This window comes from Paenibacillus glycanilyticus (genome assembly GCF_030161375.1).
GTDB lineage: Bacteria > Bacillota > Bacilli > Paenibacillales > Paenibacillaceae > Pristimantibacillus > Pristimantibacillus glycanilyticus_B.
The window spans coordinates 115,344-173,014 of the sequence record NZ_BSSQ01000019.1 but is presented as its reverse complement, the minus strand read 5'-3'; the positions used below and the strand labels follow the sequence as shown (position 1 = coordinate 173,014).

Genomic DNA, 57,671 nt, shown 5'->3' with positions numbered 1-57,671 from the left:
TTTGCTGTATTTTCTTAATTGTCCCTTTGACTTGCTTGGCTTTCATCTCGTTAAGCATTTGCTCAACCGGAACTCGCTCGGCCGTATTGGACATGTCGATAGCCGTGTTATTCTCGAGCACCCTTCCGGTCCCTTCCAAATAGACATGCACTTTCAACTTATCGCCTAGTATTTCTGTGCGGATTTTCTTTGTCAGATTGGATTCATAGAGGGATACGACGCCTTTATCCGTCTGAAACGTAAGGTATTGGTTTTGCAACACGCCTTTCACCCAGAACAGCTCCAACGATTCCCGGTTACTGACCTCACCGACCATCTGCAGCTTTTTATTAAAGATGGCAACCGATCTCACTTCAAAAATTTCATTTGCCTCTTGTTTGTTTAAAGGAGAGATATCAACCATAGGCATCGTGGGCCGGATCCCGTCCCGTCCAAGATCAAGCAAGACATCCCTTAATGCGGTATCCCCCAAGCGGCAATACCGGTCTTGATCGACGGCTACGATAGCCGAGAATTTATTGAAAGGACTATTGATGTCGAGTACGTCTTTGCCTGCCCGGTTATTTACGACAAAAATGTCCGTCCGCAAGCGCGTATCGGTATTTCGCGTAAATTGATCCATAATATCCGCCAGCCCTTTGCGCGCCAACTTCTCGCCAATGAAGATGGACTTTCGGTGTCCGAGGAATACTTTGCGGGGCAGCTTGTCCTGGAGCTGCTGCGTCAAATCAACGATCGAAGTACCCGTTACGGACAAAACAATGTTCCCCCGCTGTGCATTCCCTCCCTCTCCCGTTGTACTCTTGAAGCCTGCGGGAACCGCAATTTGGGCGCTTTTCTGCAGTTCTCCCTCATCCGTTACATCGAGTGCATCGCCAATCATAAAGGCATAGTCGTTAATCTCATTTCTGTCCCAGCAGCCGGTTAGGATGACAATGAATAGAATGCTAATCGCTTTGGCAAAGGTTCTCATTGTCTCTTGATCGCCGACTCAAATCTTTTGTTCATCCGAACAATGGCATCCTTCCAGAAGTGTTTGTTAAACGGAGCTGCCGGCTTTAAATAAGGCATGCCAAATGATTTCAACGTTACGAGATGAATCAAGATGAACATCAACCCGATAGCTACGCCGTACAGACCGAGAAATCCCCCCAACAATAAGAGCGGGAACCGCAAAATTCGAAAAGGCAAAGCCAAGCTGTAGCTTGGAAATGCGAACGAGGCAATTCCCGTGCCCGCTACAATCATGACAATCGGCGCAGAGATGAAGCCGGCCTGAACGGCGGCTTCTCCGATGACTAACGCGCCTACGATGCTGACCGCCGAACCAATCGCCTTCGGCAGCCGTAGTCCCGCTTCCCGCAAACCTTCAAACATGAGTTCCATCAGCAGCGTCTCAATCACGGTTGGGAACGGGATCCCTTCTCTCGAGGCTGAAATGCTAAGCATAAGCGCGAGCGGAATCATTTGCGGATGGAACGTCGTCAAGGCAACATAAATGGACGGAAGCAAACAAGACATCATGGCTAACAAGAAGCGGAGAATCCTGACAGCCGATACGTAAATAAACCGTTCATAATGATCTTCCGCTGCCTGAAATCCCGACCAGAAGGTCATAGGCATAAGGAGCGCATTGGGAGAACCGTCAACGATAATCGCCACTCTGCCGGACAATAGCCCGGATGACACGGTGTCCGGTCTCTCCGTATTTTGAATTTGCGGAAACAAAGAGAAGGATTTATCCTCGATATATTCTTCAATGTAGCTGGAATCGAGCAGTTGATTCGCCTTGAACGTTTGGAGTCTTCGATTGACTTCTTCCAACAGCTCGGGTTTCACCTTGTCTTCGATGTAAGCAACGACGAAATCCGTATTCGTCAGTTCGCCTGCCTGATGGCTTTCGAATTTCAGTTGCGAATTGCTTATTTTTCTGCGGATCATGCTCAAATTCGTTCTCAAATTTTCGTTAAAGCCTTCGCGCGGACCACGAATCGAAGCTTCGTTCGACGGCTCGTTAATCGCGCGTTGCTCGAAGGAGGTTAGGTCGGCAATATAGGCATACGGCTTCCCATCGATTAAGATGGCCGTGCAGCCTTTGAGAATTTTGGCTACCAGATCGGATAGGCGGGTGACAATCTTATATTGCGTTAACCGTTCGAAGTCATGGCTGATCATACAGGCGGAAATAATCTGTTCCAGTTCCCTGGAATCCGTCATTTCTTCAATATAGACGAGCATCACGCTTGAGTGATCCGATCGTTGCAACGTACGAATCATAATATCGGCGCAGTTATGAAAGATCGTCTGCAGCGCTGCTTGATTAACCGTTAAACGTTCGCTCACATTCACGGGAATGCCTTGGTCCATATCGATTTCCTCCTCTTCCAGAAGTTAGTGTATATTTTGCGCAGAAGGCTGGTGCTTTCATACACGCCGATAGATAATCAATATCCCGACATGGAAGATATGGATACCCATTTCGAGTAAATAAAAAAGCAGCAACGGTTGGAGTTCCGCTGCTGCTAGAAGCTGCTTGAGGGTTGTAACTAGCCTCTCAGGTAAAATACTCGATCTTCGCATTCGGGAAATGATCATGAATCTGCTTATAGATAAATTCTTTAAGAGCGTTGGCCTGGTCATCTTGGTAGACGTATTTCCCTTGTCCCCAGCGCCCCCACTTATATTTCCGGTTTTCCTCTTCCATTTCCAATTTTGATTTCGGATAACGCTGCTGGATCACGTTTTTGGCTGTTTTCGTAAACCGATGCTGGATTAACTCAAACGTCAAATCCTTCGTAGATTCGGGAGGCAACGCTTGTTTCAACTGGCTGATCAGCTCGGCATAACCGTCTTCCCAGCCTTCATGCCAAATAATAGGAGCGATGATAAAGCCAAGCGGATATCCTGCATGCGCTACTTTGCCGGCAGCCGTAATCCGTTCATAAAATTTCGACGTGCCCGGTTCAAAGTTTTTAATGACATAGTCTGCATTCACGCTGAACCGGAACCGCGTATGCTTATTGTGCTTCGCATCCAGAAGCGGTTCGACATGATGGTATTTCGTCACGAACCGAAGCCGGCCAAGCGGCTGCTGCCCCATAAATTCAATATACTCCTTAAGCGACCCGGAGATATGCTCAAGACCAACGGGATCGGACGTGCAGGCCGCTTCGAAGCGGGTAATTTCCGGTGCGCGTTCCTCGATATACTTTTTGGCCTGGTTCAGAATATCTTCCGTATTTACGTACACGCGGACATAAGGTTTGGCACCTAGCGTTGTTTGAAGGTAACAATAATGGCAATGCCCCATGCAGCCGGTAGCGATGGGAATGGCATATTCGGCCGATGGTTTGGATTGGTCGAATTTTAGCGTTTTTCGAATGCCGACCACAAGCGTTCTTTTGGCAATTCTATATTTCTCGAGATCGCTTTCGCCGGGAAGATTGGTGATCCGGTTGTGAGAAGTTGTCATCCGGATCGGGAGTCCTTGCTCTTGCGCCCATTGATGGATACGTTCGCCTTTTGGATAATTAAGCGCATCCGGTTCGAAATAGACGAGTTCGGGAACGAATACTTTCGTATCGCGTGCGGGTGGCGTTAACAACCCCGTTGAATTTGACATAACAGATCCCCCCTGACAGATCGATTCATCATTAGGGTGGTCCAATTCATTTTTTTCAACCAAAAAGGACCTTCCTGTTTAAGGAAGATCCCATTATGGTCTATAGTCCGAGATTTTCAATCCGGTTGATCAAGCCCGTAATATCGCTGATGGTGGCTAATATTGGCGAGTTCTGAAGCCGATCCAAGGCGAGGTGGCCATTATCCACCGCTTGATTGATTTCTTGCAGCAAGATCTTATTTTTCTCAACCAGCTGCGCATGAATGTCTTTTGCTATCGTAGGGGCGTTAATCAAGTTGAATTGCTCGATGTCCTTCTTCAGCTCATTGAGCCGATTCTCAAGCTGCTTTTTTGTTTCCGGGTCCGTTGCGGCGTCTTGTATCATTTGTGGTGCTTGTTCCGCGAAATCCGATAAGGTCTGAATATGTTCTTTCGCTTGATCCGCGTATTTCAAGGATTGATCGGCCTCTTGGAACCATGAACATGCGCCTAGCATAGATGCTGATACAAGCACAATCAACAACAACATGAACTTCTTCATACATCCTCCTTCAAGATTGCTTATGGCATGAAATTTGTATTTCTTACGTTTGGCCCTTAGAAAGAGTTTCAACTTTCCTAAAACGCGCCAAAAAACAAGACATTCCCAAATGGAAATGTCTTGTTCATGCTTATTTTATGAGACCCAGCCGCTCTTGAAATAATGCGATCACGTTCTTAATGTCTTGGATCGTTGTTAACCGGCCTAGGCTGAAACGAATCGCCCCTAGCCCTTCGTATTCGTTAAGTCCCATTGCGCGCAGCACGGGCGACAGCGCATAACTTCCGGAATGGCAAGCCGAGCCCGTAGATGCCGCAATTTCCGGTAATTGATCCAAGATGTCTTGGCCAACCATCCCGAGAAAGCTGATATGTAACGTATTTGGTAAACTCCGTTCCAAATCGCCGTTAAACCGAACCTTATCTCCGAAAAGCGATAATAGCCCCTCTCTCAGGGCATTCTTAAGCAGATGCATTTCATTCGTGCGTGCATAGTCTGCCGCGAGTTCCGCTGCTTTGCCTAGGCCAACGATATAAGGCACATTTTCCGTTCCTGCCCGCCTGCCGGATTCATGGCCAGCCCCATGCATGAAAGAAGTAAGCTTCGTGCCATTACGCACATACAAAGCGCCAACGCCTTTAGGAGCATACAGCTTGTGACCGGCAATCGACAACAGATCAACGCCAAGCATATTGACATCAACCGGTATTTTGCCAAACGTTTGAGCAGCATCGGTATGCATTAGAATCCCGTATTGCTTGGCGATTACGGCTATTTCCTCAATGGGTTGAAAGGTACCCACCTCGCTGTTTGCATGCATAACGGAGATCAGGATCGTATCCTTGCGAATCGCGCGCTTAATCGCATCCGGCGATACTCTGCCAAGCCTGTCCACTTCAACATAAGTGACCTCGGCGCCAAGCGACTCGAGAAAAGCGCAGGGGTTTAAAATAGCGGGATGCTCTACGGTTGTCGTAATGATGTGATTGCCTTTTTGCTTAGCTGCCCAATATACCCCTTGTAATGCATGGTTATTCGCTTCTGTCCCTCCACTTGTAAATATCACTTCGCCCGGTGAAGCCCCGATTGCGCTAGCCACGCGTGATCTGGCTTGTTCAATTGCTGCTTTGAGCGAGTCGGAGGCCCAATGTGAAGAAGAGGGATTGCCGTAATGCTCCCTGAAATACGGAAGCATCTCGTTTAGCACCTCGCCTGCAATCGGTGTACTGGCATTATAATCGAGATAAATGTTATTGAATGTTCTCAAGTTGAGTTGCTCCTCTTTTATATCACCGTAATCGTCCCGTGATACATCAACATGTCGCAGTTGAAAGAATAGGTTCCCGCTTTCAAGTTGTCCAAAGATATATAATTATCGCCTTTTTTCAAATATTGATCTAATCCCAGATCGTCGGAAAGTACACTTCTGATGCAGGTAATGCTCGTGTTTTTGCTGAAGTTGAGCTTAACGGGAATTCCGGCCTTCACTTCCACATGATCGGGATAAAAGCCGTCTTTTTTCACCTGAATCGTTACGACCTGATAACCGTCCTGCTGCATAACAACCGGCGTTTCGTCCTGTGACTTGGCGCCTCCAGGCGAAGAGAAAAAGGCGAAAAAGGCTACGCAGATCAAAACGATTATGGTGATAAACCAAACGGATTTGGATTTAAGTATGCTTTGCATCGCTGTTGATTCCTTTCTGTTTCGTGTATTCTACTGTCCTTTAATCATTATACACCTTCGTCCGAAATTGAATCTTGCCACGATGTGACTGTTCGATGAAGGAATCGTGAACCTTCCGTTCAAAAATAAAAACAGCCGAATTACTCGGCTGTTTCACGGACATCCCAGCGATGCCTGAATTTTGTCAGATTCGGATGCGCATCCGGCGGCGGTTCGGTTAGGATAAGACGCAACTTGCTGATCCACTCCTCAAACGAGTGAAAGGAAGCAAAAGCGTTTGCCGTCGCTGGCGATACATATAGAAACATCGGTTGCGCATAGACCTCGATCAAATGGCGGATGGCCGCTTCCATCGGCGTATATTTCTTCCGCTTCCCTTCCCAATTCTCAATGGTTATGGTACCGTCATCTCCATGTTCTCTCCGCCACTCGAACAAACGTTCCTCTCTCTTGTAATAAGGCTCGATTGGCCGTTTCCACATGCGTTTTGCCGTCTCTTCGTGGAGCGGATACAACACAAGCTTAGCGAAAGAACGTGCTTTCGCCAGCTCCGCTACCCGGTTCAGCTGTTCCTCCGATACGTCCTGGAACGTATCATAATAGACCAGCGTACCTTTTCTTGGCGAGGCGTCCTTGTCCTCGGTATATCCATATGGCACTCGTTGAATAATGCGATCCATCACATTCCTCCAAGATTATTAGTTCTGTAGTTTAGTATACCCGCGAATTCGCATGTATGGTTACATAGGTCTCTTCGCTTGTACGATAGCCGATTCGTATCGCCTTTGCTCGCACAACAGAGTTCTTGTCCAATATCGTAATAGGTCCGTTGTACAACTTCCAATGCGGATTGTCGCCTTCATCTAACGCATAAGCAATCGAGGCGCCTTGCGTTCCGCAATACAGCATGAGTGTTACCGCATGAGCGAATGTATGTTCGCTTCCCGTCGGAACGTCTTTCGTACCCGGACAACCTTCCGAGATCGGCACGAATTGCACGGGTGCCGTCGCCGGCTGAATGCCGTTTGGCCACATGGCATTCGCCATTTGCGCCTCCGGAATATCACCCATATCGCCAACAAGCGTTCTCCACTTGTCCAGCTCATCGCTTAACCGTTCCATAATCCCGCTGTAACTCGGATCAGCCGCAAGATTATAAATCTCATGCGGATCGTTTACGCAATCATACAATTCTTCCGGCCGGCGATTGCCAGTCATCAACGATCTTCCTAATACGCTCAGCTCATCTGCGGCATAAAGCCTCCACATCTCCTGCATGATGCCGTGTTGATTCCCATAAGGCACCCAGTCGAAATAGGGTTTGTCCGGATAAAAGTTCCGTATGTATTTGTAACGGTCGTCGCGTACCGCACGCACCATATCGTAACTTTCGTCATGGCGGTCTCTGGCGGCATACACATAGTTGCGCTTGGGAAGTTCCACCGTGCTAGGCAAGAACGGTTGTCCTTGCATATGTTTCGGAATCGGGATGCCGGCAAGCTGCAGCACCGTTGGACCTAGATCAATCATGCTTATTAATTGATTGCTGCAACTTCCCGGCATTAATTCGCCTGGCCAACGAACAATAAGCGGCACGCGAATGCCGGAGTCATACAGCCAGCGCTTATGTCTAGGCAGACCTTCGCCGTGATCGCTCCAAATCATCACGATCGTATCCTCCGCTAGACCGTCTTCTTCTAGTTGCCGCAGAAGTTCGCCTACCCGGTTATCGTTCAGTTCTAGATTGTCGTAATGCAGCGCCAATACTTCCCTGCTTTTTGGCGTATCGGGCAAATAAGGCGGCAGCGTGACCTCGTCCGGATTCGTAATCAAAGTCTCATGCGAACGCCACATGCCGCTCTCATGCGTATTCATCAAATTAAATACGGCGAAAAAGGGCTGGTCTTGCTCCCGGTGTCTCCAATGCGCAAAGCAGCCATTCTCATCCCATGCGGTCACGGGAGCCGTGAACTGGTAGTCCGTCTTCTCGTTATTGGTGCAGTAGTAGCCGTGCGCCCTTATATATTCAGTAAATGTCTTCACGTAAGGCGGCGGCACTACCTCATAAGGCGTAGGGGTATAAACCGTATGCTCGGGAGCGGATGTTCGATGATGATGGGCTCCAATCGACGTTGCATACATACCCGTTATAATCGCTGCACGGCTAGGTGAACAGACGGCAGCCGTCGAATAAGCGTTGGTATACCTGATCCCTTGTTCCGCCAACCGATCGATGTTTGGCGTACGGGCGATTGCTCTCCGTAACAGCCGAATCTCGGACTTGTATCTTCAAGTGAGATCCATAATATATTTGGCTTTCTTGTTTGCTCTGAATCTTGCATGCCACCACCTCCAGTAACTAATTTCGTTACGGGAGAGGGTTATCCTCCGCAGCATTTAATTTCTCCAGAATTCTGCGTTTCCGGTACATCATTTTGCCTGTTTCCGTAACGTCCTTGAGCGTTGAACGGTTGATGTAAGCCCCAAACAACATACCCGCGACCGGTATAAGCTGGAACAGCTTTTTCCATCCAAAGTTGTCCCGGTAAGTCATCATCACCTCGCGCCATCCTTGCAGCTGGGAGATGACTTGACCGCTATGCTCACCGGAATGGAAGCGGGCAAGATCCTCCAAAATCGCTTTTTTCCCAACGATATCGGAAGAAGAGAATTGCAAACATTTCACGATAAAAGCGCGCTCCGCTTTTTCGGTCGGGTCATAACCGTAGCTGATGGCGATCTCCTGCAGCGCTTTAATCGAAATACCGAGTAAGAGCGGGATATCGATGGCAAGCGTAAAGATCCCTCCAATCCCCGTACTCGCCCCTTGTGCCGTTGCCGTATAGCTGCTTGTTTTCGTAATGCGGTCTGCCATTTCATCCATCCGTACAAGCGGAAGCTTGGCGATCTGGCCAAAAGCTGCGTCTTCCTCCCACTCCTCGTTCGGGAAAAATTTGCGGTACATCTGTTCTTTGCTTATTAAATAACGTCCTCCGCTCTGGACATAACTGCCAAGCTCGTCTAGCGCCATCCCGATTTTGTCTTGGATGAACTTCGGGGTAAGCCGGTCCAAAATCGCAAAAGGCAACCTGCCGAGCTTTTCCCAGAAATACAACCCTTTCTGATCTTGCTCCCATTGTTCAATTTGCCGTGATTGCAATTGCAAATATGGTGTATCTTCTCTTTCGTTCATCATGTCTTGAGCACCTCGCCTTAGCTAATTCCTTAGCTTGTTATACTGTTTGAAGGCCGGCGTCGTTTCATGCGATTTGCGTAGATATGTTTCTATTAATTAGGAAAAAAGTCGAAGATTTGATCGGCGACAATGATTTAACCAAAAATCAGAAGATGCTTAGGATGAGAGCCCTCTTGAAGGCGGCAGGGTTCAAATCTCCTAGCCAGGTACGGTTCATTGACGATCTTGAAACGGGAATGGTTGTTGTGTCGTATAACGCCCGCGATTTCAAATTGCAAATAAACACAACCGTTTCGTTCACTTTTGCCCTGCAACCTGGATGACGAAGAGTAGCTGCAACGAAAAAAGACACTGTTTAGGTGTCTTTTTTTAATTTAATGCTATTAACTATAAATGACGTGAATCGCTCCATTCGCTTTTGCAAACGCCTTGATGGCCTTCTTCACGTTATTGCGCAACTGAGCGGTCGCCTTTACTTCCGGTTCAAAATGCAGCAATTCAACCTTCAGCACGCCTTCTTTCCGGTCCAATCGCGGATCCATCCTGCCGATCAGTCTGTCTCCTGCCAATATCGGCATCGCATAATAGCCGTATTTTCTTTTAATCGCCGGGGTGTAAATTTCCCATCGGTATTCGAACTCGAATAAATCCTCCAGCCGTTTACGGCTCCACAGCATATTATCTAACGGAGGCAGGAAGGTAATGTCTTTGGTTTCTGCATTCGCATTTTCCTCTGAATAAGCCAATAACCGCTCCCGGTCGGAAGTCAGGATATAATACGGATGTTTCAACCCCTCAACCTTAACTTCCGTTACGATACCTGCGCGCATGAACTGATTGATGGCTTCACGGCGCTCGGCGGCATTAAGCCTAAGCCACCCGAATCTCGAATCGGAAGGTTCAAATACGCGGTACGCGCGAAAATATTTAAGCAGCATAAGGCGCTGCGCTTCTTCCAGATCCATCTCATTTGCTGCCGATAACAGCTCGGGAGGAATGCTGTTGCTCGTTAGATCAAACAATCTCTGATTGCCTTCCCTGCCAACAATCCGGATGTGGGCGCTGTCGGTTAAGAGATTGATGGCATGCGACGTTGCTTTCGTGCGAGCGTTGTTATTGGCATTCTCCCAATAACCGTGAACGCGCTGATCCGATTCAAAAGCTCTAGCCGGCTGCGCCCCTTCTTCCCGGAGCTTGTCCATCACTTGCTCGGGTACGGGCTGCAGGGCTTCGATGGAGGCGGTCAAATGCTCGCGTATTCTCGCTCTTGTTGGCTCAAAGATAGGATAATCCTCGATTGGTATCACGCAAGCCGCATTCGCAAAATATTCGAATACGTCATGCTCGCGAAGCAGCTCGTTCAACCATGCCGGATCATAGTTGGCAATTCGCGCAGACAGTACCAAATGCTGATTCGCCCGCACAGCGGCCACCGGATCAATCTGCACGCATTCCAGCTTGCGAATAACGTCGCGAACTAGCTCCTTGCCCGTCTTGTCCGTCTTTTCCCCGCTACGCGGCTGCAAGAGCAGTTGTTCCTCGAGCAAAAAACGCCGGAGACTTTGTTTAGTCGTTTGGATCATACACAGCTCCACCTCCTAAAATAAGGACGCAACACGAAGTTGCGCCCCTATTAATAATCCGTTCTAATCATCGATGCCTTTGCCGTCCAGAATTTGCGGTATATATTTCTCCACTCTTGCCGCGCGGGTCTTGGATTGTTTCGGTTGCGCGATGTTGTACAAATACGCTCTTTGCCGTCCTGGCGTCAAAGCTTCAAACGCTTCTTTTAATGCGGCATCTTCATCCAGCTTCACCTGGAACTCTTCCGGTACAGGATACTCGGACGTTTTCTTGTAAGGAATTTCGACGCCGGCTTTCTCAAGCTCGATCGCTTCATCGATATAAGCTCTGATTGCCGGTTCCAGTTCAACGATTTGTTCGATGCTGGTGAACCGGATCTGGCGTGCGGCTTGCACGTTTTCGGTCTGCTGAATAAGAATGCCGTGAGGGTCTTTCAGCAAAGCGCCTTTATGGAACAAAATCGCGATATACTCTTTGAATCCGTGGATCAATACGATGTTTTTTCCTTCATGCGTATAGCAAGGATGCATCCATTTGAAATCTTCGGTCAAGTGGCAATCGAGAATAATGTTCCTTAGCTCCACGTATTCTTCCTTCCACTGCTTCACCTTCCGTAAGAAACCGTCTACCTTCGGATTTGTTATCGTTGTTGTCATCTCAGGCATGCTCCTCTCCTTTACTTCATATATCTTCCGGTAATGGACTGCTCGGCATGAATAATTTGCGTCGGCGTCCCTTCAAATACGACTTGTCCGCCTTTGCTGCCTCCATCCGGTCCCATGTCGATAATCCAATCCGCTTGGCTAATGACCTCGAGATTATGTTCGATGACGATAACCGTATTGCCCGCGTCTACCAGACGATGCATAATTTCCAGAAGATGACCGATATCCGACATATGAAGACCGGTGGTTGGTTCGTCCATCACGTAAATACTGCCCTTCTTGTGCAGCTCGCTTGCCAGCTTAATCCTCTGGCATTCCCCGCCCGACAGCGTACTAAGCGGCTGGCCAAGCGTAATATAGTTCAGCCCTACGTCGCTCAACGCCTGAAGTTTGCGGACAACTTCCTTCAGTTCGAAAAACTCCAATGCTTGCTCTACGGTCAGCGCAAGCACGTCCGCGATCGACTTGCCATTCAGCTTATAATCCAGTACTTCTTCCTTGAACCGTTTGCCGCCGCAAACTTCGCATGGCAGCTTTACGCTTTCAAGGAATGCCAGATCGGTATATACGACGCCAAGTCCTTGACAGTTCTCGCAAGCGCCTTTGGAGTTGAAGCTGAACAAACCTTGATTCACTTTATTAGCGGAGGCAAAAGCTTTGCGGACATCATCCATAATGCCCGTGTACGTAGCCGGGTTTGAACGCGTCGAGACGCCTACCGCCGATTGGTCGATGACGATCGCATCGGAATGCTCGCTTAGAAAAATATCGTTAATGAGCGTGCTTTTACCCGAACCTGCAACGCCAGTAACAACCGTGAGCACGCCAGCAGGAATATCCACGCTTACGTCTTGCAGGTTATGTAGGCTAGCATGACGGATACCTAGCTTGCCAGATGGCTGCCGCACATTCTCGTTTAACTGGAGCGGACGTTTCATGAAGTTGCCTGTCAGCGATCCCGATTCAAGCAACCCTTCGAAGCTTCCTTCAAATACGATATTGCCGCCGCGGTTGCCGGCATGAGGTCCTACGTCAACGATATGATCCGCCACCTTGATGACATCGGGATCATGCTCCACGACAATAACGGTGTTGCCTTTGTCGCGCAGCTTAACCAGCAAATCGTTCAGCCTGTGGACATCGCGGGGATGTAGGCCAACGCTTGGTTCGTCGAAAATGTACGTAACGTCAACCAGACTGCCGCTTAGATGTTTGACCATCTTTACGCGTTGCGACTCGCCGCCGGACAACGTATCCGTCTCCCGGTCTAGCGTTAAGTAATCGAGTCCGATATCGACCAGATGTTGCAGTCTTTCGGTCAGCGATTTGACGATGGGGCCGGCTTTCGGATCATCAATCTCCCGAATGACTCTAATGAGATGACCAACTTCCATGGCGGACATTTCGGCAATGTTCATCCCGTTAATTTTGCAGCTGAGCGTGGCCTGACTTAGTCTTGTGCCGCGGCAGCTGGTGCATGGACCTTCGGTGATATAAGGCGCAACCGCTTTTTGCGTGCGTTCCGATTTCAGCTTCACGTCTTGTTTAATGTATTTGTTCGTGAACTTCTCGATAACGCCTTCCACCGTAATATTGGTTGCTTTGCCGGCGAAGTCCATTTGAACTTTTCTAGCCTTCGCGTACAGCAGCTGTTCGAGCTCTTCTTCCGAATAATCGCTAAGTTTCTTGTCTGGGTCATACGGTCCACCCTGCACGAGCAAATTCCAATCCCAACTGTTCACGGAATAATCGGGCAACATAATAGCCCCTTCGCTTAAGGACTTGGACTTATCAATGGCTTTGCTCATATCGACGCCTAACTTGCGGCCAATGCCGTTACATTCCGGGCACATCCCTTGCGGATCGTTGAAGGAAAACATATTCGCTTGCCCTACATACGGTTGACCTACCCGGGAGAATAACACCCGAAGAATCGGAGAGATATCGGTAATGGTCCCCATAGTGGAATGGGAACCGCCGCCAAGCCGCTTCTGATCGACAATAACGGCCATGCTCAAATTCTGGATCGCATCCGTGTCCGGTTGCGGAACTTTGGGCAGAAAATTGCGCACGAACATACTGAAGTTTTCATTCAAGAGCCGCGTAGACTCTGCGGCGATAGTATCAAAGACGATGGAAGATTTGCCGGATCCCGATACTCCGGTAAATATCGTAATCTTCCGTTTTGGTATACGCAAAGATACGTTTTTTAAGTTGTTTTCCCTCGCGCCCGTAATGACGATATACTCCTGATTGCTTTCGCTCATTTATGACTTCCTTCCATGTACTAGTTATCAATAAGATCTATTCATTAGAAAATAACCTACGGCAGACAAACCGGCTGCAACCATTTGCAGCCGGTTATGATGTTTCTTGTTGGGCTTATTGTACTTGCTGCGCTTATTGCGCTAGCAGCTTGTCGAGCTCCTTATGCCAGTTCGTCCAGCCGTACCGTGCGCCTTCAAGCGCCGGCACAGTCGAGAATCCGGTTTGCTCCAGGTGAAGATTAACCTTGCCGTCTCCCAGATCTTGCAGCGTCCAAATGACGGTATGTTTCTCTTCGCCTACCGACCAAGTATAGGACACCTCGGTTGGTTCATTGATGACGAGTACTTCGCCGTTAATAATGCCATCCCAATATTTGTTCGGCTCCGCGCGGAATTGGAACAGATGTCCCACAACGGGTTTGAAGTCGTTCGGCAATACCCACTTAGCCAGCATGCTGGAGTCGGTTAATGCGCTCCAAGCCCTCTCAACGGATACGTTATACTGAAAATCAAGTTCCAACTTCAAACTCATTTGTCTTCCTCCTCAAATAAGTGGTTTAACCGCAACATATTCATGGTCCAGAACTTACTGTAGAAAGCTACCCAATCTTGAATTTCCCTCAGCGGAGTGGCATTTAGCCTAAACAGCGTTTCTCTTCCGACTTTCCGGTCAAGCACCAAACCTGCTTCTTTTAATATCGTCAAATGTTTGGATACTGCAGTCCGCCCCATCGAAAATTTCGTTGTTAATTCATGCAGCGGCAGCTCTTTTGACTCCGACAACAGATGAATCAATTTGCGTCTGGTTGGATCTGCAATCGCGTCAAACACATCCCGCGTATTGTTATCGACCACAACACCATCTCCTAATTACATACCATCGCATTCCCTATATAGGACACCATTCGGTGACAGTTTGATTATAAGACACCGTTTGGTGTCGTGTCAACTCTCACTTCAACCGCGACATAGTGCAATCCTTGCAGATCTCGCATTAATAATTTCTCATTTGAGGGTGAAGTTCCCTCTTGCAGTCTTGGACCAAAGTTTCTCTTTTATTCGTTTTCCATTTTTTATCGGACTAAGAGCTGCTGTTCCCGGAAAAATCTAGTTCTATCATTTAGATGATTATTCCTAATTATTGATTATATTAGCATGATTATTATTCCTGCATGAACATTATAGAAATTTCAGGAATAATGAATGTACTTTTATAAAGTGCATCTCGCATATTTGTGGTAAATCTTATGGGATGAATTCAAAATGTTATAACGATACGATGTAAAGGCCGAAACAAATGATTGGGCTTTCAAGACCAAATGCCACAGCGTCAGAATCATTAAGCACATGCTTTCGAAGCATGAATCATTCATTTTAGGAGGATACATATGTTAAACAAAAATATGATCGTCAAAATTACGCTCGCAAGCGCGATTGCTTTTACCGGTGTTGTACAAGCAGCACCTGCCTTCGCGGCAACCAGTTCGTCTACCAAAGTAACGGCAAGCACTCAAAACCTCAATAAATTAATAGCAAAAGGCAAAACGCAGCTTGGCGTGACTTGGCGTCACGGAACGCAAAAGCCTGGTTATGGCTTTGACTGCTCCAACTTTACTTCTTGGGTGTACAAAAGCACTTTCGGGATTGAATTCTCCAGCGCGTCGCGAACACAGCGCTACAGCAGCAAGATCGGTTCGCAAGTCATTATCGATTCCAAAAACAAATTCAAAAACTTGAAGGTTGGAGACCTGCTGTTCTTTACGAATTCCGCTGACCCGGGTGACGGCTCCTTGAACAAATCGACAAGCGGCGGCGGCGGTCACGTTGGGATCTACGCAGGCGTAATCAACGGCAAGCATTACATCCTGCAATGCGGCGGTGGACGAGCTAAGGTTACGTACGAACCGATGGAAGGCACATGGTTCCAGAAGTCGCTCGTATACGCGAAACGTATCGTGAAATAATATTTCTTCATAAAAAACACCGGACTATTATCTCAAGTTTGAGATCGAAGTCCGGTGTTTTCGTCTATATTTGTTCCTTATTTCAACGTTATGGATTTCTTCCAGCTGATTTCCTTGCCTGCGTCGTTCACAAACGTAAAGCTGACTTCGCCTTTCTCACCTTTCATCTTGCCCGGATAAAAGAACCCGGAAAATTGTCCGTCTCCGCTAATGTAGAATCCGTCCTCCCCGTTGCCGCCATGCTCTATGGCTTCCTGCGTTGTATTAATGATCTGAGTTTTATCCGATTTCCATTCCATCTTGGACAGCATATAACCTTCCGGAATTTTGTTCACGACAAAATCAAAGCTGTTTCCTTCGATCGGTTTCTCCGTCTGATCAATGATGATGAGAATCTCGCCTGAAGCATCCGATTCAGCGGCATCAGGCGCCTGGCTCTCTTCGGCCGGTTCAGCCGGTGTTGTTGGCGATTCCGTTGCCGCCGGCGACTCCGATACAACCGGAGTTGTTGTCGCAGCCGGCGTTTCGGTTGCCGTGTTCCCGTTTGTTGCGCCTTCTCCGCTTTTATTGCCGCATCCGCTCGCAACACCAAGCAGGATGGCTGCCGTCAATGCATAAGCGATCATTTTTTTATTCATCTATATTCTCTCCTCTATATGGTTGTAAGGTGAAATAAAATTGTACGCCCGTATCTATATTAGCTGCTCCGTATTGACTTCCGTGCAGCTCCAAAATATGCTTCACAATGGCCAGTCCAAGGCCGGTTCCGCCTGATTTGCGGTCTCTTGCGCGTTCCGTCCGGTAAAATTGCTCCCAGATCCGGCTTAATTCATCGTCAGCGATAGGAGAACCCTCATTCTCGACGCCTACCCAAATGGCATCAGCTTCTGAACGTTTTATCTGGATTCGAATAACGCTGCCTTCTGTGGCATGCCGGATGGCGTTACTTAGCAAATTTAAGGCTACTTGTTCGATTCGCCTACGGTCTGCGAAGACTTCCAGCTCTTCCTCGCCATCTTGATCCATTGCGATTTGAAGCTGCTTGTTCTCTAGCTGCTGCATGAAGGAGTTCGCGGCTTCTTGCAAAAGTGCCGGCAGAGAGAACGGCTTCCGCTGCAGCTTAATTGCCTTTACTTCGAATTTGGACAACTCCAGCATATCCATGATCAAGGCGTTCATCCGGTCGGTCTCGGTGACAATCAAGCTGAGGTAACGTTCTTTTTTCTCTTCGGCTACCCCATCTTGCAAACCTTCCGCAAACCCTTTTACAATCCCAAGCGGCGTTTTCAATTCATGCGAGATATTAGCAACAAGTTCTTTGCGAAGCTGCTCAGACCGTTCTTTCTCCCTCATGTCCTCTTGGAGCTGCTCGTTGGCATGTTGCAGTTCCCGCAACGCGGTATCCAAGTTTCTCGATAAGGTACGCATACTCCGGGACAAATCTCCAAATTCGTCTTTCGAGCGGATCTCGGGCTGCTCGTTGAAATCCAGCTTGGCAAGTCTGGCCGCGGAGCGGCTGAGCGTAACCAATGGACGCGACACGATTCTGGAATACAGAAGCGACAACGCGAGAACAAGGACAAGAATGACCGGTGCCAGATAGATGACGTATTGTTTCAATATGGCAACCGCTTCTCCTACGGGTTGAAGAGATGCCATGACGAACAAATAGTGTTCCTGCTCGCCGTCACCCGCAAGCAGACTGACTAATACGGCATATTGAACGCCGCTCCATGGATCCTTCCATTCCCATTTGTGTTGTACGGGCGAACCCTCCCGCCAATCGGCCGTATTTGCATCCGTCCATTCCCTCAAGGCTTCAGCTACGAGCGCATCTTGGTAGAGCGGATTGAACGACCGCTGCTCCGGCAACATGAAATCGGTCACATTGCCCTCCACGCGAACTAATCCATCTTCGAGCGGCGCATCCGTTGCGAGGTTGCGGAAAGCGATAGGATGAAGCACCGTATCCTTCTCATCCATATAGATCCCGTCTACGATCAGCCCGTCTCCCATCGCGATCTCTCTCGGGAGTATATCGACCGGCATTCCTTCGTTTGGAATGGGGATATGGATTGTCTTGCCACTTGACTGCATATCCACAAAGTAAGGATTGATATTGGCTCGGTCAAAACTTTTGTTCAATATGGCGATACTCGTATCATGTTCGTTCATGAAGGAACCAAGCAGGCGCGCGAGTTGACGTTCATCTGTTGCTGCTTGCGGGTATTGCTCCGAGAACCGGTTCATTGCCGACTCTAGACCGCTTACCCTCGACATTCGGTAAAACTTATCGAAGAACAACCCTTCCGCCAACATGACCAGTGCGAAAATAAATAGAATCAGCACTGACGTGACAACAAACAATTTGAGAACAACTCCATGTCTGTTCATGCTTTGGAGTCGAACTTATAGCCGGTTCGAATGACGGTTGCGATCATAAAGCCGGCATCGCCTAGCTTGGCTCGCAATTTCTTAATATGCGTATCTACCGTGCGCAAATCTCCTAGGTAATCGAATCCCCAGACGGCATTTAATATATATTCGCGGGCTAATACTTTGCCTTCATGTTTGATCAGGAACAGAAGCAGGTCGTATTCCTTAGGCGATAAGTGAACGGGCTGTTCAGCCACCGTCACCACATGCGCATCCCGCTTCACCAGCAAATCGCCAAATGCCAAGGCCTCGCCTTCTTTGCCGACCGTCCCTTCCGTTCTCTTCATTAGAGCCGTCGCTCGGGCGACCAGCACTCTAGGGCTGAGCGGTTTCGTTACATATTCATCCGCACCTAGTTCGAAGCCCATCAATTGATCCTCGTCCTCCGCTTTGGCCGTAATCATAATAATAGGGATATCCGATTGCTCGCGGATTTTCCGGCATACCGCCCATCCATCCAGTTCCGGCATCATAATATCGAGGACAACCAGATCAACTGTTATTTGCTCAAACAGCTCAAGCGCGATCCGCCCGTTCTCCGCCTCATGAACGTCCCATTGCTCTTTATGGAAATAATCCGTTATAAACTCGCGCATCAGCATATCGTCTTCCACTAATAAAATGCTTCGCTTCATCTGTACACTCCGCTCTTTGAATCCCGTGTTATACAGCTTTGCCTTAACTAGGCGGTTCCTATCATCGGTTTGCACCTCCATTTGCCTTACAAATCGAATTATAGGAGGTTCTTGTGTCCTTCGTGTGTATTTAACAACAGCGTTCAGGTAAATCTATCTCCTCGACAAAAAAATCAGCACTTCCCGCAGGCAGTGCTGATTCATGATTATGTTGAAGGGATGGAATCCGCCTGTTTACGGTCCAGACATCTTTGGATAATGGATTGAACCGCCGAGTTTTGCAATGGCTTGCTAATATATTCGTGCATCCCCGTATCCAAATACCGCTCCCGGTCCCCGACTAGCGCATTTGCGGTTACCGCAACAATATACGGAAGTTCTTCCGGCCTTAACGACTGGCGCAAAATTTTCGTAGCTTCAAGTCCATTCATAAGCGGCATCTGAATGTCCATAAATATAATGTCGTAGTTGTTCGAACGGACTTTATCCAGCACTTCAATGCCGTTCGACACCGCATCGGGACGAAAGCCGAATTTCTCTACCATCCTAAACAACACGAGACGGTTCACGTCATTATCCTCGGCAATAAGAATATTGAGTTTATTGACCGATTCCGGCACCTTCTCCTCTTTGCATTCGGCATCCATAAGTGGCAAAGCTTTCTCCGCGCGCAATAAGACATGGAAATGAAAGATCGCTCCCCCTCCGGGATTAGCCTCGCAATAGACTTCTCCTTCCATCAGTTGAACAAGCTTCCGTGTGATGGCAAGACCTAACCCGGTGCCTCCGGCTTGTCTGACCATAAAGTGATCCGCTTGATAAAAGGGTTCGAACAGATACGGCAGCTTATCCTCCGGAATGCCAATTCCCGTATCTTTCACAGTGAAATGCAGCCGTACTTTATCTCCCTCCACGCGGGATCGGTCTACAGATACCGCAATCGAACCCTCCGGCGTGAATTTAATGGCATTACCGATCAGATTCATCAGTATTTGCCGGATTTTAACCGGATCGCCAATCACCGTCGGAGGAATCTCGTGACTCATCGATACGTTAAGCGCCAGATTCTTCTCCAATGCCTTCGGCATAAGCGTATCAAAGGTTTCCGCAATCGCCTCGCTAATCTTGAACGGTTCCTCTGCTAACTCCGTGTTGCCCGATTCCACCTTGGAGAAATCCAAAATATCGTTGATGATAGCCAGAAGCGTATCTCCGCTCTTGCGGATAATCGATACATACTCCGTCTGCTCTTCATCAAGCGAGGTATCCAGCAGCAAATCGGCCATGCCGATTACGCCGTTCATGGGCGTACGGATTTCGTGGCTCATCATGGCCATAAATTCGCTCTTTACTTCATTTGTCCGGACCGCGGTTTCCTTCTCGATCAGCAGCTTCTTTTGTTCGGTAATATCCTTGATCAGGAGATAAAAGCCGATGCTTTGATTGTTAACGATGATGGGAGCGATGGTCACAAGCACTTCAACCAGATAACCGTCTATATGCGAAACGTGGTCGATTGCTCCTTCAATCTCGCTGTACGGCTCGTTATCGGCTAAGATTCTTGCCAGGTTATGCTCACCAATAACGGATGCAATGCTTGTTCCAATCAATTCGGCTACGACCCTGCCCGTCAGCTTCTCGGCCATCACGTTCCCGCCCATGATATTGCCCTGAAGATCAAACGATATGATCGTATCGTGGTTGTACTTCTTGAGTGATGTATACCGTTCGACCGACTCCAGCAGCTTCTGCTCGTTTAATTTGCTCGACGTAATATCAACGATTTGCGCGATATAGTACCAAGGCTCGCCTTCCGTACCTTCTCTAACGAGCGAGACATGAATGGAAGTCCATATCACCTCTTCATTATTATGCATGTATTTCCTCTCGAAGCTGAACGTTAAGGTCTCGCCGGCCAGCAGTTGCCTAATTTGATTGTCTTCTTCCGCGGAGAAAATGATTTCCTTCGGATGATTCTTCTTCATAAGTGCTTCCCGCTCAATCCCAAGAATTTGACAGGCAGCCGGATTGACGTCAATCCATTGCTGTTCGAGAGAGATGAGCGCAATGCCGACTGGCGTAAAGTTGAACACGTGGGCAAATAAGTTTTGTTGGTTGAACATTTCACCTTCACCTCCATCGTTGACGTTATAAATAAGAAAAGACCCGCAGCCTGCGGGTCTAAGGTTCTAATGATTAAGCCTCGGATACAAGCATGGCGCTTCTTAAGGATTGATTGAGTTCCTTCATTCGCTGCAGCTTATTTCGAGAAGTGTAGGTCTCGGTACGGTTTGGTTCGACAAACAATACGGAGTCCTTAGGCAGTTCAGGCAACTTACTTCCCGTTAGCCCGATTGTAATGCCCTTATTGACGATTACGACCTTGGTTGCAGGGGCAAAATCGGGATGAATCGAATATTTGGGATGGTCCGTATTCTGAACCCGGCGCATCTTAATTTTGTTCATGCTCATTTCTGTAACCCCCTCAAGGCGGAATGGATGAAATCGAAGATCATCACATTTGAATGTGCCATCAGTATACCATTTTTTATATCATCCGTGTAGTCCACATACATATTTTGGTTCCATTTTGTTTCCTCGGGAAAATGATACGAAATGACGTATTCACCTAGCTTATACAGCAGGTAAAACATGCGTTTGCTCTCCGTATAATACAAAGCGGGTTCCCCTTCCCTCCTTGTATTGTACGAGTAGGAAACGTAGGAATTCGGATCGTTCACATGGAAGCTATATCCGCCAGCGGTATCTCCTGCGGCCTCAATACAACTTAACACATCTTCGTTATGTTGAAACAGGCAGACGGCCGAACAATTTTTAAGTTTTCCTAATGTTAAGTCATGAATGCGCAGTTGCTTGATCTCCGCGCCTTTGATGACCGCCTGCAGACGAGCCAACAACAATCTGAGCTGATTAAACTCATGCACGATCAAATGATCCTTCATGAATTTCTGTACAAACTCCGAGAACTCCACAACTGCCGCAAGCGTATCTATACTTTCAGCGTATTCGGATTTCTTCGGAAAATATGTTGCCCCTTCTCTTAATATATCGCTGAGAACGGGCTTCCAGTCGATCCCTACGCCAATTGGCATATCCAGCAAATATTTGCCGTGCCGGTCAATGATGTCATATAGCATCACCCATACATACAAGTCCGTTTCGTGTTTGCTCGGAAGATCTGCCGGGTTGGTTTCGGACGTTACTTCCAAATAATCGATGAGCTCGCGGTTGGTAGGTTCTTTCCGGTTGGTTTGTTTATATTTCTCGATATAGGTATAAATCACGCGCCGGACGGAAGCGAAATATTTTTTGGTAATCGTAGGCTCGGCATAGAGAAACAACGTTTTGCCCGCGTTGAGCGCTGTCAGAAACTCACGGTGCGTCACCGTATAGCCGGTATCCGTCATAGTCCCGCCTTTATGATGAAGGAATAAACAGAAAATATCGCATTCCCTCACTTTATTCAAGCAATGCTCAACGCCGCTAATATCCATGGGCCATGGACCAAAAGTCCGTTCGTACATTTCGGGCTGGTGGCCAAGCGCCGTAAACTCGTCAAAGGTTCGGTTCCGCAAAGGAGTAAGGGAATCCTGGGCTACGGAGCTTATAAAAAGCTTAGTCAGATTAGGCATCGGTTCTTGGGCTCCTCAATGGGTAGGAATAATTACTCTATTATACCATAAGGTGTATGGTTATCTAATAGAGCGTAGGGCCGAGAAAGATAGATAGATATAGAAAAGCGGCCCCAATTGGGACCGCTCCTATTAATTAATGTTATTAAATAATGTTGCTAATTAACGCTGTTAATCTTTCCTTTAATTCTAGTTATTAATTACTCGTTAACGAATAGTCGTCGAAGAAGAATGTACCGCGCATGTCTTTGAAATACGTATAGATGCGGACTGTCGCGGTATTGGCAGGCGCAGTGTATGTTCCGTTCACATTCACCCATCCGGAGGTTGTGGTTCCGTTGTAAGTCGTAATGGTATTGTCAGCAAGCATGGTACCGGAAGCATCGAAGAACTGAACTTTGAATTGCAGCGTGCTTCCCGTATTGGAGGTAATGTTCAGGTATCCATCAAACGTGTAGGCTTTGCCTGCCGTAGCCGCAACATCCTGATACCAGCCGAACCATGGTCCGGAATCGCCGTTAATGCGCATCGACGAGGAGCCAGAACGATAAGTCGACGTGTTGCGGGATACGTAATAATCCTGTTCATACGTCCACGAAGCCGGGCGATTGCTGCCGTTGTCCGTCTCAAAGCCCGCATTGGCGAGCAGATTGCCGCTGCCTCCGGATGCCGCATTCGTCGTTACGTTAAGCGCGCTGCTCGCCGCGGATACGTTGCCGGCTGCGTCCTTCGCCTTAACCGAGAAGCTGTAGGCTGTAGATGCCGTCAGGCCTGTTGCCTGATAAGTGGTTGTGCCAGTTGTCGAACCTACTAACGTTGATCCTTGGTAGACGTCATAACCGGTAACGCCTACGTTGTCCGTTGATGCCGTCCACGACAGATTCACTATCGTCGCCGTTTTCGACGGTGAAGTTAAACCGGTTGGAGCAGTTGGCGCGGAAGTATCTGCAGCCGCATTCGTCGTTACGTTAAGCGCGCTGCTCGCCGCGGATACGTTGCCGGCTGCGTCCTTTGCCTTAACCGTGAAGCTATAGGCTGTGGATGCCGTCAGGCCTGTTGCTTGATAAGTGGTTGCGCCCGTTGTCGAGCCTACTAGCGTTGATCCTTGGTAGACGTCATAACCGGTAACGCCTACGTTGTCCGTTGATGCCGTCCACGACAGATTCACTGTCGTCGCCGTTTTCGACGGTGAAGTTAAACCGGTTGGCGCTGTTGGCGCCGTAGTATCCGTTGTCCCGCCGCTGCTGCCGTCGGTCGTCAAAGAGAAATCATCGAAATACAAGGAGCCGCGCAAATCCTTCATGTAAATATACACGCGGGCTTTGGCCGTATTGGCTGGCGCTGTATGTGTGCCGTTGACATTCACGAAGCCGGTAGTAGTTCCCGTGTGCGTATATAGCACATTATCCTGCAGCAATCCATTTGAAGCGTCCAGGAATTGAAGCTTGAACTGAATGGTTGTTCCGTTGTTTGCGGCAGCATTGTAATACCCGTCAAAAGTATAAGCTGTACCCGCTGATGCAGCCGCATCCTGGTAGAAGCCCAGCCATGGGCCGCTGTCCCCTGTCATCTTCATGGAAGCCGTACCGCTGCGTTTCACGGCCGTGTCCCGGTAGCAGAAATAGTCGTTCTCGCAAATCCATTGATCCGGCTTGTTGTTGCTGTTGCTTGTATCAAAGCCCGGATTCTGCAGCTTGTTGACCGGAATCGGCGCAAGCGTAGTTACGCTTATCGTGCCGCTGGCTGCGGATGTATTGTTACGGGCATCCCTTGCCTTCACATAATACGAATACGTTGTTAGTGCCGTCAGACCAGTATCGGTATAATTAGTCGTGGTGCCGCTGACTGTCCCCGCCAGATTGCCGTTCCGGTAAATATCATAAGCAGTTACTCCTACGTTATCGGTTGATGCCGTCCAGGACAGGTTGACGGATACATCAAGCTTGGACGGTGAAGTCAGATTGGACGGTGCCGAAGGCGCGGTTGAATCCGGCGGATTCGTTGTTACATTCAGCACATTGCTAGCCGCGGACACATTGCCGGCATTGTCCTTCGCTTTAACCGTAAACGCGTAAGCCGTGTTTGCGGTCAGTCCGGTTGCCGTGTATGTCGTAGCGCCTCCTGTGGATCCAATCTTCGAGGATCCGAGGTACACGTCATAATCCGTTACGCGGACATTATCCGTCGACGGCGACCAGGACAGATTGACGGTGGTGTCTGTTTTAGACGGCGAAGTCAGGTTTGCGGGCGCTGTAGGCGCAGTTGTATCCGGCGCGCTGCATCCCTCGCATTCGATTTTCACCGCGATATCTCTAGTGAAAGACGGTACATTGTTCAGGACAAGATTGCCGCCCGTTGCTTGTATGCTGCTTGTAGAACCGTAAGTGCCGGTATACGTATTGTAATAGGTTACGTTGTAATAGTTGTTCGGCATTGGGATCGTGAAGCTCATGCCGCTGACGGTTCTCGGATTCGTAACCGTGTGATTAGCTTGCGTGTCATTAATCCAGAGGTAAGCACGGGAATTATCCTTAAAGCCGCCCACCTTCGTGTTGTTGGACTGCAGACCATAATCGACAAACGGCATATTGATTAGATAATTTTCCGCCGGCTGTATGAAGTCCGCAAGCTGAGTATAAATCGCTTTGAAATTCGCTGGCAGCGCAAATCCTGTTTCAAAGATCCACCATAAGCTGCCTCCTGCGGCTCCTGCCCGGAAGATTGGCGCCCAAAGCGAGTTATGCATGTATTCGTCAATAGTTGGGTCCGTCGTCTGATCGGTATCTGCCTTGCCTACCTCTCCAATAAAGGCTGGTTTGCCCGGCGCAAGCGTGTGGAGGTTATCAATCTGTTCCTCCCATGCGTCAACAACGTTCGCGCTGGAATCATAACGGTGAACGTTGGTTGCGCTAAGAGTCGTTAATGTCTCCCATGATTGCTGACCCGATCCCGCATGATCCTTCCAAGCATAACTGGTCGTTGTCGGATGATGATAGAAATCAAGACTTTTCCAATAATTATCCATCGTTGCATGCCAGCTGGCGCGGTTGGCCGCCGAAGTATCCACGCGGTTATCGGACTCATTCCAATATTCCAGCATGCCTAGTGCGCGGCTATAGCCGAAGCGGGCAAACATATAACGCAACAGCTTTTTCTGATAGGAGATAGCTGTCGGATTTGTCCAGAAATCGGCGTTGTTCTCCGAATAAGTAGACGGACCGCCGTTCGCTTGATTGTATGCGTTTACATTCCATTGGTAATACATATCCCCGAAGCTGTTCATCGTCAGCATAATATATACGCCGTTTGCCGATGCGGTATCCAGCATCTGATCCATGCGGGCCTGATTATCCAGCTGGTATTTGCCGATCCCGGCGTAATTAATGGTCAGTCCGGCTTCATTGGCCGTTATGGGTCCCCACTCGGCTGCAAAGCTGCTCCACCAACAGGAATACCATACGCGCAAGAAGTTCATTTTTGCCGGCAGCAGATTCGGGATTTCAGTCGTAACCGCGGTAGAGTCTGACGTGTTGTTCCATGCAAAGTTGGTTCCAAGCAAAGTCAACTGGGATCCGTAGCTGTCCACGAACCGATCCCCTTGAGCCGTCATAAATCCTCGGTTATTGCCGGCTCCCCCTGCCGTGAAGGTATAAGCCTGCGAAGTACCGGTTCCGCTCGCGTCGGTAACGGTGAGCACAACGTTATGTACGCCTGCCTGGCGCGGAGAATAACGAACAGCCCATTTCGGTGAAGAATCGGACCGGTAGAAACCCGGCACGGATTCCACGGTTCCGTTAGGAGTCGTGAAGGTAGCGCTCACGTTAACCTCATCCGGATTAAACGGATTGGTATAAGCCGTGCTCAAATTGAAAGTCATTTCAAATTTGTCATACATCGCTGGAGTTGAGGTGTTCATCGATACATTGCTAAACGTGGTCGCGGCAGATGCCAAGCGGTTTGCCAGCGGCAAGCTTCCCGTCGCAAGCAGCAAGCTCAAAAATAGAATTAAAATTGGCTTGCTCTTAATAGCCGTACTGCGCATGAATGTTCACTTCTCCTTTTTAATTGGATGGCACGGAACTTGACTCGTAACCTCCTCTCATCGCTTGTGGTTCCCATTGTCGGCGATCAGGTGCATATTAACAACCTAATAAACGACACATTTTCACCTGCTTAAGGAGTGGAGCACCAACCAATTCGTATTGTTTCTGGGAGATATTAGGCAGAAGCGTCTTCGGACGCAATCTTCCTTTCTCAACTTTATATGTACCGTTCTCAACTTCCTGTATCTCATCCATTGAAAGAATGCGTTTACAAGTTATACTTAAAAGTAAAATCCTCCATGGAGAAGGTGAAGGTGTTCCTTGAACATCCTGCGGCGGCTGACTTTATACCCAAAGCTTGTACTTACTTTTCTGGTCATCGTTATTCCCTTCGTTACGATCAGTCTCCTCATTAATATTCGCAGCGAACGCCTTGTCCGAAACGAAATTACCGAATCCATGCAAGCGAAGGTTAACTATTATATGAATGCGCTCGAGGATGACTTTGGCCCGCTCGTTACGCTTCAGCAGCAATATACGGTGGATGACGATATATTAAATCTCGCCTACTCTTCCATTATTATGTCGAGCGAGCAATATACGAAGACGATTATGAATACGCAGAAAAAGCTGCTTATTCTGAAAAACTTAAGTCCGTACGTGGATGACGCGTTTGTTAATATCCCTTCCCTTCATAGGAAAATCTCGGCTTTATCGTTTAACGATCTGAATCCGGATGAAGCCGCAGCCTTGAATCAGATGGCCAATACTTATGAATCTCCTTTTCTCACTTACCAGAATCATCTCTGGTTAAGTTTGCCTTATCCGAACCGGCCGCCAATTGGCGAAGGGTTTACCATAGCGCTTGAAATTTCAAGTTACGCGATTAAAAATTCATTGTCCGGCTTTCTTGTCGACGGGAATGGCGGCGCCATGCTTATCAGCGACGATTTCTCCTGGAACGAAACAAGCGGCAGCGTGCCTGCTCATCGGGATCAATTCAGAACGCTCATCCAGAATCAATTGGAAGCCGGGCTAAACAGCGGTTATGAAGTATTCAAAGACGAAGATGCGACCTACTACGGTTTCTATGAGAAATCTTCCAAATTAGGTCTTACCCTTGCCATCTTCGTCGACGAGAACAGCTTTATTGGTCCGCTCAAGCAATACTCGTATTGGTTATGGAGCATTTGCATTGCGGCTCCCCTTCTCATCCTGCTCTTCTCTTATCAGCTCTATCAAGTCATTCATACCCCGCTAAAACGTTTGGTCGGCGCCTTTAAAGGTTTGGAAAAAGGCGACTTGTCTACCCGGCTGAATTATCGGTCAAGGGATGAATTTAATTATTTGTATCTTCAATACAACCGAACGGTATCCCGACTGCAGGATCTGATTAATGAAGCCTACGTCCATCAATATCAGATTAAAGTCGCAGAGCTCAAGCAGCTCCAATCCCAGATTAACCCGCATTTTCTGTATAATAGCTTTTTCAATCTATACCGGCTTGCCAAACTTCACGAGAATGAGAAAGTCATCGCTTTCTCCAAGCATCTGGGCGAATACTTCAAGTACGTGACCAAAAACGCAGATTCAGTGCCACTGGAGCAAGAAATCAAATTTTGCCGTTCTTACGCCGCTATTCAAGGTATCCGATTTGACGATCATGTACGGGTTGAATTTGGAGAAGTACCGCAAGCGTTCGGGAAGCTCCAAGTTCCGAAGCTATTCCTTCAGCCATTAGTGGAGAATGCCTACCAGCATGGACTGGAAGACCAGACGGAGGCGGGACTCGTCAGGATCACGTTTGAAGAGTTCGCAACCCGCGCCGAAATAACGGTTGAAGACAACGGCGTGTTGACGGATGAGAAATTAAGCCATATCGTTGCCTTACTCACGGATGCCGATTATTCATCGGAAAGCGAAGGCTTGCGCAACGTTCAGATGCGCATTCGGCTCAGCTTCGGCGAAGGCGCAGAGCTTAAGGCGGACCGTGGTATTCTTGGCGGCTTGCGTCTGACCATGACCATTCCGTTATAGCTTATGCTCTCGATGCTCTCGAAGTATGAATCATCACGATGTCCTCTAGGAGGACATTATGGTGATAATTCATTAGGCTTATGCTTTCGAAGTATGAATCATCACGATGTCCTCTAGGAGGACATTATGGTGATAATTCATTTTAGGAGGAATTAACGATGCTTCGACTAATCATCGTAGATAATGAACCTATTATTGTCCGGGGCTTGAAGCAACTGCTTACGGAAGAAGCACCGTTCGAATTAGACGTGTACGGCGTTCATGCGGCGGAAGAAGCTCTGAAATTGTTCGGTTCGATGCGGTTTGATATTGCCTTGCTCGATATTCGGATGCCCGGCATGAACGGACTCGAACTGCAAGCGCGGATTGTGGAACAATGGCCGCATTGCAAGGTTGTCTTCTTATCCGGTTATGATGATTTCAACTATATCCAGACGGCATTCCGTAATGGCGGAGTGGATTACGTGCTCAAGATGGACGGAGATGAAGCTATACTGGAAGCTATACAGAAAGCGATCAACGAATTGTCCCGCGCAAGCGAAATGAGCCGGTTGATCGATCAAGCGAAGGAAAAGCTGCAGCAGTCGCTCTCTTCCTTGCAACGCGATTATGTCAAACAGCTGCTGCACGGCTTAGGTCCCGTCAAACAAGAGAAACTGGAAGAGCTGCAAATCGGGCTTGATGCCTCTTCCCCTTCCCTTCTCCTGCTATCCCGATTCGACAGTTGGCATCCATCCCATACCGATTCGGACAAAACGCTCATGTATTACGCTCTGCACAATATTGCCGGCGAATTCTGGTCGGGATGCCGTTCCTTCAGCGTGATGCTCGAAGCAAACGTGATGGTAACGTTTGTCCAGCCCTCTCCGGAAGAACATTGGCTTAACGGCCGTGGACATTGGACCCGCTTCGTCATTGGCCAACTGGAGATGATCCAATCCGCTTGCAAGCAATACCTGAAGCTGCCGGTGTCCTTTGCCGCCAGTAACGAACCGGTGGATTGGAATAAGGTCTATCTGAAATATTCCGAGCTTAAGCAGATGATGTTCTATGGCTTTGGACAACGAACGGAAATGTTATTAACCGATGTGGTGAACCGTAATTTCTCAACCGACAGCTCCCCTCTCGTTGGGGACACGATCATCAAAGCGCAAAGCCGTCTGAAGCAATTGTTAACTTCGGACATAACGATGGAGAATCGGCTGCTCTATGATTTTGACGAACTTGCCGATATATCCCGCAAGCTGACGAGCGATCACCCTTTTCTCTATGAAATGTATAACGGCGTCGCTTACACGCTGCTCTCCGCGATCAATCATCAACCCCGGAAGGAAGAATTTCCGAATGATTGGCCAAAGAAACTTATTTCATTGGATACGCACGCTACTTGGGAAGAGGCACTCGACTATTTACGCACGATCATTATCCGGTTGCAACTTCTTCGCAATCAAGAGAGTGAAGCGGGAACCCATCTATTGGTTAACAAGCTCAAGTCTTATATTGACAGTCATTTGGACGATGATCTATCCCTCGTACGGCTAGCCGAAACGGTCTATCTCAATCCGACCTATTTATCCCGGCTGTTTAAGATGCAGACCGGTCAAGGAATATCAGAGTATACGGCCGAGCTTCGGCTAACCAAATCCTGCGATCTGTTAAAGTTCTCCAAGCTCAAAGTCCAGGATATTGCCATGAAGGTAGGATTCGATTCGGCAACCTCCTTCGGTCGATTTTTCAAAAGAGAAATGAACATGACGCCGCAGGAATACAGGGATTCCGCTGCCGTTAGTTAAGTAAAGAGCCGCTGGCGATTGCCGGCGGCTCTGTTTGTTTTTATTGGAATACCCGGACGTAATCAACGAACATATCAACCTGGTTGTTATACCTCGACAAGTCAATCGGCCATCCCCCGCCAAGGGCAAGGTTCAGCATGAAGTACATCGGCGTTTTGGCTTGCTCGAATGTCGCATGCCGCCACACTTCTACGTTATCGATATAATAGATCGTATCGGTTGGCGTAATTTTGGTGCCATAAATATGCCATGTCGAAGCATTGTCGCCAAATGTAAAGTTAGAGGACGAGCAATGCGTCTCATGCATTTCCGGACTACCCGCCCACCAGTGCTTGGCTTGGCAAGCGCCGCTTGGATCTTGTCCGTAAGCTTCTACCGTATCAAGTTCGGCTGTGGATGGCACACCTTGCGAAATGCTGTTCTGCGACATGAGCCAGAAGGCAGGCCATGTGCCTTTACCCGCCGGCATCAGAATACGGGCCTCGAAATAACCGTAAGTAGCGGCAACCCCCGTTCCGTCTGTCCGAACGGACGATAACAAACCTCCCGTATAGGTACGGTTCCACCCCATCGGATCAACCGTTCCGGCTGGCGCTTTGCTGGCCCGAATCCGTAAATATTGGCTGCCCAGAATGGCAAACGGATTGTTGGCTCCGCTATTGTCCGCAAAGATCGCGTCTCCGAATTCCGTGCCGTTAGGAGCATCCGGTTTGGCTGTTGCATAAGTAGCGCCTGCGCCGGTTCTTGTAGCGGACAGCGGACCAGCGAAGTCATCTTGGAATAATACGCTCATGCCGGAAGCTTGGGCCGGAGCAGAAGGAATGCCTTGCTTCCAAGTTACGCCACCTTCATTGTACAACTGCAGATAACAATTGTCAGAGTGCGAGAAGTTCGAATTGCCTTCTTCGGAATCCCATGAGCTAAGTACAACCGTGATGGGTCCATGCGGGAATTGGTTGGCGTGGAACGTGACTTCGCCATAACCGTTCGCATCCGGCGTTACTCTTGCAAACCAGGAGTCGTATCCGTTTGTATTCGGATTTGCGGTATCCGGCTGATGCCAGGATCTTGCCCATACGTTTTTCATCCCCGGCGCATAGAACTTAATCGTAATATCTCCGTTAATGGATGCGCCATACGATGGCGACACGACGCTAAGCTGGTATTCAGGATAGTTGCCGGGTGTCCCTGTACCATCCGAGGTGCCGAAATAGTTGATTTCGGTCACGCCGGAGGATGAACCGGCTTGCGGCGTAAATACCACTCTCAGCTTCGATGTCGAAACCGGCGTGAACGTCACTGTGTTGACCTGGTTGCCGGCTGGAGCAGCCGGAGATTTCGACTGGTTGGCTGCATTGACCCAAGCGGTGCCATTCCAGTATTGAACATTATACGAGGCCGGTGACTTCACCCCACCTCCGTCGTCAAATAGGTAGATCTGAGCTTGAGTTACGGTGGAAGCAGCACTCAGATCCGTCTGCAGCCAATCGGTCGTGTTTGGCGACTGATAGCTGGTCCAACGATTTCGTGGCGAGTCGTTATAAGAGATTATGCCGTCATTGGCTTGTGCTGCGCTATCCGAACTAAAAGTATAGGATGCGGAAGTTGTTCCTTGCAGTTCTGTACCGCCTGGAGGTGTCGTTGGCGGCGGATCCGTAGAAGTATCCGACCCGTAGCTGATCTCGGATACGCCGGATTTCGCACCGCTCTGATGCGTAAATACGATTCTGAATTTGGAAGCGGAAACGGCGGTGAATGTTACTTTGTTCAACTGATTGCCCGTTGGTGCAGCAGGAGATTTTGTTTGCGATGCAGCGTCAGCCCAAGCTGTGCCATTCCAATATTGCACTTTGTAGTTGCTTGGCACTTTGACCCCGCCGCCATCATCAAACAAATACAAATCTGCGCTGCTTCGGGTTACCGCAGAGCCAAAATCCGTTTGCACCCAGTCCGATGCGTTTGGAGATTCGTAAGCCGTCCAGCGGTTTTTCGGCGTATCGTCATAAGAAATGACGCCGTCGTTCACTTGGTTAGTCTGATCCATGAAATACGTGTACGATGCGCTGACGGTTGCCGTGGTGTCGTAAGCGTACGCCTGCATATTCGAGAACAATCCAGTGAATACGCTTACAATTGCAAGCGGCAACAAAACTTTTTTAACTCGTAATCTCCTGCCAAACATTAATCATCCCTACCTTTCGAAGATTATAGTTGCAAGACTATTATATCGTTGCCGCGCTTTGGCGCCATCATCCGAAACCTACTTCTAGTCTACCGAAATCTACTTTTTTCCTTTAAACGTTACAAAAGCCGGAGGACGACGAGCATCAGCTCGTCACACCCCAGCTTTTATTAGGTCTTGGCCCCATGTGCAAGACTAGCGTTCCGCCATTAGCGATATCTTCATGTCTGATCCAGGCGTGGTTATACGGCTCTCCGTTCAGCTCGGCTGCTTGGATGTATTTGTTGACATCCGAGCCGTCCGTCGCCCGTATGGTGAAGGTTTTGCCATTCTGCTGCCGGATTCGAACTTCGCTAAACAGCGGACTGCCGATATCATAGACCGGTTTGCCCGGGCATACGGGATAGAAGCCCATAGCCGAGAACACATACCAGGAGGACATCGCTCCGTGGTCTTCATCCCCGCAGATGCCAAGCGGTCCGTCGTTGAACCAGAGCTTCATGATCTCTCTTACCTTGCGCTGCGTTTTCCAAGGCGTGCCGGCATAGTTGTACAGGTATGGAATGTGGAAAGCAGGTTCATTGCCCATGCAGAACTGCCCAATCAATCCGGTCGAATCCGGAAATTGGTTCAGAAATTCATACTTGGACCCACTGTATTGTTCGGTAAAGAGCGCATCCAGCTTCTTCTCGAAGTTGATGGCCCCTCCAAACAATCCTATTAATCCATCAATGTCATGCTGGACGTGAAACGTATAAATCCAGGCGTTGCATTCCGCGAAATAGTCTCGTCCGCCTTGTCCCCCGCCCCGCTTCGGATCGTAACCTTCTACCCATTCCCCGTCCGCTGATTTTGGTGCCATGAAGCCGATTCGTTCATCAAACAGGTTCTTGTAATTAGACGCGCGATTCATGAAATAAGCGTAGTCGTCTTCCTTGTTGAGCGCTTTGGCAAGCTGGGCGACGCACCAATCGTCATAAGCATGCTCAAGGGTAACGGATACGGCTTGTCTTCGCTCAAACCCGTGAACTTCAGCCACGGATTCGGTTTCCCCATGTGCCAAAGCCGGGAAAAACCCTTTCTCCGCGTAGATCCGATCCAGCTCCGTGAGCGGACTGTTGTCTGTCCAAGGGAGCATCGTCGCGTTCATCGCATTGTGGCGTATGGCCTCGTAGGCTTGTTCCAGATCGAAGTTAACTTCGCCTTTATGATAAGTATCCGCGATAAAAGCGGCGGCATGATTGCCGGTCATATAGGGGCGGTCGCCATACAGACCCGGGAATTGCGGCAGCCATCCGCTTTGCTTGAACATCTGAAGATAAGAGGAGATCATCTCGGATTGTCTGCCCGGTTCAAGCAGAAGCTGCAAGGGATGCAGACAACGATAGCTGTCCCATAGATTATCAAGCGTATAGAAGTCCTGATTGCCCGTTTCGTGGACGGCAAGGTCAAACCCGCTGAAATATTTGCCGTCTTCGGTAATATTCATCATCGGAAGCAACGACCGGTATAAAGCGGAATAAAACGTTGCACGCTGCGATTCCGATCCGCCGTCTACTTCAATTCGGCCAAGAGCCTCATTCCATATGGTCCGCGCTGCCCGCTTCGTTTCTTCAAAACCTTGCTCTCCAATCTCCTTCTCCATGTTGATCTTCGCTTGCTCTGCAGAAAGATGGGAGATACCTACCCTAACCTCAAGAACCTTCGCATCAGTAAACTTGCCGAGTTGTAAAGCTAGTCCCGCTGGGGATTCGGTTAGAGAGGACTCTGCCTCAAGCAGAGCATTCGATAGCTCCATGTAGACATAGTGAGAGACGCCTTGAATCATTGTCCGGCCGGTAAGTTGAAGCTCATCCGTGCGAGAAATCACGCCATCCTTCGGGAGCTGAACCAGCAGCCTTGCATCCGTATTTGCCGGATAGACAACCCGGAAATACGCGCTAGTCTGTAACGCGGTATAGGCGATCTCAATGTCCGAGTCTTCTAGCAGAACCGAGTAATAATAAGGGGTCGCCGTTTCCAGGTCGTGATCATAAGCAGAAGTGACATCGCTATCACCATCATGTATATAAGGCATTAGCGTCGAACAGCCGATCTGAAAACCATAGATTCGGTCTGCCAGATAACGGTCCGTTACTCCCGGATTCGTCACGGGCACAACTTGAGCCATACCATGCGGCAGCGAAACGATCGGGGCTGTCGAAGTCAACAAATGGCCGATCGATCCTACGTAAGGGTTAACATAATCAACGGGATCTCTATCGTTCACCTTCACTACTCCTCTCTTCTATCGGCACGCTGGTCGCCAGAGCGATACAGCGGAACTCGCCATAACTTTCCTGTATGATCGCCGGATCATCCGGGCCAGCCGGTCTGCATGCGCAATAAAAATGATAGAAACGATCCTTCCAATAAAGGACGGACGATTTGTGCGCATGCGTCTCATCCAATTGTCCAAGAGCACCTACGGGAATCGATGGTTCAGAACCTATATGCCACTCCGTCAAATTATTAGACACGGCAAGCAACCCTTGTGCATGTCGGCCATCAAAGCCAAAGCCGAAGTTCACCCACAACTCGGCGCCGCGATCGTACCGGATGTACGGGTCGCTGACATATTGACTGTAAAAAGTGTTTGCCTGCGTACGAAGTACGGGCTCCGCGGATACTCTCGTCCAGTTGATCAAATCATCGGACACCGCCGCACCCGTCTCTTCCGTCCATGGCCATTCCGATTGGTCTTTCGCATTATAGAACATCCAATATCTGCCGCTTGCTTCAACAAAGCAGCATTTGTACAAGCCTGCCTGCTCCCAATTACCGCCGTTCTCGTAGGTGAAGATCGGATCGGGTAACCTATGCCACTCAAGCAGGCTATCGTCTTCGCACCAGGCGAGCCCCATCTTGGCCCCGCCGGCCTCATAGCCGTATTCGGGATACGAGTGATAAATCATCCAATATTTATTGTCCAGCTTTTTTAACCGCGGCAGTTCATACAAATCATTGCTCTCAAGCAGGATCCAAGAACCCGCGGCACCTACATGATCCCATCTGGTAGCATCTTCGCCGCGGTCTAGGATGATCCCTTCTTTTTTCCAGTTGATTAAGTCCGTACTTGTCGCGAGTGCCGTGCGATACCCCAGCCCGTCAAAGCCGATATGCATCATATAAAATCGATCTTTATGATAAAAGACAAACGGACAATCTACAGCCCAGGCATCATAGGAATCACTTACGCCAGAACCTTCAAGAACCGGTTTGTCAATCTTATATTCCGTACTCCAACGTTCTTTGTCTTCCAGTCTGATCCGATCCATTATGTTCCTCCTTGATCCGTTATTCCTTCACGCTGCCCACAACAACGCCTTTAATGAAAAAGCGCTGCAAGAACGGATATACGCAAATAATCGGCAGCGCGGCAAGGAAAATTTGCGCGCTCTTTAACGTGCGATCCGATATATCGCCAAGCGAAGTCGCGTCTGCCATCGATACGAGACTTAAATCCCGGTTAATGACAACGGTCTGCAGGTAGCTCTGAAGCGGGTATTTCTCCGGCGAGTTCATAAGAATAAGGCCATCAAACCAGGAATTCCAATGTCCAACCATCGAGAACAGAATAAGCGTTGCGATGGCCGGCATCGACAGCGGCACATAAATTCCCCATAAGATTCTCCAATAACCTGCCCCGTCCACAAACGCCGCCTCTTCCAATTCGCGCGGCAATCCCCGGTAGAAGTTAAGCAACAGCACGGCATTAAACACATTAACCGCGCCGGGAAGAATAAGCGCGCCAATCGTTCCGAGCAAATTCAGTTTCTGAATAATGATATACCAAGGGATTAGTCCTCCGCTGACCAGCATCGTCAATACGAAAAACCATACATAAAACAATCTCCCCGTGAATTGCGAAGATTCCTTAGAGAGCGGGTACGCAAGCGTAATCGTGAGCAGCATATTGAGCGTGGTGCCGAGTAATACCCGTTCTACGCTAATGCCAAGCGATCTTAGAAATTCAGGCTTCTGAATAACAAAGTTATAGGATTGCCACGTGAAATCGACAGGCCACAAAGAAACTTCTCCCGCGCTTGCCGCCGTACTGGAGCTTAGGGAGACCGCAAGTATATTGATAAGCGGAAACAAGCATAGAAATGAAAGCAGGATCAAAAACAAAGCGTTGCCGATATTAAAAATCCGTCCCGATATAGACGTTGTATTCATGCTCTCTCCACCTCTATTCCACTGAAATGCATTTTAGAAGATTCTGTAATTCGCAAACCGGTAGGCTAAGTAATAGGATCCGGAGATCAAGATGATGGACACAAAAGATTTAATAAGCCCAACGGCCGTTGCGAGACTATATTGCGCTTGCTCCAGACCAAGCCGGTACACGAGGGTATCGATGATATCTCCGCTTTCGTAAACAACCGGGCTATATAAGTTGAAGATCTGATCGAACCCGGCATTCAGAACATTGCCGAGGCTTAACGTTGCCAGCAGAACAATTACCGGTAGGATCCCAGGCAGAGTAATATACAAAGTCTGCTTCCATCGGTTCGCCCCGTCGATCACGGCAGCTTCATATAAGGCGGGATTAATGCCGGCTAGCGCGGCCAAGTAAACGATCGTATTGAAGCCAAATTCCTTCCACACATCGGAAATGACGACAACGCCAGGGAACCAATGGACATTGCCCAGAAAGAAAATCGGTTCAATTCCGAATACGCCCAAAAATTGATTCACAATCCCCGAAGTTGGCGACAAAATATCAATCAACACGCCGCCAAGAATGATCCAAGACAAAAAATGCGGGAGATAAATAACGGTTTGAATGACGCGTTTGAATACTTGCTTGCGCAGTTCGTTAAGCAGCAATGCGATAAAAATGGGAACGATCAAACCTGCTACAATCTTCATAATCGCGATGAGCAGCGTATTTCGCACCACTTGCCAAATATCCGGCAGCTTGAACATATAATCGAAATTGTCCCATCCTACAAACGGAGAGCCAATCATGCCTTTCACAATGGAAAACTTCTGGAAGGCAATCACAAGCCCTCCGATTGGACCGTAGCTGAAGATCAAGACTAGAATAAACGACGGGGCTATCATCAGGTGCAAGGGCAGCTGGCGTAGCAGCTTGGATTTCAACATCGATCGGAACCGCCTTTCTATCGTAAAAAGTCAGGAAGACCGGAAGCAAGTCCCGGCCTTCCGAATTCATTATAGATTTAAGATTTTTGCGCGTACCAGTCGTTAACTTCCTGCGTAACTTTCTCGCCGCCAAGCTTATTCCAGTCGCTGACGAATTTGTCGAACTCCGAGATTGGCGCGCCCAGGATAATTTTGGTGAACGTTTCAAGCACCAATTTGTCCAGGATCGCCTGCTTTGCCGTCATTTCCGGCGTTGGAGCGCCAAAGAATTCACTCTTCATCAAGAGATTCTGATCGACGTAATTGGCCCCAATAACGGCCCAGGATCCGCCTTCTCCGAATACTTTGTTTGTCCCCCAGTTCGCTTTGTCTCCGCCCTGGAACAAGACGATTTTGTCGTAATAGCTTTTCTCTTCCGGATTAAGCTTTGCTGCGTCTTTCGATTGAAGAGCAGCTACCACATTCTTATGCACGGTCAGCAGACCTTGCGGTGTCCCGAATCCGCCTTGCATCAGCGCGTATTTGAAGAATTCAATACCGTCCGCACTGTGGAACTTGGCTGGTTCGGCATTCTCGCCAACGATTTTTTCGTTGTAGAGGTTAAACAGCTTCACAATCGCTTCCGGATGCTCCGCACCTTTCTTGACGACCCAGAAGGCGTTGAAATCAGCTTTCGATTGCGCTTTAGCTGGCGTTGCGTCTACCGATGGGATCGGGAATACGCCCCATTCCGCATTAGGATCTTTGGTCACGTTATCTTGCAGCGGCCAGAGCGGATTCCACATGGCGCCAAAGCTCATGCCGATCTTGCCTGCCGTTTGCATCTCGGCTGCTTTGCCTCCGTCTTTTACGCCAAATTCCTTATCGATAACTCCTGCTTTATACAATTCTTGCAGCTTGGCGAGCGCGGTTTTCATCTCCGGCTGCGTACTGCCGTTCACCAGCTTGCCTGAAGCATCTTTGACCCAGATGTTCGCGTAAGCATGGAACCCGTTCATAAATCCGGAGAAGTCCGGGTAACCGCCGAACAAATCCTTCGAAGCCGCGAGTCCGTAAGTGTCGTTCTTTCCGTTGCCGTCCGGATCTTGCGTTGTGAACGCTTCAGCGATTTTAATGAAGTCATCCATCGTTTTGGGCTCCGGCAGATTCAGTTTCTTCAGCCAGTCCGTTCTGACAAACAGCAGCGGAGCGCCTCCCAAGTAATCTTCCGCCGGCGGTATGGCAAGCAGCTTGCCGTCGTAAGTTGCCGCTGCTTTCGCATTTGTTCCACGATCGATCATTTCCTTGGTGAGGTCCGAACCATAATCCTGTACGACTTGGGTCAAGTCTTCCAACTGACCCGCTTCCGCCAGTTGACGGAATTGCAAGGAGTCTACCTGGAAAATATCCGGAAGATCGCCTGACGTAATCGTCAAGTTCATCTTTTGACCGTATTGATCGCCATTTACGATCCAGTTGTATTTGACTTTGATGCCCAGCTCTTCTTCATAAGCTCTCGTCCAGACATTGTTCTCGATCGTGTCGCCATCCTTGAATTTGTACGTTGGATCCGTGTACCTTACGGCCGTAACCTCGATTGGCGGATCATATTTGGCGTTTGGATCGATTGTTGGTGCCGCCGACTCGGCTGGCGATGCGGATGCGGCTTCTGTCGTAGGCTCCGAAGACGATGCCGTGTTGTTATTGTTGTTTCCGTTTCCATTACTGCTGCAAGCTGTTGTAACCGCTAGCAACACCGCAAAGGATACGGCCATTCCTCTATTGCGCAACTTCTGTTTCATACTTGCCTCCCCCGATCATGTATGTTGTAAGGATGTGTTCCTTATAGATTTAATGATATAGCAGGAATGGATCTGAGCCTATCGTCCGTTGTTTACATCGGATCGACCGATTTCAACTTTTTTGAAAGGCTAGATAGAGCTGATAGAGAACGGCCGCGGTTTCGGATCTCGTTGGCGTAGCGCTAAGCTTCAGCTGATTAAGCAGACTCGAATCGATAGAGGTGGTGTCGATCTTTGCCGCCGCTAACGCTCTTTGCAAGATGAGGATCATCTCTTCCCGCGTAATCGCAGCATGAGGCTGGAACCTATTGTTCCCCGTCCCTTGAATGACGCCGGCTGCTCTCGCCCGTTGGATGGCATCGCTATAATAAGCACTGCCCGGAACATCCGAGAACGTGCTTGGTGCTTGCCCCTGCCAATCAAAGATCCGCGATAATAATAGAATCAAATCCGCCCGGCTGAGCGATTGATCCGGACTGAACCGCTTCTCGCTAGTTCCCTTGATAACTCCTTTGGAAGCAAGTACTTCGATCGCGTGCTTTACCGGTCCTAATGAGGAAATATCGTCGAACGTTTTATACACATAAGACACCGCGTACATGCTGAAGTGAGTTGTCGTGAATTTCACGGATTGCGAGGCCGAATCGTAATAGCCGTTAGGAACAGTTTGAATCTGACCTTTGCCGTCCACGTACCACACCACGATATGCTCGGGATGAAGCAGCTCTTCCGCAGTTGGCGCATAAGGAATTTGAACCGTTACAGGAGCCTTCGGATTGTTCCAGTTCAAGATTTGTCCGCCAGCTGTTGCTGTAAGTTCAAGGACTGGATGCTGGCCCACTTGCCGTTTCGCTTGTTCGCTTAACATACTGCTGTCTACCCCGTTAACATGAATCGAGATTTGCTCCGCTGGCAAAGTTTGTCCTTCAAACATGTTCGAAGGCAAGGTAAGGAAAGCAATAGGTGTCTTAACTTCAATAGCAATACCAGATTTGCCCATAAGCGCAGCGGCTGGCAGACTTAACTCATACGATGAAGCTTTTAAAGCCGCAGAAGGCGTTTCTACGATTAGTTTCTGAATGCCATGTTGTTGTGCGAGCTCTTGGGCTTGCTTCCATACATCTTCAGTGATAATTAACGTTGCAGCTCCCGTATTCGCATCTACCGCTACTTGCGGGGTTGCGATTATGGTGTTGCCCACTGTTGTAACATTAGGCTGAGAGGTTGATGGCGATCCCGGATTTGGATTTGTTGGAGACGCATCCGGTTCAAATACTCTCACATAATCGACGTACATATCAATCTGATCGCCGTATTTCGCCAGGTCAATCGGCCAGCCGCCGCCTAGCGCAAGATTCAGCATGAAATACATCGGCGTATTGGCCTGTTCGAAGGAGGCGTGCCTCCATACTTCCACATTGTCGATATAATAGATGACTTCGGTCGGCGTAATTTTTGTTCCGTACGTATGCCAGGTAGACGCATTATCCCCATATGCGAAATTCGAGGAAGAACAATTCGTTTGGTGGGTTTCCGGACTGCCTGCCCACCAATGCTTCGCTTGGCAAGCGCCGCTTGGATCATGTCCGTAAGCTTCGACGGTATCAATCTCTGCGGTTGACGGCAAGTGGTCTGGACCTGAGCTGTTCTGAGACATTAGCCAAAATGCCGGCCATGCCCCTTTGCCCGCTGGCATTTGAATTCTAGCTTCAAAGTATCCATTTGTCGCGGCAATCCCGGTTCCGTCAAGCCGTACCGATGACAATAAACCTCCGATATATTTGCGGTTCCAGCCTTGCGGATCCACGTATCCTTCCGGAGCTTTCGTCACTCGGATGCGGAGGAGATCGTCTCCAAGGATAGAGAATGGATTAACCGCATCCGTCGGATCTGCGAAGATGGCTTCGCCAAACTCTGAACCGTTAGGCCAATCCGGCTTAAGCGAAGCATATCTTGTGCCTTCACCCGTCTTGGAAATGGACAGCGGACCGGTGAAATCATCTTCATACAAGACGTGCATGCCTTGCGTTTGAGGCGGTGCCGCTGGAATTCCGCTATTCCAATCTACTCCGTCTTCGTTATACAGCTGTAAGTAACTTGTTGTGGATTTCGTGAAATTCGGATCCCCTTCCGGCGAATTCCAAGCATTTAATATAACGGTTAGTGGACCTGTCGGTAATTGGGCTGCATCTATCGTGACAGAGCCATATCCGTCATCATCAGGCGCGGCATGGTCAAGCCAAGCGTCGTAGCCGTTGGGATCGGTATGGTCTTCATCCGGTTGATGCCACACGCGTGCCCATACATTTTTCATCCCCGGAGCTTTGAAATCGATCGTAATCGTACCCGAAACGGATGAACCAATCTGGGGAGAAATAATTTCAATAGCCGGCTCGACTTCAACAACCGGTGGTTCTACCGGAACAGGTTCCTTATCCGAATCGACATACATCACTTCTGTTAAGCCCGCTCTCGAATCCGCTTGATGCGTCATTACGATCCGGTACTTGCTCGAGACAACGGTATCGAAGGTAACCAGGTTCAAGGCTCCCCCAGTTGGTTCCTCAGGTGTTCTTGTTTGGTTAGGAACGTTGGTCCAATCTGACCCATTCCAGTACTGGATATCGTAAGAAGCCGGAGCCTGAACGCCTCCGCCGTCATCGTAGAAATAGATTCCGGCCATATTTTTAGATGTAGCATGTTCATATTCCGTTTGCACCCAATCCGATGCATTCGGAGTACCGTAAGCCGTCCAGCGGTTTCTTGGAAAATCGTTATAAGAGATAATGCCATCGCCCGCATATTCAGGCGAATCTCCGTTATTGGAATATGAAGCCGTCACAACTGCAGCGTTGGCTTCCGTAGGCAAAGATTGCGTGGCGGAATCCACGTATACAATTTCCGTAACGCCGGTTTTGGCATCGCTATGGGTAAATAGAATACGGTATTTCTGGGATTCAACCGGATCAAACGTTACTAGATTTAGCGCGTTGCCGGTTGGGACGGCCGGGGTTTTTACTTGATTAGCCGCGCTTGCCCATTCGCCTGCCGAATCCAAGTATTGAACATCATAGGAAGCCGGAGCTTTGATCCCTCCTCCGTCCGCATACAGGTAGATGCCAACGGCGTCCTTTTTCTTCGGCTCCCCAAAGTTCGTTTGTACCCAATCGCTCGAGTTAGGCGATTCATAAGAAGTCCAGCGGTTAGCAGACGTGCTGTCATAAGAAACGATTCCGTCGTTCACTTGGCTCACCTGATCCAGCCGGAACGTATAGGAAGCAGAGGCGATTCCAAGCGCCGGTACGGAAGAACCCGGTACAGATTCGGTATTGGAATCGGCGAACACAATCTCCGTTGCACCGCTTTTAGAACCGGAATGAGTAAATAAAACCCGGAATTTCGTAGATGAGACGGAGTCGAAATGAACAAGATTAAGTTCGTTGCCGACAGGTTCCGAAGGAGATTTCACTTGGTTCGGCACGTTTACCCATTCCGTGTCGTTCCAGTATTGGATATCCAAGCTGTTTGGTGCTTTGATCCCGCCTCCGTCGTCAAACAGGTATACTCCCGCTACGTTTTTCGAACGAACATCGGCATATTCTAGCTGTACCCAATCCTCTGCGTTGGGCGATTCATACGATGTCCAGCGGTTTTTCGGGGAGTCGTCGTAAGAGACGATTCCGTCAATCACATCCTCCAAGCGATCGCCATGATACGTGTACGAAGCTGTCACGGTTACATCTTGTTCAGCCGCAGCAGATACGGATTGCACGGGAACCACGTTTACGACAAGTCCCACGATCAGGACAAGCGACAACCATGTGCGTAATAGCTGATTTTTCATTGCGGTTGACCACTCCATTCTTACTAGTAGTTATCAACGATTCCGAGAGCTGGAATAGCGATAACCTAACAATAAGGGATGGCCTAATCCGGTGACATCAGCCGTTGCCAACTTCGAATCTACAATTGTTGACTATTTGCCATTTGGGGCATGGATAAACAAAAAAGCCGCGAAAATTCGCGACTTTTTATCCGTACGTTTGCAATTCGGCCTGCCATTTAATATATTCATTCCTCTTCTTAAGAAAACGTTCCATATAAGCCTGCAAAAAGAGGATATCGGCTAAATGCCAACAGCTCCCCAAGGTGAGGCGTAGTCGAAAATATCCGTCATCAAAGTGCCGTCTTCGCTTGCTACGAATCGATGTTCATGCCTGAAGCTCTTAAATGCTCCGCTTACCATCTCATCAACAAAACGATACGGCTCTTCAAATTCGGTTATGACTGCGGAAAGATGCTGCCGGATTCCAAAATGTCTGGCTTCCCAGGTGACGGATTCCCCTAATTCGATCAGCCCGCTTGTTCGGCCATTTATCGCTCTCTCATTCGTCTGAGAGGTAGAATCCATATGGATGTCAATACTGCGCGACAAATCAAAGCATACCTGAATCGGCGCTTGAATAAATAGAGATTGTTTGATGATTGGCAATGAAACTGCCTCCTAGTTTACAGCTCTTTCTCCATAATATAATCATCCATCACATAACCGTTTCCGATATCGGCGACTTGCTCGCGTACGATCTGGAAACCTTTTTTCTGGTAGACTGCGATACTGGAATCGTTGTCCCGGTTGACCGTAAGCCAAATATGGCTTAAGCCGCGTTCCTTGCCGTACTGTACGAGAAAAGCCATCGCTTGACTGGCATAACCGTGCCCACGGTATTCCTTCGCCACATAAAACTTGCTTAAGAACAACTTCCCTTTCTCTTCCCGGACAGACAGATAACCAACCGATTGGTCCTCGCTCTGCAGGATGTAATAAACGTAATGCTGATTTTGAATTTGATCGATAATGGCAGGTATGGACTGGAACTTGTCTACCATGTAGTTGATTTGTTCTAGCGTAATAATGGAAACGTAATACTCCCGCCAGATTTGACCCGCCAATCGGGCAACCTCCGCAATTGCGTCTTCTGTTTGAACTTGTGAGATGTTCAGATTCACTTGTATGTACCTGCCTTTTTTTCGTTATTAATTATAGATTATCGAACTCTAGTCTGATCATTGTACCATTTCCAGAACGGTTATAATAATCTCGGCGCCTAATTGGAAAAATAAGCAACAAAAAAGTAAAGTAGGTGTACCTTTGGATCAAAATCAAGACAAATTGAAGAAGCGACTAGAGCATAAAAACACGGCCATTATAGTGGTGGATGTTCAAAATGATTATTGCCACCCGGAAGGAGCTATTGCAAAACTCGGCACCGATGTTAGCAGCGTCAAGAACATGATGCCAAATCTGCATGCCCTGCTGGAAGCTGCACAGCAGCACCATGTTCCGGTTATTTACCTTCAGACCAATCATGAAAAAGCAACCGATTCCGAGGTTTGGGTGTCCCGATTCGCTGACGGCATTAATCCGATCTGCCATACGGGCAGCTGGGGAGCGGAATTTTATGAAGTGTCTCCCTTACCTGACGATATTATCGTCAAAAAACACCGATACAGCGGATTTATACATACTAGGCTTGAATCCGTATTGCAAACGCTCAAAATCGAAACACTCATCATGACCGGCGTCAGCACTAATCTTTGCGTTGAATCCACGGCTAGGGACGGTTTTATGATGGATTATCATATCGTGCTCATGAAGGATGCTTGTGCAGCCTTTACCCAAGAGGAACACGATATGACCGTACAAACCGTGGATACTTATTTCGGAATGGCTTCCGACACAAAAGCCGTCATCTCTTTCTGGCAGCAACAGCCGAATCAAGCTCCCCAATTGCAGCATTAAATATGAACGGGCAGACGAATGGTAGCCATGGCTTCCTTCTTCTGCTCGTCATTTATGTGCGTATAGATCATGGTTGTTTCTATCGAAGCATGTCCAAGTAGTTCTTTGACGACGCGAATATCTACACCGTTCTTAAGAAGCATCGTTGCGAAAGTATGGCGCAGCTTATGGCAAGATAGCTTTTTGTTTGCCGCTTGAGGATTGAGGCTTTTGAAGGCTTCAAACGTTTGGCCCGCGATTTTCTGGATTTGCCGGATCGATAATCTTCTGCCCTTCTGCGATACAAAAAAAGCATCCTCCTGTTCCTTGTAAGGAGTTAGCCGATCTTCGGCGACTTCGGCAAGTACGGCGGACAGCTCTCCCGGAACCGGTATTTCGTTCCACTTGCGCCCTTTGCCAAAGACGTCAATCGTTCCTCTCGCCGGATTGAAATCACTTCGGTTCAAACGGTGTACTTCCCCGACCCGCAAGCCGCAATAACTCATCAGCAGAAAAATTGCAATGTTGCGGGACCGGTATCGTCCCTCTATGCAGGATAAACTAGCCGCAAGTTCTTCTTCTTCCAAATAGACTGGTTTTTTGTTTTTTTCCGTCTTGGATTTCTTGACTTCCATGGCGGGATTGCGTGTTGCCAGTTCAAAATCAATCAGTGCCGTATAAAATGAGCGGATCGCCGATAACGTCCGGTTTCTCGCCCGATCCCCTGCCCCGCGCTGCTTCGATACGAGGAATGAAATCACAAACATCTTCCCGGCTTGTTCAGCGGATGCTCCTTCTAGCGAATCTAAGTAACCATAAGCTTCACGCATATATTCCTTTTGTGTGGTTTCGGTATAACCCGCTTGCTTCATCCAAATGCGAAAGGCTTTCGTGAGCTCTCCGTACAAATCATCCAATTCATGCTGACTTTTCAACTCACATTCCCCCACCTTATGTATAATAAAATAGCTCTCAAGTGAAAGTGCGCAAAACTCTGATTTTGCGCACTTTATTATAGCAAAAAAATCGCTCAAACTCTATTAGAGTTTGAGCGATTCTATCGGCGCTGTGAGCAGCGTTTGCAACGTTATTTCTCCACTTCATAACGGGCTGCGATAATACCCGACTCAAACGTTCGGCTGGATAGCAGCTTAAGCTTGGTTTTCTCGCCGTCGCCGTGGAATACCGAGTTCCCGCCGCCAAGGATGACTGGGCAAATCGTCAGCATGAATTCGTCGATCAAGCCAAGCTCAAGCAATGTCTTCGCTGCCCCCGGGCTGCCGAATATAACGAGATTTTTGCCTGGTTGCTCCTTGAGCGCCTTGAATTCTTCCGCGATATTGTCCTTAATCAGCATCGTATTGTTCCATTCGACCTTGTCCATCGTATCGGAAATGACGATTTTCTTAACATCCTGCAGCCATTTGGCATGCTCAAGTTCATGCGTTGACGCATCCGGGTTGTCCAACATCGTAGGCCAATAGCCCTCCATCATTCGATACGTCGTGCGCCCGTATACGGGAGAGCCAACTTCGGCTACAATCTCTTCGGCGTATTTCTCTAATTCCTCGTTGTACGGAATCCAACCTAGTCCTCCGTTCAAATCCGACGCATACCCGTCCAGCGACACATGCATAAACAATACCAGTTTTCTCATGATTGATTCTCCTCCGATTTCGAGATTAATTGCTCCATATGTATACTATAATTCATTACGTTACGTAAGGTTCAAGTGGCAATCTAAAATTACTCCTTAGTCATATATAGAATCAAATCATTGTCTACACAAACGTTAACAAATGGCATGACTACTTCATTATGATAGATAAGCCCTCTGCCGTCAGGCACATAGCCCCTTTTGGCATACAAACGTTGGGCTGGTCCGTAGTAGTGATGCATGCCCACCCCAACTCCGACCTTTCCGAACTTCTCGAATGCTATTTTTTCGACCCCATCCATTAACTTATTGCCGATCCCAAGTCTTTTTAACGGTCCAATGACATTAAAATCATTAATTTCGGGTATTCCTTGATCAACAAAAGGCGGATAATACGAAGTTGAAAGAAGGTGTAAACTTCCTGCTAACTGATTATCGTAAAAAGCAAGCAAGGTTACTCTTTCACCGGACTGATTTTCTTCCCAGCACTCCATGATATCCTCTACAGACCGGTCAATCCCGTTATGTTTAAAGACAAGATGAATGGTCTCAATGTCATCGCTTGTCATTTGTCGAATTTGAATAATATCGTTCATGATTATCCCCCTCTCAAGCACTATCTGATTATTTTCCAGTACCAAATCCGAATAATTCCATTCCTGTGTTTGCATCAATCACGGTGCTATTAATATCAAGCGGATCTTTCCCTCTATGATCGGGTACATAATCGTCTGAAAGAAGTCCTTTGAATGTGACAACCCATACAGGTACATTTACAAAATATTCCATATCTTTTAACAATGGATTAGCTTTCTTAGCCTCTTCCGATATACCAACATTAGCCGTTATTAAACCGTACTCAATATGTATGCTTTTTGGATGTGCTGCGGTTTGTTTCAGTAGATCTTCCGTGATTTTCCGCACTTCCGTTTTCCCTATTCTAGGAACTACAGTTGTTGGATTTAATTTAATACCCATTTCATCTAATTTCTTCTTATCGTAAGCTGATGTATCGTATATCGGAATAGACAACGACTCTAAATCAGACATTGAATTTTGTATATCTGAATGAGAAGCCGTTACAGGATTTGTTTTACTTGAGCTTCCAATCAATATACAAAGTATGATTAAGGACACTATGAGCATTCTCATTTTTAAAACCCACCCCTAGAGTGAATGATTTCGCCGGTAATCCAGCCGGATTCATCACTTGCTAGAAAAGTAATCAGGCGTGCCGCATCATCGGGTAGACCAATTCGCCCCATTGGGAATTGTGGCAGTAAAGCCTCTTTTATTGCGTCCGTCATCCAGCCTGAATCGGTAGGACCGGGATCCACCGCATTAACGGTTATACCAAGCGAAGCGAGTTCAGCAGCCAACGATTCGGTAAATACGGATATTGCGCCTTTCGTAGCGGCATAGGCAAGATTGCCGGGCATCGGGCCTTTTCCTTGGCCAGAAGTGAGATTGATAATTCTGCCTGTTAGATGACTATTCTTTTCTAACTCGAACTGACGTGCGAACTCGGCTGATAACATAAACGTTCCCCTGATATTGACGGCACAATGCGCGTCAATGAGAGCTTCGTTCAAACTCCGAAAATCCGCATCAACGCTATATGTAGCATTATTAACCAAGACGGTCGGCAATCCAATAACCTTCCTAACTTCATTCAACAATAAGCTTCCTGCGCCAGGAGCCGCAAGATCCAGCTCCATGTGTCCGACCGTGACCCCGAATTGTTCAAGTTCCTTAGCGAACAACTCAGGCCAGCTTTCGTTAGCATCCGACGGATAATTGTCTTTATCATATTCATGCCAATGCGTGAAAAACAGATTAGCACCCTCAGCAGCAAATGCCCGGCAAATGGCTGCTCCAATCCCATTCGGACGGCTAGTCCCGGTTACGATAGCGATTTTCCCTTTAAGTCGATTCATAATAACATAACCTCCGGTTCAGTCTCCTTATCTCCAATTACGCTTTGGTTAAATTATAATTGGAAAAAATATCTATATCAATAAAATTCCAAATCCATTGATTACATAATAATAGTTATGCAAACCAAACTAAAAGGCTAGGCTAACATGAAAAAAGCAGCCGCAAAATTGCGACTGCTTTATCTCATCATGTATTAGTGGCCAAGACCTTGCTGCTCCATCTCAGCAGAAGGATCAAGCTTGCTTTTACCCATGAAGAAGGATACAAACAAAGCGAGTACGGCCGGGATAATCGCCCATGCAAATGTTCCCACGATCGAATCAGACAGGGCATGAACAATTTTGTCCAAAATCTCAGGCGGAATTTGATCACGTGCTTCCGGAGTAAGAATTTCACGCGGATCTTTAGAGGCTAAGCCACCTGTTGCAGCTCCACCACCCTCAGCGAAAGCATCCGTCATTTTGCTGGTGAACAGATTGCTTTGCACGATCCCGTAGATCGTAATACCAATTGTCATGCCAAGCGAACGAATGAAGTTAAGCGTCGAGCTGGCTGTACCGCGTTGGCGAGCAGGCAAACCATGAATCGCCGTATTGCCCAATACCGAGAAGGATGCGCCAATCCCGAGTCCGATCAGAACCATATAGATCGTCACGACAAGCCGGGATGTTTCTGCCGTAAGGGTTGTGGTTAGAATCGCGCCAACAACCAAAATAATAAACGTACCGACCATAATGTTGCGGTAAGGCATCTTCGTCATGAGGAAACCGCCCATCGTAGCCGTTACAACCGTACCAAGCATCATTGGCAGCAACACAAGGCCGGAATTCGTAGCCGAACCGCCAAGTACGCCCTGGATAAAGATCGGAATAAATACGGATGCGACAATAAACGCCGCGCCGCTAAACAATGCGCTTAGAATACTCGTCGAGTACAAACGGTTCTTGAATAGTGAATACGAGATAATCGGCTCTTTCACTTTTGTTTCTACAAATAAGAAAGTGATAACGAGAACAACAAACCCCGCAAACATGCCGAGAATTTGGCCGGAATCCCATGCATACTCTTTGCCGCCAAGCTCTAAGGCGAACATCAGGCAGACAATCGCTCCAATAAGCGTAGCAGCTCCATACCAGTCAATCGGCTGTTTCGAGTGCTCATGCGATTCCTTGTAGAAGAAGCCAATCATGCACAGAGCAAGAATACCAAGCGGAAGATTAATGTAGAATACCCATTCCCACGCAAAGTTGTCCGTAATGTAAGCTCCTAGCAGTGGTCCGAAGATGGAGGACATGCCAAATACCGCACCAAACATACCGCCCATTTTACCTCTCATTTCAAGCGGGACAGCATCAAACATAATGGTGAAAGCAACAGGCATCATCGCCCCTGCCCCGATCCCTTGAACCGCGCGGTACATAGCCAGTTCCGTGATCGAACCAGCCGTACCGCACAACACGGAACCAGCCATAAACATTACAATGCCGAATAAGAAAAATCTTTTCCTGCCGTACATGTCAGACAGTTTGCCGAAGATCGGCATCCCTGCCATTTCCGCAACCATATATGCGGAGGTTACCCATACGAACTTATCCAGTCCGCCTAATTCGCCGACGATATTGCCCATCGCAGTGGAGACGATCGTGTTATCCATCGACGCCATCAGGATGCTAAGCAACAGACCAGCGATAACAATCCCTATGTTGCCCTTTTTGTTTGCAGCCAATTTCCACTCAACCTTTCTTTCGTAACATTCGTCCATTTTCTCAGATATCCCGAAACATTGTTTCGCTACATACCTAATCTAAGAATAAAACAGTTGGCTACTATACCGAAAATTTCGCCGTCTGCCCCCTTTGAAACAATGATTTGGCATCTTTTTATCCGTCTGGGAAGGATACCGTTACACTGTTTCTTACGTATGACATCGTAACATAACAATGTTTCGTTGCATAGTCCAGAATTTACGATTCCAGACTATAATTATTTCCTGTGCGCCAATCGAACTTACCTATCTTCAAGGAATTGGCAAATCGTACATTCATATATTAAAGAACAGGTGTTCTCGTGTCAATCTTTTTCTATTAAATAAACATAATATTAATTATGTAAACTAAATATACCCCAAGGAGATCATTCTCCTCGGGGCATATCCATTACGCTTTAATCTCATCAAACTCGTCATACATACGGGTGACATGCGGATTCAACTCTTTGACTTCAAAGTCGGTTGATACACTAAGCTCTTCCCAACGTTTAGTTTCGGCTAACTTGCCGGTATCCACCGCGTTGGCGATTGCTACGGCATCGCTGCCAAGCAAGAGGCGAAGCGGCGGATTCTCTTCGTTAACAATAGTAAGGATGGCTTGCGCGGCTTTGGCCGGATCTCCGTTCTCTTTGCCGGTTACCTCACGCAGATGTTTCAGTAAACCGCCAACCGTATCTTTGTATTCCTCGCGAGGCTCAATATGCTGCATGGATGAACCCGCCCAATCGGTCCGGAAACCTCCGGGTTCAATTAAGGTAACCTTGATGCCAAGAGGAGCAACTTCTTTCGCTAACACTTCAGAAAAGCCTTCAACCGCCCATTTCGACATTTGATAAGCTCCAAGTCCAGGTGCGCCGGTTCGTCCGCCTATAGAAGAGAACTGAACGATATGCCCATAGCCCTGCTCTCGCAACAAAGGAAGCGCAGCTTTCGTGACATTCACGACGCCCCACAGATTGGTTTCCGCTTGGGCCCGGAAATCTTCCATCTGCGTTTCTTCAATTGAGGAAACGTTGCCGTAACCGGCGTTATTGACCAGAACATCCAATCGCCCGAACGATTCGATTGCCGCTTGAACGGCAGCTTCCGCCTGCTCGTAACTCGTAACATCCAACGGAACAAGACGGACCTGATTGCCATAACGCTCGGCCAGATCAGCAAGCTGCTCCGTTCTGCGTGCAGTTGCGATCAGCTGATCTCCGTTTGCCAATACGGCTTCCGCCAGACTTCGGCCAAAACCGCGGGAGCTACCCGTAATTAACCATACTTTAGACATATAATAATACCTCCTGCGTTCTTATGATATTTGTTTGGAATGTTTATTCCAATGCAAGTATAGTCCTGCTACCAAGATAAATCAATACTTTTCGGAATGTTTATTCCAACCAAGTCTATCCACTTAGCAAATTACCCTTATATCATTAGCTTTCGCACACTTCCAACTACCCCTATTACACTATGTGGGATCATACTCCCATTCAAAAACAACTCTTCTATACTGATGTAATCCGCGGACTACATTGGAATATTCATTCTATAAATAAACAAATAAAAAACAGCCCTGGATCCAAACTCTATCACCAGTGGCTGTCTCTACACTAATATGGCTTTCCATGACGATTCCAAGATCTGTTGCACCTGAACATCGTTTAAAGGGTATTTATCAATATAATATCCCTTCAGAATTGACGAAATAATACCGTGAATAAGTTGATGGCACAGATGCGAATCCATCTCCTTGATCATCCCCTGCTTCTGCCCCTCCACAATTAAGGAAAGCACAACTTCACTGGATTGATGGACATCCTCCATGTTGCGCAATTCAGGAGAAATATACGATGAGAATGAAAAACTGTCAATAAACAGGAATTCCTTCGGATAGTGTATACCGAAATTCAACCGGTTCAGCTGCAAACATTTAAACCGTTCATACAAGCTGGCTTCCGGGTCATAGCCTTGAAGCAAAGACTCGCCCATAAGGATACGCGCTTCTTTATAAACGGCATTGACCAGTTCTTCTTTGTTAGCGAAATAGTTATAGATAGTTCCGGCTCCGACGTTAGCGCGCTTGAATAGTTTGGAAAAGGTAACGGACTGAAGTCCCTCTTCATGGATCAGGTCTAGTGTAGCCGCCATAATATCCTGCTTCTTGCTCATGTTTTCCACCTCTTGTCCCTAACATTATTATGCGTCTGCGGAGAATGTCAAGTCCATGAGCCGGATAAGATTAACAATGTAAATGAAGGACATAATAAAATGGAAATTATTTGTCCAAGGAGAATGGCGATATGTCAGCAATAGAAGAAGTTAACTCCCACTTCTCAACGTTCCCGGATTTCGTGTGCCAGAAACTTCAGATCGCTTCCGAAAGTTTTACTTTCGTCGGCTTAAAGTCGTTGATTAATTTTCCCCAAACGATGTATATGGTTCGAGATCCTTTGCTTACGGCCACTATAAACAATCTGATGGTGATTGATGTATTTGCCGGTCTCGGCCAACCTATCTCCGTTCAATCGGAGACCATAATCGCCGAAATCATGGACGGCATGCTCGTAGCCATTCATGACGCTTCGGGTATGGGAGTCAGCATTTATCCGGTTCCTCAGCCGAACAGCCGCACAATCTCTCTGCCCACCATGGAGAATAGCATTGGCGGAGCTACCAGCTCTTTTAACGAGAACTTGGAATCCAACATTACGCTTCTACGAAGCCATTTGAATTGCCCTGAGCTTCAGGTTAAAGCCTATAATTTCGGCGGTAACGTGAAGAGCAGAGTGATTCTATGTTATATGGAAGAAACGATTGATCCGATTCTGCTCGACAACTTAACCCAGAAGCTAGAATCGAATCAGGATTTAGAAATAGCTACGATGAAGGAGCTTTCTCTTATTCTTGATTTTTCGAGATACTCTTTTGTCACCCATTACATGACCTATGAGCTGCCGCAAAATGCGGTAAGAGCCATAAAAAACGGGAAAGCCGTTTTGTTCATCGAACGCATGCCGTTTGCGATTGTTCTGCCAAGCATTTTCTCGGACCTGTTTATGTCCGAAGACGATATGAACCATCCGCCAATCTATGCCTGGCTGCTGCGCAGCTTGCGTTTTATCGGAACATTAACGACATTAATATTGCCCGGTCTGTACGTTGCGCTTGTCTCCGTCAACCCCGATGTCTTGCGGTTTGAGCTGGCGCATTCGATTGCAAGAAGCCGTCTGGACGTGCCATACCCAGCCATCATCGAAGCCCTGCTCCTGCTGTGCATACTTGAATTAATTATGGAGGCCATTATCAGGCTCCCTAATAGTATCGGCCCAACCATTACGATGGTGGGCGGTATTGTATTGGGACAAGCCGTTGTAGAGGCCAAGCTGGTTAGCAATCTGCTTATTATCATCTTGGCTGCCACTACTATCGCAAACGCAGCCGTCGTTGGATTTCAGAATACGTACGCTCTTCGGCTATTCAAATATTTGTTGTTGTTTCTATCGGCGTTTCTTGGCGTGCTTGGCCTGTTGTCGGGACTGCTCATCTTATGCGCTTACGTCGCCGGCATCCGTACGTTAGGCGTACCGTATCTCCAATTGATTCGGGCAAAAGGGGATTCCTATGAATAAAAGTTTACAGGTGTCCACCACGTACATACTGACTCATTTGGGATTGATCTTCTTCCTGTACCCCATTGACGTAATCGACAGTACAAACGAAGCCCACTGGATGCCGGTTATGCTGGGATTCTTGTTCCACATCCTGATTATTGCCGTCTATATGAAAGGGCTCAGTTATTTCAAAGGCCAGAATATCGTTAGTATCCTCTTGAAGAAGAGCAAATGGCTGGCATGGATCGTATTGCTTCCGGCGCTCCTGTATTTGTTATGGATTATGGTGTTGGCGGTTAGAGCCTTTTCCGAGGTATTATCAATCGCCATCTTATCCAATACGCCTTTATGGATTCTTATGATGCTCTTCCTGATTGTTCCCGGCTTTATGATTCTGCACGGTCAGATCGGAGGCTTGCTCCGGCTGTCCGTCTTATTAAGCTTTTTGTTCGTTACTCCCGTCATCTTCGTCATGGCGACATCCTTTCAGAATATCGATTGGCATTATTTATTTCCGCTTTGGCCGGGTGATAAGCCGCTGCGTTTTGTTACCCATTTTTCATTTTACAAAAGCTTGTTTGCCTATACCGGCGGTTTCTTGCTGCTTGGCTTCCTCCCCTCTTATGCGGAATACAAGCCAAAAGCCATTTATTGGGGGAGCCTCTTGTTGTTGCCGGCCTATTTGATTTCCGTATATATACCGGTACTGACGCTGGGTGAAGAGACCGCCCGCCAGCTTCAATTCCCTTATCTATTTATCGTCGATACGGTTGAGATCAATTGGCTGATGTTTGACCGGATCAACGTCTTTTTATTGCTTGGTCTGGTTGCGTTCGGCATGTTCTTCATCAGCGTTACCATCTGGCAGATCCAATGCGTGATCCGGCTTGGCATGAAGGATATCCAACCAAACTATCTGGTGCCGGGCATCATTGCGCTCATTTTCGCCGTGTGTCTATTTATTCCGGATTGGCAAACCACGGATCAGCTCTTCCAAAAAAATACGGCATTGCGTTTGTACGTAGCGATTGTAACGCCAGTCTTCCTTCTCATAGTCGGATGGCTCCATGCAAAGAAATCTACATACGGGTTGAAGAAAACATGAAGAAACGAATTCTTGTCTGTATGGTCTTCGTTATTCTGCTAGGCGGCTGCTGGGACAACAAAGACATTAACCACCGTGCGCTGCCGATCGCAATGGGAATTTCTTATCAGCAAGGCAACTATGAAGTGTTTCTGGACATCCCCACGGTCAGCGATAAAAACGAAGGCATCCAAGTGATAAGCGCCAAAGGAGACACAATAAGCGCTGCTGTCAATAAAATCAGCATGAATATGGAGAGCCAAGTTGACTTGCTGCACCTGAAAGTTCTTATCGTGGATAAAGCTTTTGCAACACTGGGGTTAAGCGAGATTACGGCAAGCACGATTCGTTCCCGCCACATTTCGCCAAAAACGATGTTTGTCATTTGCGATGAGCCTTTGGATCAATTTTTCAAAGGAATCAACAATATGAAAAACGGCGATGGCAAGGAGATCTACGACTTTTTCCAAAAAAATTCAGGTTGGAATCCCGAAATCGCCCATACGCCGGTGTGGAAAGTATTTAGAAGCATCCATTCCTATACGAATGATGTCGTCCTCCCGATCATCAAATCGGGCGAATCAACGGCCATCCAAAGCATGGGTTCCGGCATCCTTAGGAACGGTAAAATGGTAAGCCGACTCAGTAACGAACAGACCTTGCTGTACAACGTCTTTGACGGAAATAGCCTGGATGGAAAAATCGAGGTTATGGGCAAAGCAACCGTTCAGATTGTGAGTAGCCGAATTCACAACGAGAGTAAATTCGTTAATAATCAGCCCGTATTAAATAGCACGCTCCATTTAAAGGTGATTATCATGGACGTGATTGGCGTTCCGTCGATTGAGGTCATTAAAACCGAACTGCAAACCCTTCTGCGTCGCATATTGGATCAAATCTTTAAGAAGATGGAGCGCGCGAACGCGGACATCTTCGGCATCGGTCAGCATTACCGCGAAGATCTGCCAAGGACTGAGCTTGCTGAATGGCGCACCAAATATTTGCCGCAGGCTAAAATCAATCTGGAGGTTAAGACGACGATTCGGAACACAGGCAATTTGAAGCTGAAATAAGCCGTACTGCTAGTATCAGTACGGCTGTGTATGGCTATCTCTGAATCAACAATCCAGTATGGATCACTTTAAGCGTTTCCTCGATGGATAACCGAACATATTCTAGGATTGCGTCCAGGTTATAAATTTCAAGATCGTCAGGAGTAACCGGCTCTTCGATATGGAAGTCGCCAATCAGTTGCTCTGTAATAACCGGTAAATATTCGGGATATAAACCGTCGATTCGCACATTGTCAATGACCGGGATTTCAGTGGGAGGAGACACAGGGTAGTAGCGTAACAATAGCTTGTTTAACCTTCTGAAATCACGGTAACCTTTGTCTATTGCCGCTTGTCTCTTCTCCTCCGGGAGTGACTTGATTAATTTCAAATACATGGTCTCGTACCAGATGTTATCGGCCACAAGGTGGCTTAAATAGCCGACATAAAAAGAATCGTCAAAGTTCTCCTTGTACTTCCGGGCAAAATACTCGTAATCCGTCCTTTTAATGCCCGCACTGTTGATCTGAACAAAATGAGTGACTGATTTAGGGGCATAAACGGGATGCGTTAAGTCAGGAGCAAGTCCTCCCAGATGAATTCGCGATTCTTTCGACGAATAGAGAAATTTATTAATTTCGGAAGTCATGCAATAATGCATCATTCGGGAACCCATTTGCGCCAACTCCTTTTCTCTCAAGGCTCATACTGGATTAAAAAAGCCTCTAACTTAAATCAGTTAGAGGCTTCTGTGATGTCGGTAATTTTTTAACTCAGAATACGGTCTTCGGTGACTATCATATCTGGCCGGTCATGAATGGATACCTTCGCGCCGATCGATCGGAACGTGCCAATTACATCCTCATAACCACGCTCAATATGCTCGATTCCCGTAATATAGGTGCTTCCTTCCGCCGCTAAACCCGCCATCAATAGACAGGTGCCTGCCCGTACATCAGTCGCATGCACCCAGCCTCCGGAGAGTGGAAGTCCGCCTCGGATAAAGGCGCTTTCTTTGCGGATTTCAATCTCCGCCCCAAGCCTTCGAAGCTGAGGCACATGGGCAAACCTCATCGGATAAACGCGTTCCGTAATGATGCTTTTGCCCTTCGCTTGCAGAAGAAGCGCAGTCATTGGCTGCTGCAGATCTGTCGCGAAGCCCGGATACATGCCTGTCCGGATGCGAGTAGCCCGGAGCGAACCCGTCCCGTACGCCGTAATATGGTTTTCCCCGCATTCGATTTGAAGCCCGATCTCTTCCAGCTTGGCCAGACATGAACCAAGATGCTCTGGAATGACATCCTCCACCGTAACCTGCCCGCCGTTCAAGCCGGCTGCCATCAGGAATGCGCCGGCAATAAGCCGGTCCGGAATAACCGTATGCGAACCGCCGTTCAAGTAAGACACGCCTTCAATTCGAATCCGATCGGTGCCAGCCCCGTAGATTCTGGCGCCAAGCCGGTTCAAGAAGGCAGCCGTATCGACTACCTCCGGATCTACCGCGGCATTATGCAGAACGGTACGTCCTTTGGCGCGCGAAGCAGCCAGTATCGCATTG

The 57,671-nt window shown here is 48.0% G+C and carries 46 protein-coding genes and 1 pseudogene (2 of these 47 cut by a window edge); 7 read left to right on the top strand and 40 right to left on the bottom strand.

The features are described from left to right. The 14 genes from QQK89_RS24710 to QQK89_RS24645 all read right to left on the bottom strand — a co-directional run. Nucleotides 1-973, bottom strand: partial view of a Ger(x)C family spore germination protein gene (locus QQK89_RS24710; protein WP_284241377.1) — the 5' portion only. Its footprint begins 188 nt before the window's first position; the window shows 973 of its 1,161 coding nt (coding positions 1-973); it begins with the start codon at nt 971-973; the stop codon falls past the left edge of the window. Continuing rightward, nucleotides 970-2,367 (bottom strand): spore germination protein, encoded by a 1,398-nt coding sequence (locus QQK89_RS24705; RefSeq protein WP_284241376.1) that lies wholly within the window; start codon nt 2,365-2,367, stop codon nt 970-972. Before QQK89_RS24705 ends, QQK89_RS24710 begins: the two co-directional genes overlap by 4 nt. Nucleotides 2,368-2,554: 187 nt before the next feature. Further along, complete coding sequence (gene splB, locus QQK89_RS24700; RefSeq protein WP_284241375.1) at nt 2,555-3,622, bottom strand: spore photoproduct lyase; 1,068 nt, start codon at nt 3,620-3,622, stop codon at nt 2,555-2,557. A 100-nt stretch (nt 3,623-3,722) separates the two neighbouring features. Beyond that, nucleotides 3,723-4,163 carry a DUF6376 family protein gene (locus QQK89_RS24695; RefSeq protein ID WP_284241374.1) on the bottom strand — a complete coding sequence of 147 codons (441 nt, stop codon included), beginning with the start codon at nt 4,161-4,163 and terminating at the stop codon, nt 3,723-3,725. Between the two features lie 130 nt (nt 4,164-4,293). Then, nucleotides 4,294-5,430, bottom strand: coding sequence for a cysteine desulfurase family protein (locus QQK89_RS24690; protein WP_284241373.1), 1,137 nt, complete (start codon nt 5,428-5,430; stop codon nt 4,294-4,296). A gap of 17 nt (nt 5,431-5,447) precedes the next feature. Then, nucleotides 5,448-5,849, bottom strand: coding sequence for a cupredoxin domain-containing protein (locus QQK89_RS24685; protein WP_284241372.1), 402 nt, complete (start codon nt 5,847-5,849; stop codon nt 5,448-5,450). 140 nt (nt 5,850-5,989) lie between these two features. After that, nucleotides 5,990-6,529 carry a hypothetical protein gene (locus QQK89_RS24680; protein WP_284241371.1) on the bottom strand — a complete coding sequence of 180 codons (540 nt, stop codon included), beginning with the start codon at nt 6,527-6,529 and terminating at the stop codon, nt 5,990-5,992. 31 nt (nt 6,530-6,560) lie between these two features. Then, on the bottom strand, nt 6,561-8,075 hold the full coding sequence (locus QQK89_RS24675) for a sulfatase family protein (RefSeq protein ID WP_284241370.1): 1,515 nt from the start codon (nt 8,073-8,075) through the stop codon (nt 6,561-6,563). A 142-nt stretch (nt 8,076-8,217) separates the two neighbouring features. Continuing rightward, a complete protein-coding gene (locus tag QQK89_RS24670) occupies nt 8,218-9,042 on the bottom strand; it encodes an EcsC family protein (RefSeq protein WP_284241566.1) in 825 nt (274 codons plus the stop codon). A gap of 386 nt (nt 9,043-9,428) precedes the next feature. Beyond that, entirely contained in the window at nt 9,429-10,628 is a 1,200-nt protein-coding gene (locus QQK89_RS24665; protein ID WP_284241368.1) for a DNA glycosylase AlkZ-like family protein, read from the bottom strand. Between the two features lie 63 nt (nt 10,629-10,691). Beyond that, on the bottom strand, nt 10,692-11,285 hold the full coding sequence (locus tag QQK89_RS24660; RefSeq protein ID WP_284241366.1) for a YdeI/OmpD-associated family protein: 594 nt from the start codon (nt 11,283-11,285) through the stop codon (nt 10,692-10,694). 20 nt (nt 11,286-11,305) lie between these two features. Continuing rightward, nucleotides 11,306-13,561: an excinuclease ABC subunit UvrA gene (locus QQK89_RS24655; protein ID WP_284241365.1), complete on the bottom strand. Its 2,256-nt coding sequence runs from the start codon at nt 13,559-13,561 to the stop codon at nt 11,306-11,308. A 133-nt stretch (nt 13,562-13,694) separates the two neighbouring features. Continuing rightward, the gene (locus QQK89_RS24650) at nt 13,695-14,093 is read right to left on the bottom strand and encodes an SRPBCC family protein (RefSeq protein ID WP_284241364.1); all 399 of its coding nucleotides are present in this window, start codon (nt 14,091-14,093) and stop codon (nt 13,695-13,697) included. Further along, nucleotides 14,090-14,416, bottom strand: coding sequence for an ArsR/SmtB family transcription factor (locus QQK89_RS24645; RefSeq protein WP_284241363.1), 327 nt, complete (start codon nt 14,414-14,416; stop codon nt 14,090-14,092). Before QQK89_RS24645 ends, QQK89_RS24650 begins: the two co-directional genes overlap by 4 nt. Nucleotides 14,417-14,949: 533 nt before the next feature. Here QQK89_RS24645 and QQK89_RS24640 point away from each other — a divergent pair. Continuing rightward, nucleotides 14,950-15,525, top strand: a complete 576-nt coding sequence (locus QQK89_RS24640) for a C40 family peptidase (protein WP_284241362.1) — start codon at nt 14,950-14,952, stop codon at nt 15,523-15,525. Nucleotides 15,526-15,602: 77 nt separating this feature from the next. Here the strand turns inward: QQK89_RS24640 and QQK89_RS24635 are convergent, their stop codons facing one another. The 7 genes from QQK89_RS24635 to QQK89_RS29755 form a co-directional block, all read right to left on the bottom strand. After that, nucleotides 15,603-16,163, bottom strand: coding sequence for a hypothetical protein (locus QQK89_RS24635; RefSeq protein WP_284241361.1), 561 nt, complete (start codon nt 16,161-16,163; stop codon nt 15,603-15,605). Next, nucleotides 16,156-17,892, bottom strand: coding sequence for a sensor histidine kinase (locus QQK89_RS24630; protein WP_284241360.1), 1,737 nt, complete (start codon nt 17,890-17,892; stop codon nt 16,156-16,158). Before QQK89_RS24630 ends, QQK89_RS24635 begins: the two co-directional genes overlap by 8 nt. 23 nt (nt 17,893-17,915) lie before the next feature. Continuing rightward, a complete protein-coding gene (locus QQK89_RS24625) occupies nt 17,916-18,596 on the bottom strand; it encodes a response regulator transcription factor (RefSeq protein WP_284241359.1) in 681 nt (226 codons plus the stop codon). A gap of 206 nt (nt 18,597-18,802) precedes the next feature. Further along, complete coding sequence (locus tag QQK89_RS24620) at nt 18,803-20,719, bottom strand: PAS domain S-box protein (protein WP_284241358.1); 1,917 nt, start codon at nt 20,717-20,719, stop codon at nt 18,803-18,805. Nucleotides 20,720-20,792: 73 nt separating this feature from the next. Further along, the gene (locus QQK89_RS24615; RefSeq protein WP_284241357.1) at nt 20,793-21,068 is read right to left on the bottom strand and encodes a hypothetical protein; all 276 of its coding nucleotides are present in this window, start codon (nt 21,066-21,068) and stop codon (nt 20,793-20,795) included. Further along, a complete protein-coding gene (locus tag QQK89_RS24610; RefSeq protein WP_284241356.1) occupies nt 21,065-22,249 on the bottom strand; it encodes a DUF4062 domain-containing protein in 1,185 nt (394 codons plus the stop codon). Before QQK89_RS24610 ends, QQK89_RS24615 begins: the two co-directional genes overlap by 4 nt. A 196-nt stretch (nt 22,250-22,445) precedes the next feature. After that, the gene (locus QQK89_RS29755; protein ID WP_434481759.1) at nt 22,446-26,291 is read right to left on the bottom strand and encodes a fibronectin type III domain-containing protein; all 3,846 of its coding nucleotides are present in this window, start codon (nt 26,289-26,291) and stop codon (nt 22,446-22,448) included. 322 nt (nt 26,292-26,613) lie between these two features. Between QQK89_RS29755 and QQK89_RS24595 the strand changes: the two genes are divergently transcribed. After that, the gene (locus tag QQK89_RS24595; protein ID WP_284241354.1) at nt 26,614-28,329 is read left to right on the top strand and encodes a sensor histidine kinase; all 1,716 of its coding nucleotides are present in this window, start codon (nt 26,614-26,616) and stop codon (nt 28,327-28,329) included. A 158-nt stretch (nt 28,330-28,487) separates the two neighbouring features. Continuing rightward, a complete protein-coding gene (locus tag QQK89_RS24590) occupies nt 28,488-30,122 on the top strand; it encodes a response regulator transcription factor (protein ID WP_284241353.1) in 1,635 nt (544 codons plus the stop codon). 40 nt (nt 30,123-30,162) lie between these two features. Here the strand turns inward: QQK89_RS24590 and QQK89_RS24585 are convergent, their stop codons facing one another. The 9 genes and pseudogenes from QQK89_RS24585 to QQK89_RS24545 form a co-directional block, all read right to left on the bottom strand. Beyond that, nucleotides 30,163-32,271, bottom strand: a complete 2,109-nt coding sequence (locus QQK89_RS24585) for a galactose-binding domain-containing protein (RefSeq protein WP_284241352.1) — start codon at nt 32,269-32,271, stop codon at nt 30,163-30,165. Nucleotides 32,272-32,449: 178 nt separating this feature from the next. Beyond that, nucleotides 32,450-34,573: a GH92 family glycosyl hydrolase gene (locus QQK89_RS24580; RefSeq protein WP_284241351.1), complete on the bottom strand. Its 2,124-nt coding sequence runs from the start codon at nt 34,571-34,573 to the stop codon at nt 32,450-32,452. Beyond that, the gene (locus tag QQK89_RS24575) at nt 34,563-35,621 is read right to left on the bottom strand and encodes a hypothetical protein (RefSeq protein WP_284241350.1); all 1,059 of its coding nucleotides are present in this window, start codon (nt 35,619-35,621) and stop codon (nt 34,563-34,565) included. The genes QQK89_RS24580 and QQK89_RS24575 overlap by 11 nt, the downstream gene beginning before the upstream one ends. A 19-nt stretch (nt 35,622-35,640) precedes the next feature. Further along, nucleotides 35,641-36,522, bottom strand: coding sequence for a carbohydrate ABC transporter permease (locus tag QQK89_RS24570; protein ID WP_284241349.1), 882 nt, complete (start codon nt 36,520-36,522; stop codon nt 35,641-35,643). Between the two features lie 33 nt (nt 36,523-36,555). Beyond that, nucleotides 36,556-37,455 (bottom strand): ABC transporter permease, encoded by a 900-nt coding sequence (locus tag QQK89_RS24565; protein WP_284241348.1) that lies wholly within the window; start codon nt 37,453-37,455, stop codon nt 36,556-36,558. A 77-nt stretch (nt 37,456-37,532) separates the two neighbouring features. Beyond that, entirely contained in the window at nt 37,533-39,236 is a 1,704-nt protein-coding gene (locus QQK89_RS24560) for an extracellular solute-binding protein (protein WP_284241347.1), read from the bottom strand. A 112-nt stretch (nt 39,237-39,348) separates the two neighbouring features. Beyond that, a complete protein-coding gene (locus QQK89_RS24555; protein ID WP_284241346.1) occupies nt 39,349-43,080 on the bottom strand; it encodes an S-layer homology domain-containing protein in 3,732 nt (1,243 codons plus the stop codon). A 187-nt stretch (nt 43,081-43,267) separates the two neighbouring features. Then, nucleotides 43,268-43,728, bottom strand: a pseudogene (locus tag QQK89_RS24550) (SRPBCC family protein). A gap of 17 nt (nt 43,729-43,745) precedes the next feature. Then, on the bottom strand, nt 43,746-44,243 hold the full coding sequence (locus QQK89_RS24545; RefSeq protein ID WP_284241345.1) for a GNAT family N-acetyltransferase: 498 nt from the start codon (nt 44,241-44,243) through the stop codon (nt 43,746-43,748). A gap of 142 nt (nt 44,244-44,385) precedes the next feature. On the opposite strand from QQK89_RS24545, the gene QQK89_RS24540 reads away from it, so the two are divergent. Further along, nucleotides 44,386-45,036, top strand: coding sequence for a cysteine hydrolase family protein (locus QQK89_RS24540; protein ID WP_284241344.1), 651 nt, complete (start codon nt 44,386-44,388; stop codon nt 45,034-45,036). On the opposite strand, the gene QQK89_RS24535 is transcribed toward QQK89_RS24540, so the two are convergent. The 8 genes from QQK89_RS24535 to QQK89_RS24500 all read right to left on the bottom strand — a co-directional run bounded on the left by QQK89_RS24535 (nt 45,033) and on the right by QQK89_RS24500 (nt 52,535). After that, the gene (locus QQK89_RS24535; RefSeq protein WP_284241343.1) at nt 45,033-45,950 is read right to left on the bottom strand and encodes a tyrosine-type recombinase/integrase; all 918 of its coding nucleotides are present in this window, start codon (nt 45,948-45,950) and stop codon (nt 45,033-45,035) included. The genes QQK89_RS24540 and QQK89_RS24535 overlap by 4 nt on opposite strands. 152 nt (nt 45,951-46,102) lie before the next feature. Then, a complete protein-coding gene (locus tag QQK89_RS24530) occupies nt 46,103-46,672 on the bottom strand; it encodes a dihydrofolate reductase family protein (RefSeq protein WP_284241342.1) in 570 nt (189 codons plus the stop codon). A gap of 89 nt (nt 46,673-46,761) precedes the next feature. Beyond that, entirely contained in the window at nt 46,762-47,268 is a 507-nt protein-coding gene (locus QQK89_RS24525; RefSeq protein WP_284241341.1) for a GNAT family N-acetyltransferase, read from the bottom strand. 28 nt (nt 47,269-47,296) lie between these two features. Beyond that, nucleotides 47,297-47,824, bottom strand: coding sequence for a hypothetical protein (locus QQK89_RS24520; protein WP_284241340.1), 528 nt, complete (start codon nt 47,822-47,824; stop codon nt 47,297-47,299). A 2-nt stretch (nt 47,825-47,826) separates the two neighbouring features. After that, nucleotides 47,827-48,609 (bottom strand): SDR family oxidoreductase, encoded by a 783-nt coding sequence (locus tag QQK89_RS24515; RefSeq protein WP_284241339.1) that lies wholly within the window; start codon nt 48,607-48,609, stop codon nt 47,827-47,829. A gap of 194 nt (nt 48,610-48,803) precedes the next feature. After that, nucleotides 48,804-50,372: an MDR family MFS transporter gene (locus QQK89_RS24510; protein WP_434481758.1), complete on the bottom strand. Its 1,569-nt coding sequence runs from the start codon at nt 50,370-50,372 to the stop codon at nt 48,804-48,806. 394 nt (nt 50,373-50,766) lie between these two features. Further along, complete coding sequence (locus QQK89_RS24505) at nt 50,767-51,654, bottom strand: oxidoreductase (protein WP_284241337.1); 888 nt, start codon at nt 51,652-51,654, stop codon at nt 50,767-50,769. Nucleotides 51,655-51,971: 317 nt separating this feature from the next. Further along, nucleotides 51,972-52,535 carry a TetR/AcrR family transcriptional regulator gene (locus tag QQK89_RS24500; RefSeq protein ID WP_284241336.1) on the bottom strand — a complete coding sequence of 188 codons (564 nt, stop codon included), beginning with the start codon at nt 52,533-52,535 and terminating at the stop codon, nt 51,972-51,974. 131 nt (nt 52,536-52,666) lie between these two features. On the opposite strand from QQK89_RS24500, the gene QQK89_RS24495 reads away from it, so the two are divergent. From QQK89_RS24495 to QQK89_RS24485, 3 genes are read left to right on the top strand one after another with little or no spacing between them, the layout of a single operon-like run. Next, nucleotides 52,667-53,995: a spore germination protein gene (locus QQK89_RS24495; RefSeq protein ID WP_284241335.1), complete on the top strand. Its 1,329-nt coding sequence runs from the start codon at nt 52,667-52,669 to the stop codon at nt 53,993-53,995. Further along, nucleotides 53,988-55,082, top strand: coding sequence for a GerAB/ArcD/ProY family transporter (locus tag QQK89_RS24490; protein ID WP_284241334.1), 1,095 nt, complete (start codon nt 53,988-53,990; stop codon nt 55,080-55,082). Before QQK89_RS24495 ends, QQK89_RS24490 begins: the two co-directional genes overlap by 8 nt. Further along, entirely contained in the window at nt 55,079-56,134 is a 1,056-nt protein-coding gene (locus tag QQK89_RS24485) for a Ger(x)C family spore germination protein (RefSeq protein ID WP_284241332.1), read from the top strand. Before QQK89_RS24490 ends, QQK89_RS24485 begins: the two co-directional genes overlap by 4 nt. A 34-nt stretch (nt 56,135-56,168) precedes the next feature. Here the strand turns inward: QQK89_RS24485 and QQK89_RS24480 are convergent, their stop codons facing one another. After that, on the bottom strand, nt 56,169-56,789 hold the full coding sequence (locus QQK89_RS24480) for a hypothetical protein (protein ID WP_284241331.1): 621 nt from the start codon (nt 56,787-56,789) through the stop codon (nt 56,169-56,171). Nucleotides 56,790-56,881: 92 nt separating this feature from the next. Then, nucleotides 56,882-57,671, bottom strand: partial view of a UDP-N-acetylglucosamine 1-carboxyvinyltransferase gene (murA, locus tag QQK89_RS24475; protein WP_284241330.1) — the 3' portion only. 500 nt of this gene lie beyond the right edge of the window; 790 of the gene's 1,290 nt are visible here — the last part of the coding sequence; its start codon lies off the right edge, out of view; its stop codon occupies nt 56,882-56,884.

What these genes read in the sequence shown, in the direction of transcription:
- QQK89_RS24590 (WP_284241353.1), top strand. Translation starts at nt 28,488, where the DNA reads ATGCTTCGACTAATCATCGTAGATAATGAACCTATTATTGTCCGGGGC.
- QQK89_RS24640 (WP_284241362.1), top strand. Translation starts at nt 14,950, where the DNA reads ATGTTAAACAAAAATATGATCGTCAAAATTACGCTCGCAAGCGCGATT.
- QQK89_RS24570 (WP_284241349.1), bottom strand. Translation starts at nt 36,522, where the DNA reads ATGAATACAACGTCTATATCGGGACGGATTTTTAATATCGGCAACGCT.
- QQK89_RS24480 (WP_284241331.1), bottom strand. Translation starts at nt 56,789, where the DNA reads ATGGGTTCCCGAATGATGCATTATTGCATGACTTCCGAAATTAATAAA.
- QQK89_RS24660 (WP_284241366.1), bottom strand. Translation starts at nt 11,285, where the DNA reads ATGACAACAACGATAACAAATCCGAAGGTAGACGGTTTCTTACGGAAG.
- QQK89_RS24615 (WP_284241357.1), bottom strand. Translation starts at nt 21,068, where the DNA reads ATGAGCATGAACAAAATTAAGATGCGCCGGGTTCAGAATACGGACCAT.
- QQK89_RS24655 (WP_284241365.1), bottom strand. Translation starts at nt 13,561, where the DNA reads ATGAGCGAAAGCAATCAGGAGTATATCGTCATTACGGGCGCGAGGGAA.
- QQK89_RS24705 (WP_284241376.1), bottom strand. Translation starts at nt 2,367, where the DNA reads ATGGACCAAGGCATTCCCGTGAATGTGAGCGAACGTTTAACGGTTAAT.
- QQK89_RS24515 (WP_284241339.1), bottom strand. Translation starts at nt 48,609, where the DNA reads ATGAATCGACTTAAAGGGAAAATCGCTATCGTAACCGGGACTAGCCGT.
- QQK89_RS24490 (WP_284241334.1), top strand. Translation starts at nt 53,988, where the DNA reads ATGAATAAAAGTTTACAGGTGTCCACCACGTACATACTGACTCATTTG.
- QQK89_RS24695 (WP_284241374.1), bottom strand. Translation starts at nt 4,163, where the DNA reads ATGAAGAAGTTCATGTTGTTGTTGATTGTGCTTGTATCAGCATCTATG.
- QQK89_RS24505 (WP_284241337.1), bottom strand. Translation starts at nt 51,654, where the DNA reads ATGTCTAAAGTATGGTTAATTACGGGTAGCTCCCGCGGTTTTGGCCGA.
- QQK89_RS24500 (WP_284241336.1), bottom strand. Translation starts at nt 52,535, where the DNA reads ATGAGCAAGAAGCAGGATATTATGGCGGCTACACTAGACCTGATCCAT.
- QQK89_RS24525 (WP_284241341.1), bottom strand. Translation starts at nt 47,268, where the DNA reads ATGAACGATATTATTCAAATTCGACAAATGACAAGCGATGACATTGAG.
- QQK89_RS24520 (WP_284241340.1), bottom strand. Translation starts at nt 47,824, where the DNA reads ATGAGAATGCTCATAGTGTCCTTAATCATACTTTGTATATTGATTGGA.
- QQK89_RS24625 (WP_284241359.1), bottom strand. Translation starts at nt 18,596, where the DNA reads ATGAAGCGAAGCATTTTATTAGTGGAAGACGATATGCTGATGCGCGAG.
- QQK89_RS24685 (WP_284241372.1), bottom strand. Translation starts at nt 5,849, where the DNA reads ATGCAAAGCATACTTAAATCCAAATCCGTTTGGTTTATCACCATAATC.
- QQK89_RS24665 (WP_284241368.1), bottom strand. Translation starts at nt 10,628, where the DNA reads ATGATCCAAACGACTAAACAAAGTCTCCGGCGTTTTTTGCTCGAGGAA.
- QQK89_RS24495 (WP_284241335.1), top strand. Translation starts at nt 52,667, where the DNA reads ATGTCAGCAATAGAAGAAGTTAACTCCCACTTCTCAACGTTCCCGGAT.
- QQK89_RS24530 (WP_284241342.1), bottom strand. Translation starts at nt 46,672, where the DNA reads ATGAGAAAACTGGTATTGTTTATGCATGTGTCGCTGGACGGGTATGCG.
- QQK89_RS24670 (WP_284241566.1), bottom strand. Translation starts at nt 9,042, where the DNA reads ATGAACGAAAGAGAAGATACACCATATTTGCAATTGCAATCACGGCAA.
- QQK89_RS24650 (WP_284241364.1), bottom strand. Translation starts at nt 14,093, where the DNA reads ATGAGTTTGAAGTTGGAACTTGATTTTCAGTATAACGTATCCGTTGAG.
- QQK89_RS24635 (WP_284241361.1), bottom strand. Translation starts at nt 16,163, where the DNA reads ATGAATAAAAAAATGATCGCTTATGCATTGACGGCAGCCATCCTGCTT.
- QQK89_RS24510 (WP_434481758.1), bottom strand. Translation starts at nt 50,372, where the DNA reads ATGGACGAATGTTACGAAAGAAAGGTTGAGTGGAAATTGGCTGCAAAC.
- splB (WP_284241375.1), bottom strand. Translation starts at nt 3,622, where the DNA reads ATGTCAAATTCAACGGGGTTGTTAACGCCACCCGCACGCGATACGAAA.
- QQK89_RS29755 (WP_434481759.1), bottom strand. Translation starts at nt 26,291, where the DNA reads ATGCGCAGTACGGCTATTAAGAGCAAGCCAATTTTAATTCTATTTTTG.
- QQK89_RS24680 (WP_284241371.1), bottom strand. Translation starts at nt 6,529, where the DNA reads ATGGATCGCATTATTCAACGAGTGCCATATGGATATACCGAGGACAAG.
- QQK89_RS24620 (WP_284241358.1), bottom strand. Translation starts at nt 20,719, where the DNA reads ATGTTCAACCAACAAAACTTATTTGCCCACGTGTTCAACTTTACGCCA.
- QQK89_RS24575 (WP_284241350.1), bottom strand. Translation starts at nt 35,621, where the DNA reads ATGGATCGGATCAGACTGGAAGACAAAGAACGTTGGAGTACGGAATAT.
- QQK89_RS24560 (WP_284241347.1), bottom strand. Translation starts at nt 39,236, where the DNA reads ATGAAACAGAAGTTGCGCAATAGAGGAATGGCCGTATCCTTTGCGGTG.
- QQK89_RS24610 (WP_284241356.1), bottom strand. Translation starts at nt 22,249, where the DNA reads ATGCCTAATCTGACTAAGCTTTTTATAAGCTCCGTAGCCCAGGATTCC.
- QQK89_RS24485 (WP_284241332.1), top strand. Translation starts at nt 55,079, where the DNA reads ATGAAGAAACGAATTCTTGTCTGTATGGTCTTCGTTATTCTGCTAGGC.
- QQK89_RS24555 (WP_284241346.1), bottom strand. Translation starts at nt 43,080, where the DNA reads ATGAAAAATCAGCTATTACGCACATGGTTGTCGCTTGTCCTGATCGTG.
- QQK89_RS24565 (WP_284241348.1), bottom strand. Translation starts at nt 37,455, where the DNA reads ATGTTGAAATCCAAGCTGCTACGCCAGCTGCCCTTGCACCTGATGATA.